This window comes from Janthinobacterium sp. 1L-D-8-B-C4 (assembly GCF_057291295.1).
The window spans coordinates 1-55,852 of record NZ_JBXAVX010000016.1 but is presented as its reverse complement, the minus strand read 5'-3'; the positions used below and the strand labels follow the sequence as shown (position 1 = coordinate 55,852).

The following is a 55,852-nucleotide window of genomic DNA, read 5'->3' as shown; positions in this document are numbered from 1 at the left end:
AAAAGGCGCTGGTGGGCAAGATCAACCACGACGACGCGCTGCTGGAAAAAAGCCGCTTGCTGCCGCTGGAAGCGGCGCTGTTCAATGAGCTGATCCCGGCCCGGAAAAGCATCATCCGGCGCCAGCTGGACTTCGACCTTGAGGCGATCCTCGCCGCGCAGCAGGTGCAATACGGCGCGCGCGCGCGCGGCATCGCCGAGCAGCTGCACGAGCTGCACAGCCTGCGTGGCAAGAACCAGAGCGTGATCGCGCACATGATGCGCCGCATCGATATCGAGAAAAAGGAATTCGACAGCAGCCTGTTCAAGCTGCAGGCGACAAGGGCCGTGTTTACCCGTTTGTCGACCGAGCTGTACACCAGCCTGGGCATGGAGATCGTGCGCGACGATATCGACGCGGTGCGCCTGGCGATGCAGCGCAGCCGCTTTTTCACGGGCCTGCGCGACGCCATGCGCCAGTATTTTGAACGCATCGGCCAGAACCTCGACCGCTCCGAACGCAAAACAAACGAGATTACCGAAATGATGCAGGTGATGTACCGCCGCTTCGCCACCGAACATGGCCTGGCGCTGGCGATGCCGATGCCGTTTTCGCTGGCGCGCTACCGCCAGGAGATCGATGCGATCGAAGCGGTGTATCACAAGCAGTTCGGCACGGCCACCCTGCTCACCACCAGCCGCGTGGTGCTGATGGAAAAATTCTTCGATACCATCGCCTCGCGCGTGCGGCGCAGCTTCACCGCCGCCAATGACGACGCCAGCGCCTGGCTGAAAGTGATCATGGCGCCGCTCGAAGCGCAGATCGTCGAATACAAGGAACACCTGAAACTGCGCCTGGCCTCGATCCAGCGCATCCATGACGCCACCGACAGCCTGGAGCAGAAAATCGCCGGCTTCGAAGCATCGCTGGCCGCGCTGGAGCGCGACAAGGCGCAACTGGCGCAACTGGCCGCAGCGCTGCGCGCGGCCATCGCCACCTGACTACTGAACCGAACATCTACCGGAACCCTGCATGAAACGTCTGCTGCATCCGCTGTCGCCCGAAACGGGCGCGGCATCGCTTGAGAACTATGTTGATCCCACTTTTTCCGCCACCGTCATCGCCTGGCAAAAACAGCATGGCCGCCATGCGCTGCCATGGCAAAACACGCGCGACGCCTACCTGATCTGGCTGTCCGAAATCATGCTGCAGCAAACCCAGGTGGCAGCCGTGCTGGCCTACTACGCGCGTTTCCTGGCGCGCTTCCCGACCCTGCGTTCGCTCGCGGAAGCGCCGGTGGAAGACGTGATGGCGCAGTGGAGTGGCCTGGGCTACTACACGCGCGCACGCAACCTGCACAAGTGCGCGCAGCGCGTGGTGATGGAGTACGACGGCGTGTTTCCCAGCGATCCGCTGCTGCTGGCCGACCTGCCCGGCATTGGCCGCTCGACGGCGGCCGCCATCTCGGCTTTTTCCAGCGGCACGCGGGCGGCCATCATGGACGGCAACGTCAAGCGCGTGTTCGCGCGCGTGTTCGGCATCGACGCGTACCCGGGCGAAAAAAAGGTCGAGGAAGCCATGTGGCGGCGCGCCGAAGCGCTGCTCCCCGAGACCGGCATCGAGAGCTACACGCAAGGCCTGATGGACCTGGGCGCCACCCTGTGCACGCGCAGCAGCCCCGATTGCGGCCGCTGCCCCTTGCAACCACGCTGCGTGGCGTACGCCACCGGCCGCACCAAGGAGCTACCGGTGCGCAAGCCGAAAAAGACCAGCCCTGAAAAACACGCCGTGATGCTGGTTGTCGTCGACAACGGCCAGGTGCTGCTGCAGCAGCGCCCCGGCGCAGGCATCTGGGGCGGCCTGCTCTCCTTGCCGGAACTCGATGGCCATGTACTGCTCGATGGCGAGTTGCCACGTCTGATCGACCAGCCGGCCTTGACACGTGCGGTGGCGCCGTTCGGCGAGATCGAGACGCAGGAGTTGCTGCTGCCGATCGTGCATGTGTTTACCCACTACAAGCTGCATATCGTGCCCTGTCGCCTCACCTTGTCGCGCCGCCATCAGATGGCGGCGGAAGCGGGCTACGTCTGGCTCGACGGCGACAAGGTGGCCGATGCACCGCTGCCGGCGCCGATCAAGAAACTGCTGCTGGACCTGTTCGGCGACGCGCGCGCGGCACAGCGCAGCATGTTCTGAGGCTACAGCTCGTCGAGCGAATACAGGCGCCGGTGCTCGCGGATCGCATAGCGGTCCGTCATGCCGGCGATATAGTCGGCGATCTTGCGCGCCTGTTCTGTCGCGCTGCCGTCTTTCAGCTGGTAGTCGGGCGGCAGCAGCGCCGGCTCGGCCATAAAGCTGTCGTACAGCTCGCGCACGATGCGGCTCGCTTTCACGCGCATGCGGTTGACCTGGTAGTGGCGGTACAGGTTGACGCGCAAGAAGCGCTTCAGTTCCGTGGCGTCGGCACGCATGGCGTCCGAAAAACGGATCAGCGGCGCGCTGGCGCGCACTTCATTGACGTCGCGCGGCGCCGCGTCGGCGATCAGTTGGGTCGAGGTGGCGATCAGGTCGTCGGCCAGCGCCGTGATCAGGCGGCGCAGGGTTTCATAGATGGCGCGCCGGCCCGACAATCCCGGATAAACGGCCTGCACTTCGCGCCACAAACGGCCAAAGAATTCCACCTGTTCCAACTGCTCGATGGTGATCAGGCCCGAGCGCAGGCCGTCGTCGATATCGTGGCTGTTGTAGGCGATTTCGTCGGCCAGGTTGGTCAGCTGCGCTTCCAGCGTCGGCTGGGTGCGGTCGATAAAACGCTGCGCCACCGGCCCCAGTTCGCGCGCATGCGCCAGCGAACAGTGTTTCAGGATACCTTCGCGCGTTTCGAACATCAGGTTCAGGCCATCGAAGGCGCCGTAATGCTCTTCCAGCGTGTCGACCACGCGCAGGCTTTGCAGATTGTGTTCAAAACCGCCGTGCTCCAGCATGCATTCATTGAGCACGTCCTGGCCCACGTGGCCGAACGGCGTGTGGCCCAAGTCGTGCGCCAGCGCGATGGCTTCGACCAGGTCTTCGTTCAGGCGCAGGTTGCGCGCGATCGAGCGGCCGATCTGCGCCACTTCCAGGCTGTGCGTCAGCCGCGTGCGAAACAGGTCGCCCTCGTGGTTGAGGAACACCTGGGTCTTGTATTCGAGGCGGCGAAACGCCGAGGAATGGATGATGCGGTCGCGGTCGCGCTGGAACTGGCTGCGCGAGGCGTGCGGCGCCTCGGCATGGCGACGCCCCTGCCCCTGTGCCGAATGGGCGGCGTACGGAGCAAGGAAGTCTTCAGGCGTCATGGTCAGGCTACTCCAGCTGCCAGCGTGGCCAGCACCAGTTCGTGGGGGGCGGCCGTGATGCACGGGCTGCCCAGCGGTTTCAACAGGATGAACTTGATGGCGCCGCCCTCGTTCTTCTTGTCCACTTCCATCAGTTCGAGCCAGCGCGCCACGCCCAGGTCCGGCGCCTTGATGGGCAGACCGGCCGCGGCGACAAGCTTGCGCACGCGTTCTACCGCCGCTTCGTCGATATAACCCATGCGGCACGACAGGTCGGCCGCCATCACCATGCCGCAGCCGACGGCTTCGCCGTGCAGCCACTGGCCGTAGCCCATGCCCGCCTCGATGGCGTGGCCGAAGGTATGGCCAAAGTTCAGGATGGCGCGCAGGCCGCCTTCGCGTTCATCCTGGCGCACCACGTCGGCCTTGATCTCGCAGGAGCGGGCGATCGCATACGCCAGCGCGCCCTTGTCGCGCGCCATCAGCTTGCCCATGTTCGCTTCGATCCAGTCAAAGAAGGCCGCATCGATGATGGCGCCATGCTTGATCACTTCGGCCAGGCCGGCCGACAACTCGCGCGCCGGCAGCGTTTCCAGGGTCGAGGTGTCGGCGATCACGGCGCGCGGCTGGTAGAACGCGCCGATCATGTTCTTGCCCAGCGGGTGGTTGATGCCGGTCTTGCCGCCGACCGAGGAGTCGACCTGCGCCAGCAAGGTAGTGGGCACCTGCACGAAGCCGATGCCGCGCATGTAGCTGGCGGCCGCATAGCCGGTCAGGTCGCCGATCACGCCGCCGCCCAGCGCCACCAGGGTGGTCTTGCGGTCGCATTTGTTGGCCAGCAGCGCGTCGAAGATCTGCATCAGGCTGGCCCAGTTTTTATACTCTTCGCCGTCCGGCAGCACGATGCTGATCACTTCGCGGCCATCGCTGGCCAGCGCCGCCTGCAGGCGGCCCAGGTACAGCGGAGCGACGGTGGTATTGGTGACGATGGCCACCTTGTGGCCGCTGATATGGCGCAGCAGCGCGTCGGCGTCGGCCAACAGGCCGGGGCCGATGGCGATAGGGTAGCTGCGTTCGTCGAGGTCTACGCTCAACAACATTTTGGATTGCTCGTTCATCGAAGGCTCTGCGTGAATGACACAGTTGGGCGAGGCCTCGCATTCGAGGCTGGCCAGCTGCATCAGGATAGTCTGGACCATCGATTGTACGTTAGGACGGCCGGTATCGATGACTATGTCGGCCACTTCCAGGTAATGCGGTTCGCGCTGCGCTGTCAGGTTTTCCAGCGTCTTGCGCGGATCGGCCGTTTGCAGCAGCGGGCGGTTCTTGTCGTGGCTGGTGCGCGCCAGGATATTGCTGACGCTGGCACGCAGGTAGATCACCGTGCCGCGTTCTTTCAGAAAAGCGCGGCTTTCCGCATTGATCACGGCGCCGCCACCGGTGGCCATCACCAGCCCTTCCTGCGCGCACAGGTCGCGTATCACCTCCGCTTCGCGCCGGCGAAAGCTCGGCTCTCCCTCGATTTCAAAGATCAACGGAATCGACGCCCCGGTACGGGCTTCGATCTCGTGGTCGGAATCGATAAAGCGCAAGCCCAGCTTGCGGGCCAGGATGCGCCCGATCGTGGTTTTGCCTGCGCCCATCAGGCCGACAAGGAAGATGTTACGGTTGGAGATTTCAGCCACTTTTCATATCAATCACAAAATAACAGGCGCCGCACCGACGGCGCCTTTCCTGCGTCAAGGACAGGTGAAGCGCAGTTTAAACGGAAAACTGGTGACATTGCCGATTGGCGTCGTCACCGTGACGCTAAAGGTGCTGTCCACCGCCTTTTCACAGGTGGTCGGGGTCAGACTGTTAATTGTAACGGCATGCCGGGTTCCCTGGTCACCTTGCACATTGCCTCCTTCACGATCATCGACGCCAGCCAAGTTGTGCGGAAAGACATTTTGTATGCTGTTCGGCGCAATCGAGCCGGTGCCATTGATCATGTTGGCAATCGTGACGGTCGAGCCGGAAGGCAAGGGATTGCTGTTCTCATCGCTGAACTGCACGCTGAACTGGAGCGCACGGGACGCAGAAATTTCTCCCAGGTCGTAGTTGCTGTCACTGAGCCGCTTGGTCTCGCTTTGATAAAACAGGGTTGCGTTGCTGACACGGCTACCGCTCAAAAAGATCGCGATTTTTTTAAACAGCGTGTTGCTGCCGTCGGTGGTGCTGGCACAGATCACCGCCATGCCCGGCCTGAAGCGCGCTTCGCTACCGCACGGCGTCACGGCTGTACTGGGCACCTTGCGTGGCTCCTGCGCGCGGAAGTCCACCGAACAGCCGCCATTCATGGTGATGCAACCACCCATGTCCGACGAACCGATGGCGCCAAGCGTGGTCTGGAATGCTACAGGAGTGCCATCGGGAATCGGATTACCGGCTTGATCTGCGAACAATACCCTGACCTTGGTTGCAGGATTGTTGACGCCGCTGTCATACGACCAGCCTTCCACATTCGGACTGTCCACGCTGAGCGAGAACGCTGTCTGCACCGGCAAACCAGTAGTCACCAGCATGGAATCGGACAAGGTTGACACGCCTGAATCCAGGCTGGCCTGAACGCGAAACGTGGTTGGTACATTACCGGAATTGACGGTGGTAATGACTTCACCATTGGCATCGGTCGTATCAGTTTTCTTGTTGAGCATCATGCCAGTGCCATTCACCAGAGCGAAACTGACATTCTGTCCAGGCAATGCCTTGCCAAAATTATCAAATACGCGGAACGTCAGCGTAGCCGTTTCCGTGCGCAGCAAGCCTCCTTGCCCGCGGATCACAATTGACTTGTTGGCTGGACTGACAGCGGAAAACTGTACCGAAGCCGGGGACAACGTGCCGACGCCCATTGTCTGATGAAACGTTATATCGCTGCCCGTCACAGTTGCATTGACTCTATCGCCGCTACGATTGCAACCCAGGTCACGATAGACGGCGGTGGCCTTGCCGTTGACTGACGGCACGTTACTGGTCACGCTGGCCTTGCCCAAAAGCACGCAGTTGGAACTGAAATCGACGGTCGGTCCCGCTGCCGTATACAGGCTGGTACCAGCCATGATATCGACCGTGATATTGGTGGTGCCATAGGCAGGGATATTATTTGGCGAGAACTGCATATTGGCCGGAACTAGCTCAGTTGCCCCCAATACATAATTAACCTGGTCACTGGCCGTGGCGCCATTGGCCGTGGTCGATACCTGCAAGCTCGCTGCGCCACTGGCAGACAAGCTAAACGGGCGCAAGACAACGCTGGCCGTACCGTTCGTATCGGTCAACGCAGTACCGGTCGACGAGGACATGACGGCAAGCTGGTTATTGGTTGCAAACTGCACCAGCGCACCACTGATCGGCTTGCCGCTCAGGTCCGTGACCACGGCTTTGGCAGTCAGCGGAGTTGCATTCGACAGCGTATTGCTGGGCGTAGCACCGCTCAGCAATGACAAGGCTATCCTGGCACCAGTGCTCTGGGCTGCCGTCACTACATAATTGGCCTCACCGGTAATCGGCGTGGCACTGGCGCCGGCCGGCGTAGTACTGGCCGTCACTTTACCGGCGCCCGATACGCTGCCATTGAACGCGTTCAAGGTCACGCTGGCAATGCCCTTGGCGTCGGTCAATGCCGAACCATTGGTGGGCGAAAAGGTTACCAGTGCCGGATCGCTGGTAAAAGCCACCAGCACGTTGCTCACTGGCATGCCACCGGCATCCAGCACCAGTGCCTGGGCGGTCAGTGGCGCGGTGGTGCTCAATGCGTTGCTGCTTTGTCCGCTCGCGCCGAGCAACGACAATTTAAGTGTCGCGGCAACTGCTGGCGTGCCGCCGTTGCCAGTTCCTGAACCGCCGCCGATCGTCGGATCACCGCCGCCGCCACCGCAGGCGGCCAGCAGCGTACTGATCGCCAACAGCGCCAGCCATTCATATGCCCTGCCGAGCATTCCCTTGTTATTGACTCTATTCCGCATTATCCGCCCTTGGTTCCATGAGGTATGAATTGTTACTTAAACGCAAAGATATGACCTTACCGCGTCGAGGGCCTCTCTGCCACTATTTTCGGCGTTATGAACACCATTAACTCGGTTTTTTCTTGACTGCGGCCTGTGCTGCGGAAAAAAAACCCGAGCAGGGGTATGTCGCCCAGCAATGGCACCTTGCTTTGCGTACGGCGTTCGGACTGTTGATAAATCCCACCCAGCACTACCGTGCCGCCATCCTCGACCATTACCTGCGTCCTGACATGCTTGGTGTCGATGGCAAAACCGGAGCGCGTTTCCTGGCCCACGCTGTCCTTGTTGACGTCCACTTCCAGCACCACGTTGCCGTCCGGCGTGATCTGGGGCGTCACTTCCAGGCGCAAATTGGCCTTGCGAAACGTGATCGAGGTGGCGCCGCTGCTGGTGGCCACCTGGTAGGGCAGTTCGATGCCCTGCTCGATCAGCGCCAGCACCTTGTCGGCCGTCACCACGCGCGGGCTGGAAATGATCTTGCCCTTGCCGTCCGCTTCCAGCGCCGACAGTTCCAGGTTCAGGAAGCGGTTGGCGGCGGCCGAAAACAGGCTCAGGGCAAAGCTGGCCGGCGGCAGGCCGTTGATGCTGGCCGCCGGCAGGTTGACGAACTGCGTGTTCGGCACATAGGCGCCGGCCCCGGCCACCGCCTGGCCGGTCGCCTCGCCCACGCCTTCATAGGTGCCGCCAACGGTGGCGCGCCGGCCGCCGCCAATCGCAAATCCGGCCTGGCCGCCTTGCGCCAGGCGCAGGTCGGCAAAGCCCAGGCGCGCGCCCAGGTTACGGCTGAAGCTGTCATTGACCTCGACGATGCGCGCCTCGATCAGCACTTGCCGCGTGGCGATATCGGTTTTGGCGATCAGCAGGCGGATCTGGTCCAAACGCGCCGGTACGTCGCTGACGAACAGCTGGTTGGTGCGCGGCTCGATCAGCACGCTGCCCCGGCGCGACAGCACGCGGCTGCGCCCCTCCCCCGCATCGAGGCCGAACACGGTGCGAAACGATTCCGCCTTCTGGTAGTTCAGCTGGAACACGGCCGACTGCAAGGGTTCGAGTTCGGCGATCTGCGCGCGCTGTTCGAGCTCCAGCTTTTCGCGCGCCAGGATTTCCTCGCGTGGCGCGATCCACAGCACATTGCCATTGCGCCGCAGGTCCAGCCCCTTCGCCTGCAGCAGCACGTCGAGCGCCTGGTCCCACGGCAGCTCGCGCAGGCGCAAGGTGACATTGCCGGCCACGCTGTCGCTGGCGATAATGTTCTGTCCCGAGGCGTCGGCCAGCATATGCAGCGCCGCGCGCACCGAGACGTTCTGGAAATCGATGGAAATGAGTTCGCCTGCATACAGGCGCGGCGCCGTCACCTGCACCTGCATCGGTACCTGCGCATCCTGCGCGCCGCCGCCCACCGGCCAGAGCAGTGCGAGCATCAGCCACATGGCCAGCGGCCTCACTTTTTCGCCTCGGTGGCTGCCGCGCCCGCCACTTGCAGGGCCAGGCTGCCGCGCCGTTCGCGCCAGGCGCCGCCGGCGTCCTGCGCCACTTCGCGGTAAGCGATGGCTTGCTCGGTAATCGCCGTCACCACGCCATGGTCCGGCCCCAGGTACTGGCCGGTCGTGACCCGGTACAGGCGCTGCCCGGCCTGCAGCAAGGCTTCCGTTCGGCCATGCTGGCGCAGGCTGCCGACCATCGCCATATTGCTCAAGGCCACGCTTTCCAGCGGTTCGCGCACGCGGCGCAGATCGGGCGCGGCCACGCCGGCGGTGGCTGGCCGTTCCCTGGCGGCGGCGCCAAACGGATCGGGCAAGTCGCTGGCGCTGTAGTCGCGCGGCACGAAGGGAGCGAAGGCGACAACGGGAACGCGCAGGCGCGGCAGCGCCCTGGCCTTGTTGGCCGGCTTCATGTTATCCATGGCCCGCTGTTCCTGCGCATCGGGCAGGCGGTAGGCGCGCAGCACCGCGTCCAGGGTCGGCGGCCCGTCCTTGCTGGCACTCACGGCCAGCGCATGCACGGTCACGATGCGCGGCAAATAGGCCAGGTCGGCCATGAAAGCGCCGATGGCGTGGTAGCCGCCGCGCACCCTGAGAGCGATCGGCATGGCCACGTAATGCGCTTGCGGCGCCGGCACGCCCGGCTTGAACAACTCGAACTGCAGGCCGCGCGCCAGGCCCGCCTGGTTGATATCGGACAGCAAGGCGGCCATCTCTTGCTGGCGCGGCAACTGCTGTTCCAGGCTGGCCAGCGTGGCCGCCACGTCCTTCAGCTGCGCGCGCAGCCGCGGCAGTTGCCCGGCCCTGGCCTGCGCCTGGCCGTGCGCGGCGCGCATCGCCTCGGTTTGCGCCTGTGCCGCCTGCCAGCGCGCCACCAGTTCGCCCAGCTGCACCAGCCACGCCAGCGCCAGCAGCAAGGCCGCCAGCAGCGCGGCGCAAGCGAAGCGTGCATGACGGGGCCACAGCGCCATCTGTTTCAGGCTAAACATGGCTAGTCTCCTGGCGGCAAGCGGGACGGCAAGATCCAGTGCACGGTCAGTTCCACGCCGCCAGCGGACACTGGCGCGGGCGCGCGCACTTCCTGCAATTGCGGCGTGGAGCCCGGCAAGGCCTGCGCCAGCGCCAGCAGCAGCACCGAGACGGCCTGCTGCGACGGCGCCCTGCCCGCCAGCACCAGGCGAGCTTCTTCCTGGCGCAGGCTGTGCAGGATGACACCATCGGGCACGGCGCGGGCCAGCGCGTCAAGCACGATCACGGCGTCATTGCGCTGTGCCTGCAGCAGATGGACCGCCTGCCGGCGCGCGGCCAGCACGGCCGTTTCGCGCTGCGCCAGTTGTGCGGCCGCGATCGCAGCATCGCGCTCGCGCATGGCCGCCTGCAAGCCGGTCTGCTGGCGTGCCTGGCCATCGATGGCGAGACCGAGCGCAATACCGGCCATCAAGGCCAGCGCCGCGCCCAGCAGCACGCCGCCGGCCAGCTGGCGCAGCACCTGGTGTTCGCGCTGGCGGCGCGCCGCCTGCCGGTGCGGCAACAGGTTGATCCATGCCATCGCCGGCGCATGCGCATGTGCACTGGCGTCCGCACTGGCGTACGCACTCATCGGGCAAACCCGTGCAGGGCCAGCCCCCAGGCCAGCTGGAAGGATGCGCCATCGGGCATGGCTTGCCAGCCGCCATGCGCCGTGCCGGCGCGCAAGGCCAGCGCCTCGCTATCCATCACCACCACCTGCAGGCCCGCGCTGGTGGCCGCGTCGAGCCGGCGCTGCACGCTGGAACGCCGTGCCGCCACCAGCAGCACGTCGAGTTCGCCGCTTTCCTGGTCCGGCCCGACGGGCGCCGCCGGCCCCATGATGCAGAAATCGAGGCTCGCGTCCTCGACGTTGAAGGGCATGTATTGCGCCGCTTCCAGTTCCACCAGGATTTCCAGCTGCTCTTCCGGCAAACCTGCCGGCAGGCGCACGGCCTGCGTGATCAGGCTGCTGGCGGGCATGGCCAGCGCCACCCGGGAGCAAACGCTGCCACTGGCCTGGCAGGCCTGGCGCAGCAGGCCGGCCAGCGCCTCGACATCGTCGACGTTGCCGTCAAATATCACGCCCGGCGGCAGGGCCGCCATGCCGCTATGTCGGCGTTGCAGGACGCCGCGGCGCCGCCCAAGTTCGACCACGCGCACGGCGTGCTCGCCAATATCGATGCCCAGCAAGCCCGGTTTGCTAAAGGAAAACATGGCAGCTCCTCTCATGACCCCTGCAAAATGCTAGTCCCTGCCCGGCCCGGCTGACAACCGCTTTCCCGCCTGCGTCTGCGGCGCAGTGCGCCTATCTGCCGGGAAGCTGATCTGGCGCAGGACAATTGTTACCAAATCCTTGTTGCCAGCCAGCACAGAGACGCTTATATAGAGTAGCGACAAGAATTTCGCAGCCCGCCCGGCGCGCCGTTACCCCGGCAAGCTCGCTTATAATTGGCCCGCATAAATTAACCGAAAGACATAACGCGCATGACATCTTCCACCTCCGCTGGCAACGCTGGCCCGAAGCCGCCCAACAAGGGCGGCAAACCCAAACGCTTTTTGCTGATGGCCCTGGTATCGCTGGCGGGTGCGGCCGTGGTTGGCGTCTTGCTGGTGGTATTCGGCCTGGCGATGGCGTATCCCAACCTGCCGGCGCTCGACACCCTGACCGATTACCGGCCGAAGATGCCGCTGCGCATCTTTACCAGCGACGGCGTGCTGATCGGCGAGTTTGGCGAGGAGCGCCGCAATATGGTGCACATCAAGGATATTCCCGATGTCATGAAGAAAGCCGTGCTGGCCATCGAGGATGACCGCTTCTATGAACACGGCGGTGTCGATTACCTGGGCATCACGCGCGCGGCGCTGCACAACCTGACGGGCGGCGCCAAGCAAGGCGCCTCGACCATCACGCAGCAGGTGGCGCGCAATTTCTTCCTGTCGAGCGAACAGACGCTGAAACGCAAGGCCTATGAAGTGCTGCTGGCCTGGAAGATCGAGAAAAATCTCAGCAAGGATCAGATCCTGGAAGTCTATATGAACCAGATCTACCTGGGTCAGCGCGCCTATGGCTTTGCTTCGGCCGCGCAGATCTATTTCGGCAAGAATATCCGCGACCTGACGGTGGCCGAAGCGGCCATGCTGGCCGGCCTGCCGAAAGCGCCGTCGGCCTACAATCCGGTGGTCAACCCGAAACGCGCCCGTCTGCGCCAGCAATACATTTTGCAGCGCATGGCGCAGCTGGGCTACATCACGCCGGCCCAGTTCGAGGAAGCCAAGCATGAAGAGCTGAAGGTCAAGACCGACAGCAGCGCCTTTGGGGTGCATGCGGAATATGTGTCGGAAATGGCGCGCCAGCTGGTCTACGAACAATTCAAGGAAGACACCTACACGCGCGGCCTGAACGTGTATACGACGATTACCAAGGCCGACCAGGACGCCGCCTATATCGCCCTGCGCAAGGGCGTGATGGATTACGAGAAACGCCACGGCTACCGTGGCCCGGAAGCGTATATCGAGATTCCGAAAACCAAGGCCGAAGCCGACGATGCGATCGAAACGGAACTGGCCGACCACCCTGACAGCGACGACATCATCGGCGCGATGGTGCTGCAGGCCTCGCCCAAATCCCTGCAGGCCGTGACGTCGGCCGGCGAAGAGATCAGCATTACCGGCCCCGGCCTGACCTTCGGCGCGGCCTGGCTGTCGGAGAAAGCCGCGCCGAACCGCCGCATCCGCCGTGGCGCCGTGATCCGCGTCATGCGCGATGGCGACAGCTGGGTACTGACGCAGATGCCGGAAGTACAGTCGGCGTTCGTGTCGGCCAGCACCACCGACGGGGCGATTCGCGCCATGGTCGGCGGCTTCGATTACAACCGCAACAAGTTCAACCACGTGACGCAGGCGTGGCGCCAGCCGGGTTCGGCTTTCAAGCCCTTTATCTATTCGGCTTCGCTGGAACGCGGCCTGTCGCCGGCCACCATCATCAACGACGCGCCGATCTCGTTCGACGCGGGCCAGACGGGCGGCCAGGCGTGGGAACCGAAGAACTACGACAGCAAGTACGACGGTCCGATGACCATGCGCAAGGGCCTGATGAAATCGAAAAACATGATTTCAATCCGCATCCTGCACAAGATCGGCGCCAAGTACGGCCAGGAATACGCGACGCGCTTCGGCTTTGACGCCGACAAGAACCCGCCTTACCTGACGCTGGCGCTGGGCGCGGGCAATGTCACGCCGCTGCAGATGGCCGGCGCGTACGCCGTGTTCGCCAATGGCGGCTACAAGATCAACCCCTACCTGATCGCCAAGGTCACCGACAGCGACGGCAAGGTCTTGTCGGAGGCGAACCCCGACAAGGCCGGCGAGGAAGCCAACCGCGTGATCGACGAGCGCAATGCCTTCATGATGAACAGCATGCTCAACGACGTGGTGCGCTTCGGCACGGCCAACAAGGCCATGGCCCTGAAGCGCCCTGACCTGGCCGGCAAGACGGGTACCACCAATGATTCCATCGATGCCTGGTTCGCCGGCTACCAGGCCAAGCTGGTGGGCATCGCCTGGATCGGCTACGACCAGCCGCGCAACCTGGGCAACCGCGAAACGGGCGGCGGCCTGGCCTTGCCGATCTGGATCAGCTATATGGCCAAGGCGCTCAAAAGCATCCCGGTCGAGGAACGCGCGGTACCGGAAGGCCTGATCCACGTCGGCGACGAGTACTACTATGCGGAAAATCCGCCGGGCACGGGCGTGGGCAGCCTGGAAGGCGCAGCGCGCGGCACGCCGGAGGAAGAAAAAGCCAAGGAAGCCGTGAAGAACGAGCTCTTCTAGACTTCGTAGGTCGGGTTAGGCCGCAGGCCGTAACCCGACAATATTGTTGACGTCTGCGGTGTTGTCGGATTACGCGCGGCTTCGCCGCGCTAATCCGACCTACCTTGTTTTGACGTTACTTCAGCACCACCGTCGCGCCGGCCTGCTCGCCCGCCATGGTCGACAAGGCCGCGAACAGCTCCGAACCGTCGCGCGTATTGAGCCACTCGTCGCCCACACGCTTGTAGTGGAAGCCACCCGAACGGGCCGCCACCCACATTTCACGCATCGGCGCCTGGCTGTTGACAATGATTTTGGTGCCGTTGTCGATAAACTCGATTTCCAGCACATTGCCGCTGCGGCTGCATTCGACGTCGAGCACGTCTTCATCGTTGAGCCGGTCCAGCGCTGCTTCGATCTGGGTCAGGGTGGCTTCGGCCAGGGCCAGGAATTCCGATTCGCTCATGCTACACTCCAAAGATCTTAATCAAACCGTGATTCTAATCGTGAAGTCATCCTCAGCGTTTTATATCGGCATTGCCATTGTGGTCTCTAGCGTCCTGGCCGGCTGCGGCCAGGCCGGCGCCCTGTACCTGCCCAAGCCGCCATCGGGCAAGCCGGCGCCCGCCAAGGGACCGGTCGAACCGGCCTTGGTGCCACCACCGCCGGTGATCGTGCCGGCGACCTGATTTACCTTGCTGCCTGCGCGTTCTTGCTGCGCTTGTCCCAGGCGTAGTAGACACGAATGAGCAACAGCAGCGCGACGATGCTGCCAAACAGGATGGGCTGGGCAAAGTTGTTCTTGCCCGCCTTCATCCACCAGTAATGCAGGATGCCCAGCGGCGCGATCACATAGATCAGCCGGTGCAACCACTGCCAGCGCTTGCCGCCCAGGCGCTTGACCATGCCGTTGGTACTGGTCACGGCCAGCGGTATCAGCAGCACGAAGGCAACGAAACCGACCGTGATGAACGGGCGTTTCAGCACATCCTTCCACATTTCCGCCAGATCAAAGAAATGGTCGAACCACAGGAAAGTGGTGAAGTGCAGCGCCGCGTAGAAAAACGCGAACAGGCCCAGCATGCGGCGCAGCTTGAGCAGCCAGTTCAGCTTGCTCAAGCGCCGCACTGGCGTGACGGCCAAGCCGATACACAGGAAATACAAGGTCCAGTCGCCGGTGCCGCGCGTAATGAATTCCAGCGGCTCGACCAGCTGGCCAGAATACGTCAGCCAGACCATGCGGCCGAGCGGCAGCAGCGCCAGCACGAAGATGACGGCCTTGATCAGCGACAGCTGCCGGGACGTTGGTTGGAAAGCCATGGCCAGCCTTGTTTAAAAGAATTTCTTCAGGTCCATGCCGGCATACAGCGAGGCGACGTCGTTATAGCCGTTGTACATCAGCGTCTTGCGCTTGCGCGCCAGGAAACCATCTTCGCCGATGCGGCGCTCGCTGGCCTGTGACCAGCGCGGATGGTCGACGTTCGGGTTCACGTTCGAATAAAAACCGTATTCGGACGGCGCCGACAGATTCCACGAGGTCCGCGGCTGGTCTTTCATGAAGCGGATCTTGACGATCGACTTGGCCGATTTGAAGCCATATTTCCACGGCAGCACCATGCGCACCGGCGCGCCATTCTGGTTCGGCAGGGTTTCGCCATACATGCCCAGGGTCAGCAGCGCCAGCGGGTGATTGGCTTCATCGATGCGCAGGCCTTCGGTATAAGGCCACTGCAGCACGCGGCTGCCGACGCCCGGCATCTGCTTGTTGTCGGCCAGCGAAATGAATTCCACGTACTTGGCGTTGCCGGTCGGCTCGACCTTCTTGATGATCTCGGAGAAGGAATAACCAACCCACGGTATCACCATCGACCAGCCTTCCACGCAGCGCAGCCGGTAGACGCGCTCTTCCAGCGGCGCCAGTTTCAGCAGCGCATCGAGGTCCAGCGTCATCGGCTTCTTGACTTCACCTTCGATGGTGACCGTCCACGGCCGCGTGCGCAAGGTGCCCGCGTTTTGCGCCGGATCGCCCTTGTCGGTGCCGAACTCGTAGAAATTGTTGTAGGTGGTGGCGTCTTTATAGGCGGTCTGCTTGTCCAGCGCCGAATAGGCGGGATTCAGTTTGGCGGCCAGCTTGGGATGGGTGCCCTGCGCGAACGCTTCGCGGTTCATCATTTCCAGCAGAGCCGCACTGGAGACGGCGCCGATGGCCGCCTGCTTGATAAAGCTGCGGCGCGCTTCGAACACGGCGCGCGGCGTGATTTCGGATGAAAACGGCAGTTCAATGCCGTTGGGACTGCGCTTGATCAACATGGCGGCTCCGGAAAAGTGGTGGTTATCTGTACCTTACACCAGTTTCCGAAGCCGTTCATGACGGTTGCGTCATGTAGAAAATTGCCTAGAGCTTGCCGTAAGAATGCAGGCCGGAGAGAAACATATTGACGCCCAGGAAAGCAAACGTCGTCACCAGCAGGCCTACCAGCGCCCACCAGGCCGCCACTTTGCCGCGCAGGCCCGTCATCAGGCGCATGTGCAGCCAGGCCGCATAATTGAGCCAGACGATCAGGGCCCAGGTTTCCTTCGGATCCCACGACCAGTAGCCGCCCCACGCCTCGGCCGCCCACAGCGCGCCGAGAATGGTCGCTACCGTAAAGAAAGCGAAGCCGACGGAAATCGCCTTGTACATCACGTCATCGAGCACTTCCAGCGATGGCAGGCGGTCGACCAGGTAGCCGTTCGACTTGAGCAGGTAGGCCGAGGCGACCATCGCCGACAGCGAAAATGTGCCGTAGCCGATGAAGTTGGCCGGCACGTGGATCTTCATCCACCAGCTTTGCAGGGCCGGCACCAGCGGCTGGATGTCGGCCGCGTCGCGCGTGACGGTGTACCACAGCAGGAACACCACTGCGGCCGTGATCACCAGCATGACAAAGGCGCCCAGCTGGCGCGTTGCATAGTGCTGCTCGTAATACAAGTAGAACATGGCCGTGATCAGCGAAAACAGGATGAACACTTCATACAGATTCGACACGGGAATATGGCCCACGTCGGCGCCGATCAGATACGATTCATACCAGCGCACCAGCATGCCGGTCAGGCCCAGCACCACGCCGGCCCAGCACAGCAGCGAGCCGACCGAGGAACCGAAGTCCGAGCGCGCCACCAGGCCGATCCAGTAGAACAGGGTCGACAGCACGAACAGCGTACCCATCCACAAAATGGCGGACTGGCTGGACAGCATATATTTGAGGAAAAATTTCTGGTTTGCCATGTCCAGCTGGCCACCGTACAGCTCGATGGCGAACAGCGCCAGCACGGCTGCCACCGGGATCAGCCAGCGCACCGGCTTCCAATACCAGCCCAGCCAGGCAAAGGTGGGCGCCGCCGCCAGCAAGATGACTTTTTCATAGATGTCCATGAAGGCGCCAAAGTGCACCAGGCCATACAGCGAGGCGGCCAGCAGGCTAGCGCCGTACAGCCAGTCGACCAGGCCCAGGCGTTTGAAAAAGCCCGGTTCCTGCGTGTAAATCTGTTTATTTGCCAATTCCATATTTTTCTCCATAGCCTGCACGGCGTGACGCCAGCTCAGGCGCAGCTTACGCCGATTGCGGCAATTTTGCCTTCAGGTTCTCAAATTCTTTTTCAAAGTCCAGGGTCTTGCGCTGGGTGCTCATGGCCATCAGGGCGGTGCTGTCGCCAGGGTTGTTGGCATCATCCTTGATCCAGACCCACAGGCGGCGCTCGCGGATATAGAACATGGAAAACACGCCGATCACCAGGAACAGGCAGCCCAGGTAGACCACGCCCTTGCCCGGCGAACGCGTCACTTGCAGCACGGAAGCCTTGATTTCGGTAAATTCATCAAGCTGCAAATACACCGGTGCGCCATAGAAGAAGCTGTCGGACAGCGCATTGGTGGCCAGTTGCAGGAAGCGGCCGTGCTTTTCATCGGCCTCGATGGCGCTCAGGCCATCCCTGGCGCGCGCGGCCTGCCACAAGTCCCACAGGCTGCCGTTGAGGATCTTCATGAAGATATCGGCGGCCTTTTCCTGCTCGGCCTTCGGCACTTTTTCCAGGAAGCGCGAGATGGCCAGGAAACCGCCCTCCTGCCCATTGCCGGCAAAGATGGCCAGGCTTTTCGCGGCCGACTCCTGCAGCTGGCCGCGCAGGGCTTCCGCGTTGGCGTTCGGCATGGCGCGCTGGGCGTAGCGGGCAGCGGCCTGTTCGCGCAGTTCGGCGTTTTGCAGCGCGGCGCGCAAGCGCATCCATTCTTTCACCGTGTAATTGTCGTCGGCGGGAATGCGCAGGTAGCTGAAGGCGTCGCTGGGGTTCACGCGCATGCCGGCCAAAAATACCAGCACGCCATCGACCGTCACCGGCTGCATGTAGTTCTGGTACTCGCGCGCCTGGCCGGTCTTGTCGCGCAGCTTGTACAGCACGCTGGGGCCGACGTTTTTCAGGTCCTTGTTATTGGCGTTCTTGCCGGCGGAACCCAGGCGTTTGTCGAGGCCGACGGCGAATTTTTCATTGAAGCTTTCGGCCTTGCTGACGGCCCGCACATCCTGGCCCGAACTCATGTTTTCCACGTTGAACGGACGGAAACCCGACCATTCGACCGTATAGGAATTGCCGTCGCTGCGTTCGAGCGGCGTGCTGCCGCCCACTTCGCCGCCGATATCGAAGCGTTTGTCGGTCTTGCCGGCCATCGGGAAACCGGTCAGCTTGAGCTTGCTGCCGCCATCTTCAAAGCTCGACTGGTACAGGGCCAGGCCCTTGTACAGCAGCGGCTGGTTGACCTTGATGGTGGCCGGGAAACTCTTGCCCGTTTCATGGTCGGTAATCACCACGTCGCTGGCAAACAGCTTGGGCATGCCGGTGCTATAGAAGTCGATATGGAATTTCTTCAGCAGGATGGTAATCGGCAGATCCTGTATCAGCACGCCATCGGCTTGCGGAATGATGGCGGTGCTGCTGGTCGAGCCTTCCGGGATCATGGTATTGCCGCGGAAAGTAGGATTCGACAGACTCAGGCGATGCTGGGCGGGAATCTCGGCAATCACGCCGCTGCCGGCAAATGGGCTCTTGCCGAAGAACCATTGCTGCACCCTGATCGGCATTTCCGAGTCGAGCAGGCCGCCGACGCAGATGATGACGATGGCGCCGTGGGCAAAGATATAGCCCCATTTGTTGGCCGCGCCGCGCTTGGCCGCGACCAGGGTGGCGTTGTCCTTTTCCACGATCTTGGCCTGGTAGCCGGCGTCTTTCAGGCGCATCACCATCTGCTGCGCCAGCACGCCGCGCGGCAGCGCCGCCTGCCACTCCGCCTTGTGATGGAAATTGCGCAACGATTGTTCACGCACGGTTTCGCGCCAGCTGCGCATGTCCTTGAGCATTTTCGGCGCATTGCGCACGATGCACAGCGAGGTCGAAGCGACCAGGAAGCCCATGATCAGCAAAAACCACCAGGCCGAATAGACCGAATACAGGCTCAGCTTGTCGAATACGGAAAACCAGAACGGACCGAACTGGTTGATGTAATTGGGCATCGGCTCGTTCTGCTTGAGCACGGTGCCGATCACGGACGACACCGCGATCAGGGTCAGCAGGCTGATGGCAAAGCGCATTGACGAGATCAGCTCGACGAATTCGGCCAGGCTGCGGCGCTGCGTTTTGAGTTCGATTCCGGTGGTGCTGGTACTCATGCTTGGACGATCATGTTGATACTCATACAGGATGGCAATCTAAAAAAGGCGGGAAGGTTGCACTGCGCAAGGCGGCAGCATAACCCAGTTTGGCTGGCGCCATAAAAAAGGGCAGCCCTTGCCACGGCCGCCCTTTTTCATTTTAAACGTCGTCTCCGGCAAGTTATTGCCGGTATGAAAACTTATTTGAGGCCGGCAATGTAATCGGCTACGGCAGCGATCTCATCGTCCGACATGCGCGAGGCGATGGTATGCATTTCGGCGCTGTTCTTGCGTGCGTCGGCCTTGGTGCTGCGGAACATCGTCAGCTGGGCCACGGTGTAATCCTGGTGCTGGCCGGCAATGCGCGGATATTGCACGGGAATGCCATTGCCCGCCGCGCCATGACAGCTGGCACAGGCCGCGACTTGTTTCGAAGCAATACCACCGCGGTAAATCTTCTTGCCCAGCTCGATGGTGTCCTTGTTCTTGGCGGCGCCCGGCTTGGCCAGTTGCGCGCCCAGGTAGGCGGCGACGTTTTTCTTGTCGGCATCGCTGAGCATCTTGGCGTAAGTCGACATCACGGGCTGGTTGCGCTGCGGCGTGGTGAAGTCCACCAGTTGCTTGTAGATATAGTTTTCATGCTGGCCGGCCAGCTTGGGATTGACCGCAATGGTCGAATTGCCGGCCGCGCCATGGCAGGAGACGCAGGCGGGCAAGCCGCGTGCGGCGTCGCCATCGGCGTACAGGGTGGCGCCCTTGTTGGCATCGGCTTTGACAGCGGCTTTCGGTGCTTCAGCGGCCGAAACAGTTGCCGATACGGCCAGCAAAGCGAGCAACATGGATTTGAACAACGGTGAAAATGCACGATTCATTCAGGCACCCTGAGACAGTGAGAAATTAGTGGTGGACATTGCCGCGCCCTGGGATTTTTGCATTATTTTCAGGGCCGCAAGCCGCATCGCTGCTACGCCGGCAACAATTAACAACTCCTTATTGTACAATAGCTTCTTGGCGTTATTGCTCTCTTATCGCTCCCTTTTCTTGCATTACTACTCCCATGTCAAAACTCTGGCAAGCCCGTTTCTTTACGACCGTCAATCAACTGCGTGACCTGCCCGATACTTCGGTGCCGGAAATCGCTTTTGCCGGCCGCTCCAATGCCGGCAAATCGACCGCCATCAATATCTTGTGCAATCAGAAAGGCTTGGCGTTCGCCTCCAAGACGCCGGGCCGTACCCAGCATATCAACTATTTCTCGATCGGCGGCGCCCATGTGGGCCAGCATCGCAAAGATGCCACCATCGTCGAGGAAATCGAATGCCTGCTGGTCGACTTGCCCGGTTATGGCTATGCGGAAGTGTCGGGTTCGGCCAAGCTGCATTGGCAGCGTTTGCTGGGCGACTATGTACAGCGCCGCGAACAGCTGGCCGGCCTGGTCCTGATCATGGATTCGCGCCGCCCGTTTACCGACCTCGACATCCAGATGCTGGAATGGTTCGCGCCAACCGGCAAACCGATCCACTGCATCCTGACGAAAGTCGACAAGCTGAACCGCAATGAATCGGTCAACGCGCTGCGCCAGGCCAAGGCCAAGCTCGACAGCTACGTCGACGAAGACGGCGTCGGCTTCCCGTTCACGGTGCAGCTGTTCTCGGCCCTGAAGCGGGTCGGCATCGAGGAAGCCAATGACAAGATCATGGAACTGGCCGGCATCAGTGAAGACGGCGCCGCCGAGATGGTGGAACTGATCGAGATGGAAGACGACGTCGAACCGGAAGCGGACAAACCGGCCTGATTTTCAACCCGGTACGGCACGTAAAAAAGGCGGCTCACTTTGGTGAGCCGCCTTTTTTCATGGGTGCTTAACGCCGGCCCGGCCCTGGTCGTTTTTCGGAAAAGAATTCCTGGCGCAGGAACGCCGTCAGCTCGGCCGTATCCTCGACGCGGGCACTGAGATTGACATTGCGGCCCAGGCGGCGCGATTCCCACACGAAGTCGCCCGGCTTTTCGGCACGGATCAGCTGGATCATCTTCTTGATGATGGCCGATTCGATATCGGGCTCGTTGCCCAGCTCGACTTTTTCCTGCTTCAGCCAGTTGCGCTTGAAGTTGCCATTCCAGCCCTTGAACTTGACCTCGGCGCTGAACGAAGTCTGGTTGACGATGGAAAACACCCCGCCCGAATCGTCGTTGTCGCTACCCGAGTTGCGGCCCTGGGCACGCGCGATATTGGCCTTGGCCACGCGCATGGCGCGGTCGTTTTCGCTTTCCTCGGCCGGCGGGGCCGGCTGCTGCGCCTGGCGCTGCTGGCGACGCTGCTCGATCATGGCGCTCATGTCTTCGGCCGGCGGCGGCGGCAACGGCACTTTCGACACCAGCGGCGGCGTAAAGGTTTCCAGCTTCGGCTTATCTCGCGGCACGTTTTTCGTCACCACCGGCTTGCTGGCCTTGGGCGGCGGCGGTTTCACCTTGGCGACCTTGGTTTCCTTCGGCGTCGGCTTGGGCGTGGGCTTCGGCGTCGGCTTGGGCGTCGGTTTGTCCTTCAGCGGCGCGATATACACCATGGCGCTTTCTTTTTTCGGCGGCGGAATTTTTTCGATCTTGTCGGTATGCAGCAAGGCATACGCAGCAATGAGCACGTGCAGCAGGACGGACACGCCCAGTATCACCTTGCGGCGGTTGCTGGTCTTCTCGCCATAGGCCAGTGGCGGCTGGATCAATTGCCCGCAGGTCGGGCAATAGCCGGTGTCGGCAGCCATCGGGTGGGTCGTGTCATGCAAAATAAATCGTGCTTTCTTTGTAGCAACAAAAATGAGATTACAGGGCAGTCATAGTGCCAGAGCCGCGTGCTTTTGGGAACACTTGCAATACCCTTGCCACCCGAAGCGTACAGGATCGCGGCATTCCTTGCATCGCCTTGCAGAGTAGCCGAAGCGGCTCTTGACGGTTGTTACCGTATGTATCACTGCCCTTACAACCAAGCAATAAAAAAAACGGCGCACCGTTCACCATGGAACGGCGCGCCGCAGCGTTTCACGGACGGTCAATCAAGCCTTGTTGTCACGTGCCACCAATTGCTCGTCCGTCATCGGCCCGGTGCCGCTGTATTTATCGAGGAACAGATAAATCACCGGCGTAATGAACAGGGTGATCACTTGCGAGAAAATCAGGCCACCGACCACGGCCAGGCCCAGCGGCTGGCGCAATTCGGCGCCGGCGCCCAGGCCCAGCGCAATCGGCAAGGCGCCCATCAGCGCTGCCGCCGAGGTCATCATGATGGGGCGAAAACGCAGGATGCAAGCCTGGCGTATCGCGTCGGCCGGCGCCAGGCCCTCGTTCCGCTGCGCATGCAGGGCGAAGTCGATCATCATGATGGCGTTTTTCTTGACGATGCCAATCAGCATCAAAATGCCGATGATGGCAATCATGGTCAGGTCCATGCCGAACAGGCGCAAGGTCAAGAGCGCGCCGACGGCCGCCGACGGCAAGCCGGCCAAAATCGTCAGCGGGTGGATATAGCTTTCGTACAAGACCCCCAGCAGCACGTAGATGACGGCCAGCGCGGCGATGATCAGGATGATCTGGCTCGATTGCGACGACTGGAACACGGCCGCGTCGCCGCCGTAGCGGGTAATGATGGAAGCGGGCAGGTTCATGCCCTTGCTCATCACGTCGATCTTGCCGGTGGCAATGCCGAGCGGCACGTCCGGCGCCAGGTTGAAGGCGATGGTAACGGCCTGCAGCTGGCCCTGGTGGTTGACGGAGGTCGGCCCGATGGTGCGCTCGACCCGGGCAATGCTCGACAGTTTGACCAGTTCGCCCGTCTTGCTGCGCACCGACACGCGGGTGAGCGCATCGTCATACTGGCGGTCCGGCGTGGCCGCTTCCAAAATGACGTAATAGCTGGCGGCCGAGGAATAAATGGTCGACACTTGCCGCTCGCCAAATGCGCTGTACAGCGCCGTGCGGATGTCCGACATCTGCACACCCAGCATATTGGCCTTGTCGCGGTCGATCTTCAATGATGCCTGCAGGCCCTTGATCTGCGAATCGCTGGTGACATCGCGGAAGGCCGGGTCGGCGCGCATGCCGGCAAGGAATTTTTCCGCCCAGTCATTCAGGGCGTCGGGGCTGACGCTTTGCAAGGTGTACTGGTAGCGGCTCTTGCTCTGGCGCCCGCCCAGCTGCAAGTTTTGCACGGGGCGGAAATACACCGCCATGCCGGGCACGGCGCTTGTCGCCCGGCGCAGGTTTTCCAGCACCACCGGCATTTTCGGACGCTCGCTACGCGGTTTCAACACCATGAACATGCGACCGGTATTGCCGCCACCGACAAACGAAGTGACATCCTGCACGCTGGGGTCGGCCTTGATAACGGCCGCCATGCGCGCCTGCAAGGCTTGCAGCGCTTCCGACGAGATATCTTCCGACGCTTCCGTATTGACCTGGATCTGGCCCAGGTCTTCCTCGGGGAAGAAGCCCTTCGGTATGGTGGCGTACAGGATCACGGTCAGCGCAAACGTGGCTACCGCAATCAGAAGCACCACCGTGCGGTGCGCCAGCGCCAGGTCGAGCACGCGCACATAGCCGTTGCGCACGCGCGTAAAGCCCGCTTCGAAGTGGCGGCCGATAAAGGTTTTTTCCTGGGCGTGCTCGTGCTCATTGGCGTGCCCTTGAGCGCCGGCCGGCAGGAAGCGGCTGGCCAGCATCGGCACCAGCGTCAAGGAAACAATGGCCGACACCAGGATCGCCAGCGACACGACAACGGCAAATTCATGGAACAGCAGGCCGATCACGCCCGGCATGAAGAAGATCGGGATAAACACGGCCACCAGCGAGACGGAAATCGAGATGATGGTAAAACCCATCTCTTTGGCGCCCACCAGCGCCGCCTGGATCGGCTTCTTGCCCATCTCGATATGGCGCACGATGTTTTCCAGCACCACGATGGCGTCATCGACCACCAGCCCGACGGCCAGGGTAATGCCCAGCAGCGAAATATTGTCCAGGCTGTAGCCAAGCCAGTACAACAGGGCCAGTGCGCCCAGCAAGGAAATCGGCATGGTGACAGCGGGAATAAAGGTGGCGGCGGCGCGGTGCAGGAACAGGAAGATCACCAGCACCACCAGCACCACAGTGAGCGCCAGGGTCAGGTTGACGTCGTGGATCGCTTCGCGGATCGACAGCGAGCGGTCGTTGACCAGGCTGATCTGGATCGACTGCGGCAGCTGCTCCTTGAAGCCGGGCAGCAGGCGGCGCACGCCATCGACCACTTGCACCGTATTGGCGTCGGGCTGGCGCTGCACCATCAGGCTGATCGAGCGCTCGCCATTGAAACTGCCGACCGCCTTGATTGATTGAAAACTGTCTTCCACTTCGGCCACGTCTTTCAGGCGCACCGGCTGGCCGTTGCGGCTGGCAACGATCAGCTCGGAAAAATCGGCTGCCTTCATCATTTGCGGATTGCCCTGGATGGTCAGGGTCTGGCTGGGGCCGTCGAGAATGCCCAGCGGCGAATTGGTGTTCGAGGTGCGCAGCGCCGTGGCCAGCTCGTCCATGGTCAAATCGCGCGCATTCATCAGGTCGGCGCGCGCCCGTACGCGCACGGCAAAGCGCTTCTGGCCGTTGACCACCACCTGCGCCACGCCCGGCAAGGTCGACAGGCTGGGTGCGATCAGGTTTTCCGCGTAGTCGTTCAGGTCCGACAGGTTCAAGGATGGCGAGGTCATCTGGATGAACAGCACCGGCGCGTCGGCCGGATTGACCTTGCGGTAGGACGGCAAGTCCGTCATTTCGGTCGGCAACTGCCGCTGCGCGCGCAGCAGCGCGGCCTGCACGTCGACCGCCGCCTCGTTGACATTGATGCTCGAATCGAATTCCAGCGTCAAGGAAGTATTGCCGAGGGTACTGGTGGAAGTGATCAGGCTCAGGCCGGAAATCGTGGAAAACTGCTTTTCCAGCGGCAAGGCGACGGATGACGCCATGGTCTCCGGGCTGGCGCCGGCCAGGTCGGCGCTGACGTTGATGACGGGCGTGTTGTAGCTCGGCAAGGCCGCCACCGGGATTTGCAGATAGGCCATTACGCCGGCCAGGATGATGGACAGTGACAGCAACACCACCATCACGGGGCGGCGGATGCTCAGTTCGGACAGATTCATGCTGGCTTGCCTGCCGCAGTTGCCGCCGCTGCCGGCGCGGGAGCGTCCTGGCGTTTTTGCGCCAGGCGCACCTTGCTGCCCGGACGCAGGTTTTGCTTGCCATCGACTATCACCTGCTCATCGCCATTCAAGCCCGTCACGGCGGCGTTCAAGCCAAACGCATGCACGCGCATGACCTTGTTGGCCTTGGCCGTATTGTCGGCCTGCATGGTATAGACCAGCGTGCCGGCGGTGGTGGTAATGATGGCGTTTTGCGGGATCACCAGCGCGTCTTTCAGGGTTTGCACCGTCATCTGCGTATTGATGTACTGGCCCGGCCACAAATCGGTTTGCGTATTGCCGAAACGGGCCTTGACCTTGATCATGCCCGAGGTGGGATCGACGGCGTTATCAATGAAATTGAGCTTGCCGTTGACCTGCCTGCCGCCGGCGTCCACCAGCAGCGCCGTCACGGGTACTTCGCCCGCTTTCTGCGCCGACAGCAAGGCCGACAAACTGCTTTCCGGCAAGGTGAACACCACGTCGATCGGGTCGAGCTGGGTGATGCTGGTGAGCGAGGTGGTCGGCTGCACCAGGCTGCCCGGATAGACGCCGATGGCGCCCACGCGGCCGCTCAGCGGCGCGCGCAGCACGGTATAGCTGGAATCGACCTGCGCCCCCCGCAAGGCGGCCTGGTCGGCGGCGAGCAAGGCGCGCGCCGCGTCCAACTGACTTTGCAGGGTATCGACGGCGCCCTGGGCGATGAAATTCTTGCTCAGCAAATCGGTGCTGCGCTTGAGCTGGCGCTCGAAATCCTGCACCGAGGCACGGTCGCGCAATACTTGCGCCTGGGCTTTTTCCACGTTCGCGCTTTCGGTGCGCGCGTCGAGTGTGAACATCAGCTCGCCCTGCTTGACGAACTGGCCTTCCTTGATGTGCACCTTGGCGATCGTGCTGGTGGTTTGCGGGTGCAGGTCGACGCTGCTGATCGGCGTCACGCTGCCGTTCGCTTGTAGCACGATGGGCACATCCTGGCGCACGGGCTGGATCACGCTCACCGTGGTGGGCGCCTGACCGCCCTTGGCCGCCGCCCCGCTCTTGGCCGTGTCAGCGGACTGATGGTTGAAATACCAGATGCCGCCACCGATACACAGGGCGGCACCTACCAGGATTGCCAGGCTAGTTTTTTTCATTATTCGTCACGCTGTCTCGGCGCGGATTTACAGGTTGAATTTAATTGCCTAACGGCATTAAGGGCGATATTGTCGCATGAAAGTGCGCCGGGAAATCATCACTTTCCGGCGTAATATTGCGGCACCACCAGGGTCACTTCCAGCCCGCCGTCCACATGATTGGACAACAAAACCGTGGCGCCGTGCTGCTCGGCGATATTGCGTGCAATCGTCAAGCCCAGGCCGGTACCGCCCGATTCGCGCGAGCGCGAGGTCTCGATGCGGTAGAACGGTTCGAACACTTTGGCCAACTGGTCGGGCGCAATGCCGGGCCCGCCGTCGCGGATGCGGATGCGCGCCGCGCCCGTCAGGCGCTCAACCGTCACCTGTGCATGCTGGCCATACTTGACGGCATTGTCGATCAGGTTGACCAGGCAGCGCCGCATGGCGATCGGGCGGCCCATCAGGGCCATGCCGGCATGGCCTTCGAGGGTCACGTTCTGGCCGGCGTCGGCGGCGTCGGAACAGACGCTGTCAAGCAGGGAGTCGAGGTCGAGCGCCTGCATCGCTTCCGTGCTGTCCATCGAGCGCGCCAGGTCCAGCCCCTCCTTGACCATGCTTTGCATGGCCGACAAGTCGCCCACCAGGCGTTCGTGCAGGTCCGAGTCGGCCACTTTTTCCAGCCGCAGGCGCAAGCGCGTGAGCGGCGTTTGCAAATCGTGCGTGATGGCGGCCAGCATCTGCGTGCGCTGGAAAATATGCTGGCGGATGCGCGCCTGCATGGCGTTGAAGGCCGCGCTGGCCTGGCGGATCTCGCTCGCGCCCGTCAGGGCCAGCGGTGGATGGTTGATGTCGTTGCCGAGGTCTTTCGCCGCCTGCGCCAGCTGCTTCAACGGGCGCATGGTCATGCGCGTGACCAGGAAGGCGATGATCGCAATGCTGATCAGGAAAGGCAGCAGCGTCATCCAGTCGTTGTGTTCGTTGAACGGTGGCTGCTGGCGCGGCGGCAATACCAGGAGCCGCAGCATGTGGCCGTCCTGCATGCGCACGTCCAGGCTTTCGCAAGTGCCGCCCCACATCTTGGGCGCAAACAGGCCTGGCGAGGTACGCGGCTTGACGCAGGCTTCCGGCAGCTGGGCCAGCGCGGTCACCTTGAAGGCCTCGCCCAGCTTGGCTTGCAGCGCGCTGGAAAACTCCGTCGGCGCGCCGGCCGCGTGTTCGGCGTCAGGACGCAGCTCCAGGCGCACGCTGCCCTTGTTGGCCACTTTCAGGTAGGCCGCGCGCGAGGCCAGCGGCACCATGTCGGTCGACATTACCAACTGCTCGGCACGCTCGACGGCGTGATAGTCGCGGTACTGCTCGATCGCGCGCTGGCGTTCGCCCACGGCCAGCCACTGGGTCAGCGCGGCCGAGGCGACCACGCCGAGCAGCAGAAACATGAAGACGCGTCCCGTCATCGAACCGAGGAAGGCCTTCACGCGTGCGGCTCCACATTGACCTGGCCGGCCAGCACATAGCCGCCATTGCGCACGGTCTTGATGATTTGCGGCAGGCGCGCATCTTCACCGAGCTTTTGCCGCAAGCGGCTGATCTGGATATCGATCGAGCGGTCGAACGGATCGGCGTCGCGCCCTTGCGTCAGGTTCAGCAACTGGTCGCGATTGAGCACGCGGTTCGGGTGTTCCAGGAACACCCGCAGCAAACGGAATTCCGCGCCCGACAGCATGATCACCACGCCGGTCGGGTTGAGCAGGTGGCGCGCCGTCAGGTCCAGCGTCCAGCCGGAAAAACGTATCTGCTGCGCCTTGTCCGACGGCGCGTTGGACGGCATCGCATGGCTGCGGCGCAGCACGCTGCGGATGCGCGCCAGCAACTCGCGCGGCTCGAACGGTTTTGGCAAATAATCGTCGGCGCCCATTTCCAGGCCCAGGATGCGGTCCAGCGGTTCGTTGCGCGCCGTCAGCATGATGACGGGAATGGTCGACTGCGCGCGCAGCTTGCGGCACAGGGTCAGGCCGTCGTCGCCGGGCAGGTTCAGGTCCAGCACGATCAGGTCGGGCCGGGTTTCATCGAGTACCTTCCACATGGCCGTGCCATCGGCCGCGCCCAGGGTGCGGTAGGCATTGGTTTCCAGGTAATCCGCCAGCAGGCTGCGGATTTCGCGGTCGTCGTCGACGATCAATATTGTAGAAGTAGGTTCCATGACTGAATTATCCCCACTTCAGAGGGGTATGCACAGCGTATTTGTATCGTCTTGTATATAGACCATGTGACGAAACATACGGATACAAACTGTCGGACAGCGGACACTTCATGGAAACATGGGGCCGCCACACTGGATTCATGTGCACAGACATGTACATGTTCTCTTCACTCATAAAGGAATCCAGATGAACACCTCATTTCACACCGTACGCAAACACCTGATCGTCGCCTTGAGCGTACTCGGCATGGGTGCCGCATCGCTGACAGTCCACGCCCAGCAAGAGCCCGCCAGCGCGCCAGCTGCCACCAGCAACCCGAAAGCCGCGCCGGACGGCCCGCGCGCCCATCGTGGCGAACACCGAGGTGAACGCCGCAACCCGGCCGAACGCATGGCCAAATACCAGGCGCGCCTGCACGACAAGCTGAAACTGACCGCCGCCCAGGAACCTGCCTGGGCCACTTTCACGGCCGCCAGCGCGCCGAAAAAACCTGCCGGCGACTGGAAGGCCAAGCGCGAAGCGTTTGCCAAACTGTCGGCGCCCCAGCGCATGGAACAATGGATCGCCATGTCGAAGGAACGCATCGCCGGCCAGGAAACCCGTCTGGCCTCGCTGAAAACGTTTTATGCGGTACTGACGCCGGAGCAACAGAAGGTGTTCGATGACAGCGTACCGGGCGGCAAGCATGGCGGCATGCGCGGCCATCATCGCCCGCATCGCGGTTGAGGCGTAGGTCGGATTAGGCCGCAGGCCGTAATCCGACAACATTGTTGGCCCGACCGTGGTGGTGTCGGATTACGGCCCGAAGGGCCTAATCCGACCTACCATCGAGCTTGCTCAAGGACGCCAGGAACGTTTCGGCGTTCTGGAAGCCGATCACGCGCGAGTGCGCAATCTCCTGCCCTTGTGGATTGAACATGATGATGCCGGGCGGGCCGAACAGCTGGAAGCGCTTCAGCATGGCCTTGTCGTCTGCGTCATTGGCCGTCACGTCGACCTGCAGCAGCACCGACATGCCCATCTTGTCGCGCACGGCCGGCGCCACAAAGGTCAGTTTTTCCATTTCCTTGCACGAAACGCACCAGTCTGCGTAAAAATCGAGCAAGGCAGTTTTGCCGTTCAATTGCGCCAGCGCCGCATCGAGCTGGGCCACTGTTTTGACGCGCGTAAAGGCGTGCGGATGGACCTGGCCACCGCCCAGGTGGGCCAGTGGCGCCAGCGGATCACGGCCGCCACTGGCCGCGCCCACCAGTTGCACCGCGCCCAAGATGGCGAACACCAGGCCGAAAGCCTTGGCCACCCAGGCGTTTTTGGAAGAACTTTTGCCCACCAGCAGATACATGCCGTAGCCGATGAAGAGCGCGGTCCAGCCCAGCATCTGCACCACGCCCGGCAGCACCGGCGACACTAGCCACCAGGCCACGCCCAGCAGCAGCACGCCAAAGAAACGCTTCACGGCATCCATCCAGGCGCCGGCGCGCGGCAGCAAGGCACCGGCCGACACGCCCACCAGTATCAAGGGCACGCTCATGCCGACCGCCATTGCAAACAGGGCGCTGCCGCCGATCACCACGTCGCGCGTCTGGCTGATGTACAGCAAGGCGCCGGCCAGCGGCGCGGCCACGCACGGCCCCACGATCAGGGCCGAAATCGCACCCATCACGAACACGCCCGCCAGGCGGCCCGATGATTGCTGGTTCGACACGGTCGTCAGCTTGCCTTGCAAAAAGGCCGGTACCTGCAGTTCATAGAAACCGAACATCGACAGCGACAGGCCGGCCATCAGCAGCGCAAAGAAACCGAGCACCCATGGGTTCTGCAGCTTGGCCGCCAGGCCTTCGCCAGCAAGGCCGGCCGCCACGCCCAGCGCCGTATAGACGATCGCCATGCCCAGCGCATAGGTGAGCGACAGCAGCAGGCCGCGCGAACGGCTGACCTTGGCGCCATCGCCAACGATAATCGACGACAAAATCGGCACCATTGGCAGCACGCACGGGGTAAAGGCCAGGCCCAGGCCCAGCAGCATGAACAGCGGCACGATCACCAGCAGCTTGCCGCCTTTCAAGGCTGATTCGATGCTGCCCATTTCCGTTGGCGCGGCAGTTGCGGCCGCAGCGGCTGCCGGCGTCGGCACTGCTGCAACAGGGTCGGGCGTGCTGGTGATATCGGCTTGCGGGATGCTCATCACCGATACGCCGGGCGACGCCTGCGCCTGCGGACCGTTGACGGCTTTGGTATCAACGGCGGGCGCGGCCGGCAGTGCGAATTTTGACGCCACGCCACCTGGCGCCATGCTCTGGCCACCGGCGCCGACCAGCTTGGCGGTGGCATCCTGCGGCGCATAGCACAGGCCCTTGTCCGAGCAGCCCTGGCCCGTGGCTTTGAGCGTAAAGGCGCCGGCCGCCTGGACCGGAATCGTGATGGTCAGCGTATGGCGGAACGTCTCGACATTCTTCTGGAAGGTTTCATCGAATTTGACCTTGCCTTTCGGGAATACGGGCCTACCCAAGGTGGCGCCGGTGGCCTCGAACTTGAAGCGCTCGTGGTACATATAGTAGCCATCGGCGATCACATAGGTCACCGCGATGTTGGCCGGGTCCTGCATCCGCGCGGAAAACTTGAAGGCCAGCTCGGGATCGAGAAATTCATCGTCGGCATGGGCCTGGCCGGCGCCGAACACGGCGATCAACAGCAGCAGACAAGTGGCAAACCAGAGGGACAGGTGATGCAGCGGCGTGGCGCGGGAAGGGAAACGGAACATGAACTACGACCTTTTTGACCATTCGACGAAGAGCCGCGCGGGCATGCAGGGCCGGCGCGAAAAAAGAATAGTACACCGCGGCAGAGCTGGCTGCAGCAGAAAGCAAAAAAGCCAGGCTAGGCCTGGCTTTCTCGGAAGAGCTTGCTGCGATTACTCGCCAGCGACTTCAACTGCTTCGGTCGTATCTGGACGATCCATCAGTTCAACGAATGCCATAGGAGCATTGTCGCCGACGCGGAAACCCATTTTCAGGATACGCACATAACCACCATTACGGTTGGCGTAACGCGGGCCCAGTTCAGCGAACAGTTTGACGACCATTTCACGGTCGCGCAGACGGTTGAAGGCCAGGCGCTTGTTTGCCAGGGAATCGGTTTTGCCGATGGTCAGAATTGGCTCGACAACGCGGCGCAGTTCTTTTGCTTTTGGCAGGGTGGTTTTGATCGCTTCGTGACGCAGCAGCGATACTGTCATGTTGCGCAGCATAGCCAGACGGTGGGACGAGGTACGATTCAGTTTACGGAGGCCGTGACCGTGACGCATGGTAAATCCTTTCGGTAGTGAGTTTAAATCCAGTTCTTCGATCAATGAAACGTGAGCTTCATCGCGGACCGGTTTGGTGCTTCAAAAATAAAAGCCTGGGACACCTGTCCCAGGCAGTTTGCTGCAAACTTCAAATTACTTTTCCAACCCTGCAGGCGGCCAGTTTTCCAGCTTCATGCCCAAGGTCAAGCCGCGCGATGCCAGCACTTCCTTGATTTCGTTGAGCGATTTACGGCCCAGGTTAGGCGTTTTCAGCAGCTCGTTTTCCGAACGCTGGATCAGGTCGCCGATGTAGTAGATGTTTTCCGCTTTCAGGCAGTTCGCCGAACGCACGGTCAACTCCAGGTCGTCGACCGGACGCAACAGGATAGGATCGACCAGCGGAGCGCGCGATGGTGCTTCCGCGGCGGCTTCCGTGCCTTCCAGGGCAGCGAACACATTCAACTGGTCCACCAGGACGCGGGCCGACTGGCGGATCGCTTCTTCCGGCGAGATCACGCCGTTGGTTTCGATGTTGATGATCAGCTTGTCCAGGTCGGTACGCTGTTCGACGCGCGCCGATTCAACGAAGTACGACACGCGGCGCACTGGCGAGAACGACGCGTCCAGGATGATGCGGCCGATGGTCTTGTTGGTGTCTTCCGACAGGCGGCGCACGTTACCAGGAACGTAGCCGCGGCCTTTTTCAACCTTGATCTGCATGTCCAGCTTGCCACCAGCGGTCAGGTGGGCGATCACGTGGTCAGGGTTGATCAGTTCGACGTCATGCGGCAGGTCGATGTCGGAGGCCAGGATCGCGCCTTCGCCTTCTTTTTTCAGGGTCAGGGTTACCGAATCGCGGTTGTGGACTTTGAAAACCACACCCTTCAAGTTCAGCAACAGATCGACGACGTCTTCTTGCACGCCATCGAGGGAGGAATATTCGTGGACGACGCCGGCGATCGTCACTTCGGTCGGCGCGTAGCCCACCATCGACGACAGCAGAACGCGGCGCAACGCGTTACCCAATGTGTGGCCATAGCCGCGCTCGAACGGTTCCATCACGACTTTGGCGTGACCTGCACCGAGAGCTTCAACATCGATAATACGTGGCTTCAACAAACTGTTTTGCATGAAATGTCCTTTTCAATACCCTCGGCTCGTTACGCCGATAAGGCTGATGGCATATTGGTAAAACGCCCACTCAAGTTGAGTGGGCGATGGTGGTGCTAACGGCTATTAACGCGAATACAGCTCGACGATCAGCGATTCGTTGACGTCGTTGGCGATTTCGTTACGCTCTGGCAGGGACTTGAAGGTACCTTCCATTTTCTTGGCATCAACCGAAACCCAGCTAGGCATACCAACTTGTTCGGCCAGCGACAGTGCTTCAACGATACGCACTTGCTTTTTCGATTTTTCACGAACAGCAACGATGTCGCCAACTTTGACCGAGTACGAAGCGATGTTGACAACGATACCGTTCACGGTGAACGCTTTGTGGCTGACCAGTTGACGCGCTTCAGCGCGGGTCGAGCCAAAGCCCATGCGGTAGCAAACGTTGTCCAGACGCGTTTCCAGCAACTTCAACAGCGTTTCGCCGGTGTTGCCTTTACGACGGTCTGCTTCAGCGAAGTAGCGGCGGAATTGACGTTCCAGCACGCCGTACATGCGCTTGACTTTTTGCTTTTCGCGCAGTTGGTTACCGTAGTCCGAGGTGCGGGCGCCGGATTTGACACCGTGCTGGCCTGGCTTGACGTCCAGTTTGCACTTGCTGTCGAGCGAGCGACGTGCGCTCTTCAGGAACAGGTCTGTACCTTCACGGCGGGAGAGTTTTGCTTTAGGTCCGATATAACGTGCCACGATACTTCCTTTTTTTAAATGATAACGCCCCAGCCACATGCATGATCAAACACACTGATGCGGTTAGGCGCTAGTCTGATTCACTTGCGATCAGACGGTGGCTGAAAACGAAAAACCCGTCAAATACAATTTGACAGGCAAGAACAGCCGGGCAGTATAACCGTTTCCGGCTCCCTGCTCCAGCGTTTTCACACAACTGTACTCAATACAACAGACAAGACAGCAGCTGGCGCCGAGGCGCCCTCTGCAATACTGTCTTAGATACGACGACGTTTCGGTGGACGGCAACCGTTGTGCGGTACCGGCGTCACGTCCTGGATCTCGGTGATCTTGATGCCCAGGTTGTTCAGCGCGCGAACAGCGGATTCACGACCAGGACCTGGGCCCTTGATACGTACTTCCAGGTTCTTGACGCCACACTCAACAGCCACTTTACCAGCGGCTTCCGCGGCGACCTGCGCTGCGAACGGGGTCGATTTACGCGAACCCTTGAAGCCTGCACCGCCGGAGGTAGCCCACGACAAGGCATTGCCTTGACGATCGGTGATGGTAATGATGGTGTTATTGAACGAAGCGTGGACATGTGCAATGCCTTCAGCGACGTTCTTTTTAACTTTTTTACGCACGCGTGCTGATGCGGCGTTATTTTGCGACTTGGCCATAATTATTCCCTAGCGGATTATTTTTTCAGCGATTGAGCGGCTTTACGCGGTCCCTTGCGGGTACGTGCGTTCGTACGCGTACGCTGGCCACGGCAAGGCAGACCCTTGCGATGACGCATGCCGCGGTAGCAACCCAGATCCATCAAACGCTTGATGTTCATGGACAGTTCACGACGCAGATCGCCTTCGACGATGAATTTACCTACTTCATCGCGCAGTTTTTCCAGTTCGCTGTCATCCAGATCTTTGATCTTTTTGTTGGTTGCTACACCGGTCGATGCACAGATTTTCTCTGCGCGTGGACGGCCAACACCGTAGATGGCTGTCAGGCCGATAACGGTATGCTGATGATTTGGGATATTAACCCCTGCAATACGTGCCATTTGTTATTCCTCGATTAACCTTGACGCTGCTTGTGACGTGGTTCCACGCAGATTACGCGGACTACGCCTTTGCGCTTGATGATCTTGCAGTTGCGGCAGATCCGCTTGACTGATGCGAGAACTTTCATTTTGGGGCTCTTTCTTTCGCTTCTTTGGTTTGATTCAGTGTGTTACTTGGTACGGAACACAATGCGGGCTCGGCTCAGGTCGTACGGCGTCAACTCCACCGTCACCTTGTCTCCAGGGAGAATGCGAATATAGTTCATCCGCATTTTACCTGAAATATGCCCGAGCACCACGTGTCCGTTCTCCAGCTTCACTCGAAATGTTGCATTTGGGAGATTCTCAAGAATCTCGCCCTGCATCTGTATGACGTCGTCTTTTGCCATTCGGTGTGTTTACCGCGCTTAACGCGTCGGAATCCCGCCCTTGAAATTTGCTTTGCGCAGCAGTGAATCATATTGCTGCGACATCACGTAGTTTTGTACTTGCGCCATGAAATCCATGGTGACAACTACAATAATCAATAAAGAAGTACCACCAAAATAGAATGGCACCTTCCACTGGGCTTGCATAAATTCCGGCAATAAACACACCAGGGTGATGTAGACTGCGCCGGCAAGTGTCAGGCGTGTCAGGATCTTGTCGATGTAACGGGCTGTCTGTTCGCCTGGACGGATCCCGGGAATGAACGCACCGCTCTTCTTCAAGTTATCCGCTGTTTCCTTGCTGTTGAATACCAGCGCGGTATAGAAGAAACAGAAAAACACGATCGCCACTGCGTACAACAGCGCATGGATAGGCTCACCAGGCCCCATCGATGCTGCCAAATCTTTCAAGAACCGCACCGCAGGGTTAGCGTTGTCGGCGCCCTTTGAAAACCAGTCCACGATAGTGGCCGGGAACAAGATGATCGAAGAAGCAAAGATCGGCGGGATCACGCCGGCCATGTTCAGCTTCAACGGCAAATGGCTGGTTTGACCGCCATAAATCTTGTTGCCTACCTGGCGCTTCGCGTAGTTGACCAATATTTTGCGCTGACCGCGTTCGACAAATACCACGAAGAACGTTACCAGGGCTACCAGCAGCACGATGAAAATCGCGCCCAAGCTGCCGATCGAACCATTCGATACCAGGCTGAACAAACCACCCAGTGCGGAAGGCAGACCTGCTGCAATACCGGCAAAAATGATGATCGAGATGCCGTTACCCAAGCCACGCTCGGTAATCTGCTCACCCAACCACATCAAAAACATTGTTCCGGTCAACAAAGTGACGACCGTCACGAAGCGGAATGCAAGACCAGGTTCCAACACCAGACCAGCTTGCGACTCCAGTGCGACTGCAATACCCAACGCTTGAAACAGTGCCAGTGCGACCGTGAAATACCGGGTGTACTGGGTGATCTTGCGACGGCCTGCTTCGCCTTCTTTTTTCAACGCTTCCATCTGCGGTGACACGATCGACAGCAGTTGCATGATGATCGAGGCCGAGATATAAGGCATGATACCCAGCGCAAACACTGTAAAACGAGACAAGGCACCGCCCGAGAACATGTTGAACATGCCCAGGACGCCGCCTTCGTGCTCCTTGAACAGCGAGGCTAATTGTGTCGGGTCGATCCCGGGAACCGGGACGTGAGCACCGATACGATAAACCACCAATGCGCCAAGCAAAAACCAGAGCCGTCCCCAAGGGAAACCGGCCGCTGCACTTTTAGCAAGTTGTGGATTAGTCGCCAATTTTCGCTCCGATCAAGCTGTTAGCGGTCAACTCAGGCTACCGAGCCGCCGGCTGCTTCGATGGCTGCTTTCGCGCCAGCGGACACTTTCAAGCCCTTCAAATTCACCGCTTTGGTGATTTCGCCGGACAAGATCACGCGCACGTCACGGGCCAACACGCCCAGAACGCCAGCTTGCTTCAAGACCAGAATGTCGACATCGCCAACCGCCAGGTTGTTCAGATCGGACAGGCGAACTTCAGCTTTGAAGGTTGCGTGCATCGATTTGAAACCGCGCTTAGGCAGACGGCGTTGCAGAGGCATCTGACCGCCTTCGAAACCGACTTTATGAAAGCCGCCCGAACGCGATTTCTGACCCTTGTGACCACGACCGGCGGTTTTGCCGATGCCTGATCCGATACCGCGACCGACGCGACGCTTGTAGTGCTTGGCGCCTTCGGCTGGTGCAATAGTATTCAATTCCATGATTTGCTCCGTTCGTGTAAGCCCGAAGGCTTACCCGACAACTTTAACGAGATACGATACTTTATTGATCATGCCGCGTACGGATGGGGTGTCTTGCAGTTCGGAAACCGAATTTACACGACGCAGACCCAGACCGCGCACGGTAGCGCGATGCGATTCGCGCGTACCGATCAAGCCCTTGACCAATTGCACTTTGACTGTGTTTGTCATTTTGTCCACCTTAAGCCAGAATGTCTTCAACCGACTTGCCGCGTTTGGCAGCGATATCGGAAGCAGTACTCATTTTCGACAGGCCGTCCAGCGTAGCGCGTACCAGGTTGTAAGGGTTGTTCGAACCAGTGGATTTCGCCACCACGTCCGTCACGCCCATTACTTCGAAGATAGCGCGCATGGCGCCACCAGCGATCACGCCGGTACCAGGCTTGGCCGGGTTCATCAGCACTTTCGAGGCGCCGTGGCGACCCGTGACCGTGTGATGCAAGGTACCGTTTTTGAGCGGCACTTTGATCAGGTTGCGGCGAGCTTCTTCCATTGCTTTTTGCACGCCAACTGGCACTTCTTTCGATTTGCCCTTGCCCATGCCGACGCGGCCATCGCCATCACCAACTACGGTCAGCGCGGCGAAACCCATGATACGACCACCCTTGACCACTTTGGTCACGCGGTTGATCGCGATCATTTTTTCGCGCATGCCATCATCCGGCTTGTCGCTTTGCATTTTTGCTTGCATTTTTGCCATGATTGATCCTTAGAACTTCAGACCGGCTTCGCGTGCGGCTTCTGCCAACGCTTTCACACGGCCGTGGTAACGGAAACCGGAGCGGTCAAACGCAACTTCGGTAATCCCTGCTTTCAACGCTTTTTCAGCGACGCGCTTGCCGATCAAGGCTGCAGCAGCGGCATTGCCGCCTTTGCCGGATTGGCCTGCCAGTTCAGCGCGAACTTCCGCTTCAGCCGTCGAGGCCGAAACCAGGATTTTTGCATCCGGGCTGATCAGGTTGGCGTAAATGTGCAGGTTGGTGCGATGCACCGACAAGCGATTTACTTTCAATTCCGCAATCTTGATGCGGGTTTGGCGTCCGCGGCGAAGCCGTGATTCTTTCTTATCCATCGTCAGCCCCTAATTACTTCTTCTTGGTTTCTTTAAGCTTGACCACTTCGTCCGCATAGCGAACGCCCTTGCCTTTATAAGGCTCAGGGGAGCGGTAAGCACGAACTTCAGCGGCTACCTGGCCAACCTGTTGACGGTCGATACCCTTGATCAGGATCTCGGTCGGGGTTGGTGTTGCGCAGGTAACGCCGGCTGGCATGTCATGCACTACAGGGTGCGAGAAGCCCAGGGACAGATTCAACTTGTCGCCTTGTGCTTGCGCCTTGTAACCCACGCCTACCAGGTTCAGCTTTTTCTCGAAACCCTTGGTGACGCCAACAACCATGTTGTTGACCAGTGCGCGCAGCGTGCCGGACATGGCATTGGCTTCGCGGCTGTCGTTCGCCACGTCGAAACTCAGGGTTCCTGCATTGTTTTCCACTTTGACCTGGCCGGTGAGGGCCTGGGAAAGCACGCCCAGCGGGCCTTTTACGGTGATCGCTTGTGCGGAGATGGCGACTTCAGCGCCAGCTGGCACAACGATAGGCATTTTAGCTACTCGAGACATGTGTAACTCCTTAAGCCACGTAGCAAATAACTTCGCCGCCGACACCGGTAGCGCGTGCTTTGCGGTCAGTCATGACGCCTTGCGGAGTCGACACGATCGCCACACCCAAGCCATTCATCACAACAGGGATCTCGTCTTTGCCTTTGTAGACGCGCAGACCCGGACGGGACACGCGCTCCAAGCGCTCAATGACGGGACGGCCAACATAATACTTCAAACCGATCTTCAGTTCCGCCTTGCCACCAGCTTCGGTAACGGCGAAATCTTCAATGTAACCCTCGTCCTTCAGGACGTTGGCAATCGCAATTTTGACTTTCGACGATGGCATGGCCACTGTCGTTTTTTGCACGCCCTGGGCGTTACGAATGCGGGTCAGCATATCGGCGATAGGATCGCTCATACTCATTGCATATTCTCCTATTACCAGCTTGCTTTAGTCATACCCGGAATTTCACCACGCATGGCGAATTCACGGAGCTTGATACGACCCAGACCGAATTTACGGAATGTGCCGCGCGGACGACCAGTGATGGCGCAACGGTTACGTTGACGCGTCGGGTTCGAGTTACGTGGCAGCGCCTGCAGTTTCAGGCGAGCTTCGTAGCGCTCTTCTTCCGATTTCGATTGGTCATCGACGATGGCCTTGAGAGCTTCGCGCTTAGGGGCGAATTTCGCCACCAGGTCAGCACGCTTGATCTCACGATTAATCAGTGACAGTTTGGCCATGATCAGTTCCTGAAAGGGAATTTAAAGGCGGCGAGCAAAGCTTTGGCTTCGTCATCGGTCTTAGCAGTTGTCGTGATGCTGATATTCATACCGCGCAACGCGTCAATCTTGTCGTATTCGATTTCAGGGAAAATGATCTGTTCCTTGACACCGATGTTGTAGTTGCCACGACCGTCGAATGCACGACCGTTCACACCACGGAAATCGCGTACGCGCGGCAGAGCCACGGTAATGAAGCGATCCAGGAACTCGTACATGCGAGCGCCGCGCAGGGTGACCATCGTACCGATCGGGTAACCTTCACGGATTTTGAAGCCTGCGATCGCTTTGCGGGACTTGGTGGTCACTGGCTTCTGGCCGGCGATCTTGGTCAAGTCAGCAACTGCGTGCTCGAGAACTTTTTTATCCGCGATAGCCTCACCAACACCCATGTTCAGGGTGATCTTGGTCAGGCGTGGAACTTCCATCACCGACTTGTAACCAAACTTGCTGGTCAGGTCGGCAACGACTTTTTCTTTATAGAATTCTTGGAGACGTGCCATGATTTCTTAAGCCTTCACTACTTCGCCGGAGGATTTGAAGACGCGGACTTTTTTGCCATCCACTTCTTTGAAACCCACACGATCTGCCTTGCCAGTCGCTGCATTGAACAATGCAACGTTGGACACGTGAATTGGCATGGTCTTATCGACGATACCACCAGTTACGCCAGTCATCGGGTTTGGCTTGGTCGCTTTTTTAGCGACGTTGATGCCATCAACCACGATATGTTCAGCATCGATACGCTGCTGCACCACACCACGTTTGCCCTTGTCTTTCCCGGTCAGAACGATGACTTCGTCGTTTTTACGAATCTTATCCATTACGACTCCTTACAGGACTTCCGGTGCCAGGGACACGATTTTCATGAACTTCTCAGTACGCAGTTCGCGTGTGACAGGTCCAAAAATACGGGTACCGATCGGTTCCAGCTTGGCGTTCAACAGAACGGCGGCGTTGCCGTCGAACTTCACCAGGGAACCGTCTTGGCGGCGAACACCTTTAGCGGTGCGCACAACCACGGCGTTATAAATTTCACCTTTTTTGACACGGCCACGTGGCGCAGCAACCTTGACGGTTACTTTGATCACATCGCCAATGCCAGCATAACGGCGCTTGGAGCCACCCAATACCTTGATGCACATTACTTCCTTGGCACCGGTATTGTCAGCCACTTCGAGCCGGCTTTCAGTTTGAATCATAGTATTCTCTTTCCCAACTTAAGCCGAAGAATCCACACAATGTAGACCCGCGGTCAGTCTTGGTCCCGCCAGAGCCGCCCTGCTGGGCTTCACTGTTTGGGTGCATGACCTTCATACATCAACTGACCGCGGAGCTATGTCTGTGGCCAGACACTTTGCGGCGTTACATGAACGAAGCCCGCAAGTATTACATACAATTTGCGGGCCTGCAAGTACTAATTAAAAGCCACCGCCGAAACGGTGGTTTTTATTTAAACGATGGGTGCGGCTTGAACCACACGTGTCACCGTCCATGCCTTCGTTTTGGAGATCGGACGACCTTCCTGGATCTCTACCGTGTCACCGGCTTTGATCTGGTTGGTTTCGTCATGCGCGTGATACTTGTTCGAGCGCATGATGATCTTGCCATACAAAGGATGTTTTACGTGGCGCTCGATCAGAACGGTAACGGTCTTGTCCATCTTGTCGGATACCACTTTACCGATCAGCGTGCGCTTGAGCGACTGTTTCACTGGTTCGTTCATTTGGCTTCCTTCAGATTCATTACCGTCTTCACACGCGCGATATCGCGGCGTACCTTCTTGAGCTGCGAAGTGTTGCTCAGCTGTTGCGTAGCGATTTGCATACGCAGGCCGAACTGTGCCTTCAACAAGTCATTCAGCTCTTTTTGCAGAGCTGCCTGGTCTTTGCCGCGGAGTTCAGTTGCTTTCATATTCAACTCCAATTATTGGCCGACTTGGCGAATGACAAACGTCGTCGCCAGTGGCAGTTTAGAGGCGGCAAGACGGAAGGCTTCCCGTGCCAGCGCTTCATCAACGCCATCCATTTCGTACAGTACTTTGCCTGGCTGAATTTCAGCGACGTAGTACTCAGGATTACCTTTACCGTTACCCATACGGACTTCAGCCGGTTTGTTCGAAATCGGTTTGTCCGGGAAAATACGGATCCAGATACGGCCACCGCGCTTGATGTGACGCGTCATTGCACGACGCGCCGCTTCAATTTGACGTGCAGTGATACGACCGCGCGCAACTGCCTTCAGACCGAATTCGCCAAACGACACGGCGGTGCCGCGGCTGTGCGAAATACCGGTGTTACGGCCTTTCTGCTCTTTACGATACTTTCTGCGTGCTGGTTGCAGCATGATTATTCTCCTGCTTTCTCAGCTGGTGCTGCTGCGACGGCCGGTTTAGCGGCGGTACGCACACGTGCACCTGGTGCTGTGGATGGTTTCGCACCGGCGCCGGCTGGACGCGGGCGGCCAGCTGGCTTGCCATCGTCACGACGCGGACCGCGGCTTTTCTTCTCGTCAGCCGGGGTATCGATAACTGGTGCATCGCCGTTAGGCGCGCGGTCACCTTTGTATACCCACACTTTGACGCCGATGATGCCGTAGGTCGTCAATGCTTCGCTGGTACCGTAGTCGATATCGGCGCGCAGGGTATGCAGAGGCACGCGGCCTTCGCGATACCATTCTTTACGCGCGATTTCGATACCGTTCAGACGGCCGGACGACATGATCTTGATACCGAGTGCACCCAGGCGCATTGCATTTTGCATTGCACGCTTCATGGCGCGGCGGAACATGATCCGTTTTTCCAGCTGCTGCGAGATCGAATCGGCGATCAGTTGCGAGTCGATTTCAGGCTTGCGAATTTCTTCGATGTTCACGTGAACAGGTACGCCCATGATCTTGGTCAGCGCGGACTTCAGTACTTCGATGTCTTCGCCTTTTTTACCAATGACCACGCCTGGACGCGAGCTGTAGATCGTGAAGCGCGCGTTCTTGGCAGGACGCTCGATAACGATGCGGCCAACCGAAGCGTTCTTCAGTTTCTTTTTCAGGTAAGCACGTGCTTTCAAGTCTTCGTTCAGCATGGCAGCGAAATTACCGTTGCCTGCATACCAGCGCGAAGCCCAGTTACGGGTGACCGCCAGACGGAAACCGGTTGGATGAATTTTCTGACCCATCGTGGCTCCTTAGTTACCGACAGTCACGTAAACGTGACAGGATTGTTTCGAAATACGGTCGCCACGGCCTTTTGCACGCGCGGTGAAGCGCTTCAGGACCGGGCCCTTTTCGACGTAGATCGTTTTCACGAACAATTCGTCGATGTCCGCGCCATCGTTGTGTTCCGCATTGGCGATTGCCGATTCCAGAACACGCTTGATGATCGCAGCACCTTTTTTCGGGCTGAATTGCAAGATGTTGAGTGCTGCGTCAACTTTCTTGCCACGGATCAGGTCAGCAACCAGGCGACCTTTTTGGTCGGACAGGCGCACACCTTTGAGGATAGCTTTGGTTTCCATTATTTCTTAGCCTTTTTGTCAGCTGCATGACCCTTGAACGTACGGGTCAGTGCGAATTCGCCGAGCTTGTGACCAACCATGTTTTCGGAAACATAAACCGGCACGTGCAGCTTGCCGTTATGAACCGCGATCGTCAGGCCGATAAAGTCAGGCATGATTGTCGAACGACGCGACCAGGTTTTGATTGGCTTTTTGTCTTTGGCAGCTTGCGCAGCTTCAACTTTTTTCACCAGGTGGGCGTCACAGAACGGCCCTTTTTTCAATGAACGTGTCATGTGCTACCCCTTATTTCTTGCCGCGGCGCGAGACGATCATGGAAGTAGTACGCTTGTTGCTGCGTGTCTTCTTACCTTTAGTCTGTTGGCCCCAAGGCGAAACTGGATGACGACCAGCTGCTGTTTTACCTTCACCACCACCGTGCGGGTGATCGACCGGGTTCATGACCACACCGCGAACGGTAGGACGAACACCGCGCCAGCGCATCGCGCCAGCTTTACCGATTTTACGCAGGCTGTGCTCGGCGTTACCGACTTCACCAACCGTAGCACGGCACTCGATGTGCACGCGACGTACTTCACCCGAGCGCAGACGCACTTGAGCGTACACGCCTTCACGAGCCATCAGCACGACGCCAGCGCCGGCGGAACGTGCCATTTGGGCACCTTTACCTGGCAGCATTTCGACGCAATGCATCACGGTACCGACCGGGATGTTACGGATTGGCAAGCAGTTACCCGATTTGATCGGCGCTTCCGAACCGTTCATCACGCTGTCGCCAACCGACATGCCTTTGGTTGCGATGATGTAATGACGCTCGCCGTCGGCGTAGCACAGCAGAGCGATATTCGCGGTGCGGTTTGGATCGTATTCGATACGTTCCACTTTCGCTGGAATACCATCTTTGGTGCGCTTGAAGTCGATCAGGCGATAGTGTTGCTTGTGACCACCACCGATATGACGGGTGGTGATGTGACCGTTGTTGTTACGACCAGCGGTCTTGGATTTCTTTTCAACCAGGGCAGCGAACGGACGACCTTTGTACAGGTCCGGGTTCACCACCTTTACCATGCCGCGACGGCCTGGCGAGGTTGGTTTCATCTTAACGAGTGCCATTATGCAGCCTCCTCGGAGAAGTTGATTTCCTGGCCAGGTTTCAGGCACACGAAAGCACGCTTGGTATGGTTACGACGGCCGTTGAATTTGCCGGTGCGCTTTTGCTTGCCTTCGCGGTTTGCAGTTTGCACGGACAGGACTTCGACCTTGAACAGCAGTTCGACTGCTGCCTTGATTTCAGGCTTGGTTGCATCCGGCAGTACGCGGAATACAATTTGCTCGTTCTTTTCCGCGACCATGGTGGCCTTTTCGGAAATCACGGGCGCCAACAGCACCTTCATCAAGCGTTCTTCGCTATGTTTCAAAATCGCGCTCATGCCAGCATCTCCTCAATCTTGGCCAGTGCAGCTTTGGTGACCAGGATCTTCTTGTAGAACACCAGGGACATCGGGTCTGCGTGACGTGGCTCAACGACGAGTACGTTAGGCAGGTTGCGCGATGCCAGTTCCAGGTTTTCGTTCAGAACGTCGGTGATGATCAGAACCGAATCAAAGCCCAGGCCGTTCAATTTTTGCGACAGCAGCTTGGTTTTTGGCGCGTCGATCGTCAGATCGTCGATGACGATCAGGCGCTCTTCGCGAGCCAGCTGCGACAGGATCGAGCAGACACCTGCGCGATACATTTTTTTGTTCACTTTGTGGGTGAAGTTTTCGTCAGGCGAGTTCGGGAAAATCCGACCACCGCCGCGCCACAGTGGCGACGACGACATACCAGCACGAGCGCGGCCGGTACCTTTTTGGCGCCATGGCTTTTTGGTCGTGTGGTGAACTTCTTCACGGTCTTTTTGCTTGCGGTTACCGCTACGTGCATTCGCTTGATAAGCGATCACGACTTGGTGGATCAGCGCTTCGTTGTAATCACGACCGAAAATTTCATCAGCAGCGACGACATTGGAGCCGGCTTGACCTTGCGCATTCAGAAGCTTGAGTTCCATCGTTTAAGCTCCCTTCTTGGCTTTGGTTTTGATGGCTGGCGAGACAACTACCTGGCCATTTTTCGCGCCTGGAATCGCGCCTTTGACCAGCAGCAGCTGACGGTCGGCATCGATACGGGCGATCACGAGGTTCTGGATCGTACGATTAACGTCACCCAGATGACCGGTCATGCGCTTACCAGGGAAAACACGACCTGGATCTTGCGCCATACCGATGGAACCTGGAACGTTGTGCGAACGCGAGTTACCGTGCGTGGCACGGCCAGAAGAGAAGTGGTAACGTTTGATAACGCCTGCATAGCCTTTACCGATGGTAACGCCTTGCACGTCGATCTTTTGACCGACTTCGAACAGGGAAGCGGCGACAACATCGCCAGCTTTCAATTCGGCGGCTTTAGCAGCATCAACGCGGAACTCTTTCAACAGAGTACCGGCTTCAACGCCAGCTTTAGCATGATGACCAGCAACAGCTTTGGTCACGCGGGAAGCGCGACGTTGACCGAATGCGACCTGAACAGCGGAGTAGCCATCTGTTTCAGGGGTTTTGATTTGCGCAACACGGTTGTTCGATACGTCCAGCACGGTGACAGGAATCGAATCCCCTTCGTCCGTGAAAATGCGCATCATACCAACCTTGCGACCGAGAAGGCCTAGGCTCATTTTTTCTCCATTCCCACCTGCGATTGGGCGGGGCTTGTTTAACTACAAATAACGTAGGACTCAAAAAAGGACGAATCCATACCGAAGCCGGCTAGTATATAGCACAAAAACCCTTGACGCAACAAGTTAACACGAGGTATGTCAAAGTGTTGTTGTGCGCTTCGCGGCAAGTTGCCGGCATTGCCGCGAAGGAGCGCCAAGGTACCACAAATCTACTGTTCATGCGCCTTTGCGGGCACTGCAACAACACCCTTCCCCACCTGGTACCAGTCGACCTTGCGGGTCACCACCATGACCGCCGCCAGCACCGCGAACAGCAGGATGCTGCCCAGCACCAGCGCATTGTTTTCCGAGTTCAAGAGGCCATACAGGGCGCCATATAGCAGTGTCAAGGCCACGCCGAAGCCGAGCGCGCGCGCCGCACTCCTGAGCACATGGGTCAGGTAAAAACTGGTCAGCGCGATACAGGCCGCACTGGCAACCAGATACGCGTACAGGAAAGCAATGTGCTCGGCCAGGCTGACCAGCAGCAGGAAGAAGATCACCAGCGACAGGCCGACCAGCAGATACTGCACCGGGTGGATCGGCAGGCTTTTCAGGATTTCAAAGATGAAAAAGGCGGCAAACGTCAGCGCCACGAACAGCAGGCCGTACTTGGTGGCGCGGTCGGACTGCGAATACACGTTGACGGGCTCGATGAAGCCGACGCTGAAGCGGTCGACCTGGCCCAGCGGCGCGCTGTCGGGCACCTTGAATTCGCCCTCGATGCTGGACAGCTGCGTCTGCGCATTGGTCGCCAGCGACGAGATATTCCAGGCGACGCTGAAACCTTGCGCGTCGATCTGGCGATTCTTCGGCGACGGCAGGAAGCGCCCGCCAAACTGCGGGTGCGGCCAGTTCGACTTGATGCTGATCTGGCTGTTTTTCGCCACCGGCACGAAGTGCTGGCGTTCGATGCCGTCCAAGCCCAGCTCGAAGCTGAATTTCACCTGCTGCGCGGAAGCCAAAGGCATGGCGCCCAGCGGCGCATGCAGGCCGCTGCGAAAGGCAAACAGGTCGCTGCCCTGCTCGAACTCGATCAGGCGCCCGCCCCAGTCGATCTTCGGGATATTGCGGATGCCGCGCACATCCTCGATCGACAGCGCAATGAAAGGCTGGCCGACGGCGATGCGCGCGTCCGCCGTCTTGCGTGGCAGTTGCTCCAGGCCGGGCACGGTGAAGTCGCCCTTGAAGGCATGCTGGCCGCTGTACACCAGCACCTGGTGAATGCCGCGGTAGCGACGGTCGGTCTCGATCGTGCCGTTCTGCTGCAAATTGTTCGGGTACACCAGCAACCGGCGCTGCATGATGCGCCGCTGCACCTGGGTGCGCGCCGGCACGCTGCTCTTCTGGTCCTTGTCGGCGGCGATCTCGACCCGCTCGTCGTACTGCTCCACATACGGTATCACCAGGATCGGGCCGATAATGGTTTGCTCGCGCACCGAATCGGCGGCGATGCTGTCAACGGCCTCCTGACGGAACTGCATGCGCTCCTTGATGGTCTGCTGGATCATCAGCAGGGGCAGGCCGATCAGCAGCATCAGGCCGAACACGATCAGTGCTTTGATGAGTAAAGTTTTTTGCATGGCGCATTCCTCATGGGTAAGGCGGCCAGTCTGAAGAACCTGTATGCGCTGATGATGCGTTGCGTGTGAAGCGCGACAATATTTACGCCGGCAGCCACAGCCGTGCCAGCGCGCCGCCATCTTCATGGTTGCCCACCTCGACTGTGCCGCCATGCAGCAGGGCCACCTCGCGCACGAACGGCAGGCCCAGGCCGGTGCTTTTTCCCGCAGACGGGCGCGGCAAGGAATAAAAGCGCTCGAACACGCGCTCCTGCGCATAGGCAGGGATGCCCTCGCCACGGTCGCGCACCCCAATCACGACCCCCTGCCCTGCCAGGGTGGCCTGCAAATCGATCCGGCTGCCGGGCGGCGCAAAGCCGATCGCGTTGTCGAGCAGATTGCCCAGCGCCTGGCGCAGCAGCAAGGCGTCGCCGGGCACGAACGCATCGATGGCCGCTACCTCCAGCAGCACGCCATGCGCCGCCAGCGAGGCGCTGGCATCCTGCGCTACCTGCGCCAGCAGCGGCGCCACTGCGATCGGCTCAGGCGCATCGAGGCGCTGCTGCTTTTCCACCCGCACCAGGGCCAGCAGCTTGTCGATCAGCTGCCGCTGGCGCGCGTTCTGCTCGAGGATATTGCCCAGAAAGCGCGTGCGTTCGTCAGCCGGCATGTCTTCCTGCAGCAGTTCGGCCGAGGCCTGGATGGCGGCGATCGGGCTTTTCAGTTCATGCGTCAGGGTGTGCATCAGCTGCTCGACGTATTCCTTGCCTTCCAGGCGCGTGCGCATGGCGTCGAGCGCGCGGCCCAGGATGCCGATCTCGCTGTTGCCCAGTGCCGGCAGCGCCACCTTGCGGCCGGCCTCCACCGACGCGATATAGTCCATCAGCTTACCCAGCGCATGGTGCAACCACCAGGCGAACGCCAGGCCGATCAACAAGGACAGCAGCAGCAGGATCGCGCCGCGCTGCAGGATGATGCGCTGGCTGCGCTCGACAAAGGCCTGCACGCTAGCGTTCGGCTTGGCCACCGTCAGCACGCCGATAATGTCGCCGCCAGCGCGTATCGGTGCGGCCACGTGCATCACGGTCGACATCTCGTCGTCGGGGTTGGCGCGCGTGCTGCGCGCGCCGTATTTGCCCTGCAAGGTCAGATACACATCATTCCAGCGCGAGTAATCTTTTCCCACATCGCGTCCACTGGTATCGAACAGCACCAGGCCATGGCGGTCGGTGATCGTGATGCGGTAGTCGAGGGTGCGCTTGCGCACGCCGTTGATATTGACGTCGATGGCGCGCTGCGCGTAATGCTGCATGCGCTGCAACACCACCGAATCGTCGAGCCGGCCATCGCGCATATCATCCGCCACCAGCGCGGCCAGCAGCTGCGAAGTGTCGACCAGCGTGTCTTCCAGGGTCGAGCGCACGCCTGGCTTGACCTGCTCCACGAACACATTGAGCAGGAACCACGCAGCCAGCCCCACCACCAGGAAGTAGCCGCACAGGATGCGCAGGCCGATTTTCATGTCAGGCGCCCGCCAGGCTGTAGCCAAGGCCGCGGTGGGTCTGGATCGTGTCTTCCTGCGCCTCGACGGCGCGCAGCTTGGCGCGCAGGGATTTGACATGCGCGTCGACCGTGCGCTCGAGCGTGTCGGGCGCGCCGCTCCAGACGCGCTCCATCAGCTGCGCGCGCGACAGCACGTGGCCGGGATGCTCGAGCAGGGTTTTCAGCAGCAGGTATTCGTAGCGGGTCAGTTCGAGCGGCTGCCCGTGGAACAGCACGCGCGCTTCCAGGGCGCGCAATTCAAAGGCGCTTGACCGCGTCACTATCGGCTTGCCAGCGTCAACAGGCGCGGATGTGGCACCGGCGCGGCGCAAAATGACGCGGATGCGCGCCACCAGTTCGCGCGGCGAAAACGGCTTTGTCACGTAATCGTCGGCGCCGATTTCCAGCCCCACGATGCGGTCGATCTCATCGCTGCGGGCGGTCAGGAAAATCACCGGCACATCCGAAAAGCGGCGCAGCTGGCGGCACGCTTCCAGCCCGCTCATGTCGGGCAGGCCGATATCGAGCACCACCAGCTGTGGCGCAGTGTCGGTTTCACTGGCGCTGCGCAAGACGGCAAGCGCCTGCTCGCCAAGCATGACGTGGCGCGGCGTGAAACCGTCGGTGCGCAGGGCATAGGCAATGCTGTCGGCAATCGCCTGTTCATCTTCTACAATCAGGATGGTGCGGGTCATTGGCGGCGCCGTAAGGGATGAACAGAAGCGCAGTATCCCTGAAGCGGACAAACAGCGTCAATCGCAACACTGGCGCACTGCGTGCGATGGAGCGTGTGGGGCAGCTCGCATATGTCTGCAAAAAAATGCTCACAATAAACTAGTTATAGTATATTCAACCATACCTTCCCAAGAAATGCACCTGTGTCCACCGCCCGTACGAGGAAATCATGAAGACATCCACCATCAGCCTGTTATGCGCCGCCAGCCTGCTGGCCGCCTGCGCCACCACCCCCGACCCTGCCCCTGCGATCGCCGCCTCCAGCGTGCAGCACGATGCCTGCAATGCAGCCGAACTCAAGGGCCAGCTGGCCGAAGCGGAAGCCGCTTGCAAGCAGGCGCTCGACAGCGCCATCAAGGCCGGCGCGAAAGATGAACTGCTGTCGCAGCGCCAGTACAACCTGGGCCGCATCAAGCGCTTGCTGGGCAAGCATGTGGAAGCCGAAACGCTGTACAAGCAGGCGCTGGCGACCGAAGAAGCAGCGCTGCCGCGCAGCGACGCACGCATCGGCCGGCGCCTGGTGGAACTGGCCTCGGCACTGTCGGCGCAAGGCAAATGGCAGGAAGGCAGCGCCTACCTGGAACGCTCGCTGCCAGTGCTGCACAAGATGTCCGACACCTCGCGCACCTACTCGGCCGAAGTGCTGCGCCAGTACGCGAAACAGCTGCAGGGCGGCCCGCAGGCGGCGCTCGGCAAGCGCTTCCTGGAGACGGCCGCTGTCCTGAAATAAGGCTTGCCGAACTAGGCGCGCGCCACGTGGATGCTGTGCTTGATGTGCTTGAGGTGGGCGATGATGGTAAACGTCATCACCACCAGCAGCGACCATGAACTCCATTTGCTGACATGCACCGCCGACCATGCGCCAAGCTGGTTCGGATAGCGCCACACGCCCCAGAAGGTGCTGATGTTTTCGGCCAGCCAGATGAAAAAGCCGACCAGCACGAAGCCAACCAGCAAGGGCATGCTGCGGTCGCGGTCGAGCGGACGGAACACCACCGTGGTGCGCGCATACAGGCCCAGTGCACAGGCGGCCAGGTACCAGCGGTAGTCGCCGATATAGTGGTGGGTGAAGAAATTGGCATAGATCAGCAGCGCGATCGTGACCGCCATCCAGTACGGCGGATGGTGGCGGATGCGCATGTCAAGCAGGCGCCAGCTCTGGATAATGTAGCTGCCGACGGCCGCGTACATGAAGCCAGAAAACAGCGGCACGCCGAACACCTTGCTCCAGGCGAAATCGGGATAGCTCCAGGACTGGATGCTGCCCGAGACCTTGAACACCTCCAGCGCGAAACCGACCACATGGAACAGGCAAACGGCCTTTAACTCATCCCAGGTTTCCAGCTTGCCCCAGACCATCGCACCCTGGATCGCCAGCGCCGCCAGCAGCAGCACGTCATAGCGCGGCAAGCCCAACAGTCCTGCGCGCGGCACCAGGAAGACGGCAGCGAAGAACAGGCCGACAAACAGGCAGGCCCTCGCCTCCTTGATGCCGAAATATACGAATTCGGTCAGGAAACGCGGAAAGCCGCGCAGGCCGCCGCGCGGCGCCGCATTCAACAGATGGGTATCGAGGGTATCAAGCATGCGGCAACTTTAGCGCCCGCCTGCCACACTGTAAAGCGCTATCGTCCAGCCCGGCCGGGCGAAAAAAAACCAGGCGCAAGGCCTGGTTTTTCATCTGCCCGGCATCGCTGCCGGGCGGTCATCTGTCAGCTGGCGCCGATCAGAGGAAGGTGTAGCTGGCGGTGACGCCGATACGACGCATCTGGAACGTGTCGGCGTAGCCGGCACGCCATTGAATCGGCGCATCTTTTTCGAACAGGTTGTCCACGTACAGGCTGATACGGGTATTTTTGATACCGTTGTACGACAGGTTGTAGTCGAACGTCGTGTTGGTGCCAACGCGTTCGCAAGCCGACATGTTTTCGGCTGCTACCTTGTTGGTGGCACAGTAGGTCGGCGACGACAGGCTGTTGTTGCTGTAGCCGCTGGCGTAGTTGACGGTCACGCCGTGGTCGAAGGCACCCGATTTCAGGCTGGCGCGCAGCTTGGTCCTCAGGCGCGAACCCATGTCGTAGGTACCTGCCATATTGGTGTCATAGGCATTGTCGGTGACGCTGAATTCCTGGTATTTCCACAGGTAGGTACCTTCCAGTTTCAGGCGGACCTGGCCGATGGCGGTGTTGAAACGACCCGACGCGTCGAAATCGAAACCCGAAGCACGGGTACGGCCACTGTTGACGTATGGGTTGTACAACAGGCCGATCACGCCAACGCCACCGAAGTTGGTGGTATTGCCTGGAGCATACTTTTTCACCAGTGCCAGGAATTGCGCATCGGCCGCGGTGTTGTCGACACGAATCAACTGACCTGGTGCCAGATTATCTTCGCCGCGCAGGATGTCCGATACCGCGCGGGTACCGATTTCGTCCTTGCGTTCGATATGGTAGTAGTCCAGTGCCACGGTCCAGTTTTTTACTGGCTCGAACACGAAGCCGGCGGTGATCGAACGCGAGGTTTCCGGTTTCAGATCCTTGTTTGACGACACGAAAGTCGGCACGCCACCGACGCAATCGCCGCTGCGGAAGCTGTTGGCCTGCGCCTTGTCGGCGGTAGTGGCATTCGGATTGCTTTGCACCAGGTTGTTCAGTGTATTGGCGGTCGAGCAGCGTTTTGGATCGTTGATGCTGGTCGCGAACGAGCTACGGCCCAGGCCGTTACCAGTTTCCACGACGTTTGGTGCGCGGAAACCACCCGATGCGGTAGCGCGCAACAACAAGTTGTCGGTCGCGTTCACGCGCAAGCCCAGTTTCGGCGAGAAGTGCACGTCGCTGTTGGTCGATTTGTCGGCACGTAACGCAGCGTTCAGCTCGACGCGCTTGATGACAGGGATGGTCGCTTCGGCGAACAGCGCGTAGTGATCCATCTTGTCTTTGACTTGCAGACCGGCGATGCCGACCAGTTCGCCACGCAGCACGTTGTCCGAGCTGGCCATTTCATACTTTTCCTGGCGGATATCGGTACCAAATGCCATGCTCAACGGACCGGCAGGCAGTTGCGCCACTTCACCGGAAACGGTCGCGTCGATGAACGCGATCTTCGATTCGCCCTTGGTGGTACGGACCGGGAACATCGATTCGAGCAAGGCTGCGTCGTTTTGCTGGCCGAACTTGTAGGTGCCGTTGACGATGGCGTCGGTGTAACCTTTGGCGCTGGCAGCACGGGTGGCCTTGGTCGCTTTCGAGTTCATGTAGCCAGCTGCCGATTTCCAGTCGAAGTTGCCGATATCGCCGTTCAGCGTCAGCATCACGCGGGTCTGGTCGGACTCGGTACGGTTGAAGTTGAAGCCGTTACCGGTGTCCATCATGCGGGCACGGTATTCCGTGGCAACCGAATAAGGATTCATCGCGTGGCCAACTGGCAGCTTCGGATAGAAGAACGGACCGACCATCTTGCCGTTGATCGCGTCATACCAGGTGCTCGACGAGGTGGTGGCGCTGCCATTGCTGACGTTAAATGGTGCAACGATGTAGTCGTTGCTGGCGCCGGCATTGGTGATCTCGAAGTTGGCGTCGATATCCTTGCCGATGCGGAAGTGCGTGTTGCTGGCCACAGCATAGCGCTTGGCGTTGGTGGCCAGGCCGGTGTACGGCAGGACGTCCATCTTGCACAGGCCGTCTTTCGGATCGATATTGGCGGTCGGGCAGCCTGGTGCTGCAACGATGTTGGTGCTGCTGCGGTAGTAGTTACCGGTAGGCGAGAACGAGCTCAGCGCATCCCAGGTCGAACGACCCGGGGTCTGGCGGTGCCATTCCGGATAGTGGCTCTGCAAGTCGCCGGTGGTGAAGCCGTCGCTCTTGTACGCTTCATAGGTCAGGTAGGTATTGAAACCGTCCTTGTCGATATCGCCGTAACCAACGATACCGGAAACGTTACGGTTACGCTGGTCCTGGAAACCGTCCGATTCCTTGTAGTTGGCGGTAATCTTCGCGCCTTCGAAGTTTTTCAGCAGGATGATGTTGATCACGCCGGCGATCGCATCGGAACCGTAGATGGCCGATGCGCCGTCTTTCAGGATCTCGATGTGGTCGATGGCGGACGCTGGAATTGCATCCAGGTTGGTGAAATTCTGTTGTGCGCCGTCAGCCAGGCCGTATTGTGCAATACGGCGGCCGTTGACCAGCACCAAGGTGGCAACCTTGCCCAGGCCACGCATGCCGACGGCCGACGAACCCGTGGCAAAGCTGCCCGAGCTGCTGTTGGCCGAGTCGATCGAGGTATTGATGGCGGACGAGGAATTGAGGATGCCCAGCGCGGTGGTTTCGCCGGTACGCTCGATGTCGTCGCGGGTCAGGATCTGGACCGAGCCAGCCGCTTCCGCTTCGGTACGCTTGATGCTACTGCCGGTGACTTCGACGCGTTGGATTTTTTCTACAGGTTCTGCACCTTGTTGTGCAAATGCATGTTGCGAAAATGCCAAGGTCAATGCGATTGCAATGGTGCTTTTTTTAAAACCTGGTTTGTTGATTGCAGATTTGTTCAAGACTACTCCCGAGCTGTCGTTTTATTGTATGAATTGTCGACACGAGCAAGTGACATTCCTTGTAGGAACGTCTACTTAGCGTGCAACATGAATTTCTCATATCGACGTAGCCTGGCAAAGGGGAAAAGTCCGATATTGCGCTTATTGACTCATTTTTCAGCCACTTTGTTGTTTTCTGGAATCATATATCATTCAAATTTAATAATTAATTAAAATTAATTTTTCTGTATGTCATAGGGGAGAGCGAGTCATCACCGTTCGACACGTCTAGACAAGCATGGGTCCGGCAATAAAAAAACCGGGCCGGTTCGATCACGAACAGGCCCGGTTTTTACAGACTGGTGGTCAGGGAACCTGGCCACCGCCGTGAAATCGATTATTGCAGTTTGATTTCAACATCGACACCGGCTGGCAGGTCCAGCTTCATCAGCGCGTCAACGGTTTTGTCCGTTGGGTCAACGATGTCCATCAGGCGTTGGTGCGTACGGATCTCGAACTGATCGCGCGAAGTTTTGTTGACGTGCGGGGAACGCAGCACATCGAAACGCTGAATACGGGTAGGCAGTGGTACTGGGCCTTTGACGACAGCGCCGGTGCGCTTCGCGGTTTCAACGATTTCCAGAGCGGACTGGTCGATCAGTTTGTAATCGAAAGCCTTCAGGCGGATACGGATTTTCTGGTTTGGTGCCGACATGATATTTCCTTAAAAGAACGAACCGCGCGGTCTGCACGGCAATGAGGTAATACGGGATTTTCTGACGCAACAACCGTCAGGGTCGACATGATAGCACCAAAATGCTTGCCTACCCCGGCAGTTGAATAAAAAGAAGGGCGCCGGGCGACGACGCGTCTTCTTTTTAGCGGGCTTGAGAATTAAGCCAGGATTTTTGCAACAACACCAGCACCAACGGTACGACCGCCTTCGCGGATAGCGAAGCGCAGGCCTTCTTCCATCGCGATCGGGTTGATCAGCTTGACGGTGATCGACACGTTATCGCCTGGCATGACCATTTCTTTGTCTGCTGGCAACTCGATCGAACCGGTCACGTCCGTCGTGCGGAAGTAGAACTGTGGACGATAGTTGTTGAAGAACGGCGTGTGACGGCCGCCTTCGTCTTTCGACAGAACATAGATCTCGCCGGTGAAGTGGGCGTGTGGCTTGATCGAGCCTGGTTTTGCCAACACTTGACCACGTTGCACGTCTTCACGCTTGGTGCCGCGCAGCAGCAGACCAACGTTGTCGCCTGCTTGACCTTGGTCCAGCAGTTTGCGGAACATTTCCACGCCGGTGCAAGTCGTTTTGACGGTATCGGTAATGCCGACGATTTCGATCTCTTCGCCGACCTTGATGATGCCGCGCTCGATACGACCGGTCACAACGGTACCGCGACCCGAGATCGAGAACACGTCTTCCACTGGCATCAGGAACGCACCGTCAACAGCGCGCTCTGGCGTTGGGATGTACGAATCCAGGGCATCGGCCAGACGCAGCACTGCGTCAACGCCCATTTCGCCTTCTTTGCCTTCCAGCGCCATACGTGCCGAACCTTT

General features: G+C 59.8%; 60 protein-coding genes and 1 pseudogene (1 of these 61 cut by a window edge). 7 read left to right on the top strand and 54 right to left on the bottom strand.

Annotation, left to right across the window (positions count from 1 at the left end):
- Both AC0Z42_RS23765 and mutY read left to right on the top strand, forming a co-directional pair.
- Positions 1 to 980, top strand: partial view of a dynamin family protein gene (locus AC0Z42_RS23765; RefSeq protein WP_485470620.1) — the 3' portion only. 928 nt of this gene lie to the left of the window's left edge; the window shows 980 of its 1,908 coding nt (coding positions 929-1,908); the start codon falls outside the window, past its left edge; the stop codon is at positions 978 to 980.
- 31 nt (positions 981 to 1,011) lie between these two features.
- Complete coding sequence (mutY, locus tag AC0Z42_RS23760) at positions 1,012 to 2,175, top strand: A/G-specific adenine glycosylase (RefSeq protein WP_485470619.1); 1,164 nt, start codon at positions 1,012 to 1,014, stop codon at positions 2,173 to 2,175.
- A gap of 2 nt (positions 2,176 to 2,177) precedes the next feature.
- Here mutY and AC0Z42_RS23755 read toward each other — a convergent pair whose 3' ends face one another.
- The 7 genes and pseudogenes from AC0Z42_RS23755 to pilM all read right to left on the bottom strand — a co-directional run bounded on the left by AC0Z42_RS23755 (position 2,178) and on the right by pilM (position 11,046).
- Positions 2,178 to 3,314: a deoxyguanosinetriphosphate triphosphohydrolase gene (locus tag AC0Z42_RS23755; protein WP_485470618.1), complete on the bottom strand. Its 1,137-nt coding sequence runs from the start codon at positions 3,312 to 3,314 to the stop codon at positions 2,178 to 2,180.
- A 2-nt stretch (positions 3,315 to 3,316) separates the two neighbouring features.
- Positions 3,317 to 4,936, bottom strand: a complete 1,620-nt coding sequence (aroKB, locus tag AC0Z42_RS23750; RefSeq protein ID WP_485470722.1) for a bifunctional shikimate kinase/3-dehydroquinate synthase AroKB — start codon at positions 4,934 to 4,936, stop codon at positions 3,317 to 3,319.
- Between the two features lie 96 nt (positions 4,937 to 5,032).
- Complete coding sequence (locus AC0Z42_RS23745; protein WP_485470617.1) at positions 5,033 to 7,300, bottom strand: Ig-like domain-containing protein; 2,268 nt, start codon at positions 7,298 to 7,300, stop codon at positions 5,033 to 5,035.
- 56 nt (positions 7,301 to 7,356) lie between these two features.
- A pseudogene (locus AC0Z42_RS23740) lies at positions 7,357 to 8,679 on the bottom strand (type IV pilus secretin PilQ); the annotation flags it as partial.
- A 104-nt stretch (positions 8,680 to 8,783) separates the two neighbouring features.
- Positions 8,784 to 9,812: a pilus assembly protein PilP gene (locus AC0Z42_RS23735; protein ID WP_485470616.1), complete on the bottom strand. Its 1,029-nt coding sequence runs from the start codon at positions 9,810 to 9,812 to the stop codon at positions 8,784 to 8,786.
- Between the two features lie 2 nt (positions 9,813 to 9,814).
- Positions 9,815 to 10,423, bottom strand: a complete 609-nt coding sequence (locus AC0Z42_RS23730) for a PilN domain-containing protein (RefSeq protein WP_485470615.1) — start codon at positions 10,421 to 10,423, stop codon at positions 9,815 to 9,817.
- Complete coding sequence (gene pilM, locus AC0Z42_RS23725; RefSeq protein ID WP_485470614.1) at positions 10,420 to 11,046, bottom strand: type IV pilus biogenesis protein PilM; 627 nt, start codon at positions 11,044 to 11,046, stop codon at positions 10,420 to 10,422. Before pilM ends, AC0Z42_RS23730 begins: the two co-directional genes overlap by 4 nt.
- Positions 11,047 to 11,316: 270 nt before the next feature.
- Between pilM and AC0Z42_RS23720 the strand changes: the two genes are divergently transcribed.
- A complete protein-coding gene (locus AC0Z42_RS23720) occupies positions 11,317 to 13,662 on the top strand; it encodes a penicillin-binding protein 1A (RefSeq protein ID WP_485470613.1) in 2,346 nt (781 codons plus the stop codon).
- 115 nt (positions 13,663 to 13,777) lie between these two features.
- On the opposite strand, the gene cyaY is transcribed toward AC0Z42_RS23720, so the two are convergent.
- On the bottom strand, positions 13,778 to 14,107 hold the full coding sequence (cyaY, locus tag AC0Z42_RS23715; RefSeq protein ID WP_485470612.1) for an iron donor protein CyaY: 330 nt from the start codon (positions 14,105 to 14,107) through the stop codon (positions 13,778 to 13,780).
- A gap of 40 nt (positions 14,108 to 14,147) precedes the next feature.
- On the opposite strand from cyaY, the gene lptM reads away from it, so the two are divergent.
- Positions 14,148 to 14,330 (top strand): LPS translocon maturation chaperone LptM, encoded by a 183-nt coding sequence (gene lptM / locus AC0Z42_RS23710; RefSeq protein ID WP_485470611.1) that lies wholly within the window; start codon positions 14,148 to 14,150, stop codon positions 14,328 to 14,330.
- A 1-nt stretch (position 14,331) separates the two neighbouring features.
- On the opposite strand, the gene AC0Z42_RS23705 is transcribed toward lptM, so the two are convergent.
- From AC0Z42_RS23705 to AC0Z42_RS23685, 5 genes are all read right to left on the bottom strand, one after another.
- Positions 14,332 to 14,961, bottom strand: a complete 630-nt coding sequence (locus tag AC0Z42_RS23705) for a protein-methionine-sulfoxide reductase heme-binding subunit MsrQ (protein WP_485470610.1) — start codon at positions 14,959 to 14,961, stop codon at positions 14,332 to 14,334.
- A gap of 12 nt (positions 14,962 to 14,973) precedes the next feature.
- Positions 14,974 to 15,951, bottom strand: a complete 978-nt coding sequence (gene msrP, locus AC0Z42_RS23700; protein WP_485470609.1) for a protein-methionine-sulfoxide reductase catalytic subunit MsrP — start codon at positions 15,949 to 15,951, stop codon at positions 14,974 to 14,976.
- Positions 15,952 to 16,036: 85 nt separating this feature from the next.
- Positions 16,037 to 17,188 (bottom strand): c-type cytochrome biogenesis protein CcsB, encoded by a 1,152-nt coding sequence (gene ccsB / locus AC0Z42_RS23695; RefSeq protein ID WP_485470608.1) that lies wholly within the window; start codon positions 17,186 to 17,188, stop codon positions 16,037 to 16,039.
- A 46-nt stretch (positions 17,189 to 17,234) separates the two neighbouring features.
- The gene (locus AC0Z42_RS23690; protein WP_485470607.1) at positions 17,235 to 19,340 is read right to left on the bottom strand and encodes a cytochrome c biogenesis protein ResB; all 2,106 of its coding nucleotides are present in this window, start codon (positions 19,338 to 19,340) and stop codon (positions 17,235 to 17,237) included.
- A 182-nt stretch (positions 19,341 to 19,522) separates the two neighbouring features.
- Entirely contained in the window at positions 19,523 to 20,194 is a 672-nt protein-coding gene (locus AC0Z42_RS23685) for a c-type cytochrome (protein ID WP_485470606.1), read from the bottom strand.
- A gap of 185 nt (positions 20,195 to 20,379) precedes the next feature.
- Between AC0Z42_RS23685 and yihA the strand changes: the two genes are divergently transcribed.
- A complete protein-coding gene (gene yihA, locus AC0Z42_RS23680) occupies positions 20,380 to 21,117 on the top strand; it encodes a ribosome biogenesis GTP-binding protein YihA/YsxC (protein WP_426075779.1) in 738 nt (245 codons plus the stop codon).
- Between the two features lie 67 nt (positions 21,118 to 21,184).
- Here yihA and AC0Z42_RS23675 read toward each other — a convergent pair whose 3' ends face one another.
- From AC0Z42_RS23675 to AC0Z42_RS23655, 5 genes are all read right to left on the bottom strand, one after another.
- The gene (locus AC0Z42_RS23675) at positions 21,185 to 22,102 is read right to left on the bottom strand and encodes a hypothetical protein (protein ID WP_485470605.1); all 918 of its coding nucleotides are present in this window, start codon (positions 22,100 to 22,102) and stop codon (positions 21,185 to 21,187) included.
- 267 nt (positions 22,103 to 22,369) lie between these two features.
- On the bottom strand, positions 22,370 to 25,480 hold the full coding sequence (locus tag AC0Z42_RS23670) for an efflux RND transporter permease subunit (RefSeq protein WP_485470604.1): 3,111 nt from the start codon (positions 25,478 to 25,480) through the stop codon (positions 22,370 to 22,372).
- Positions 25,477 to 26,652, bottom strand: coding sequence for an efflux RND transporter periplasmic adaptor subunit (locus AC0Z42_RS23665; protein ID WP_485470603.1), 1,176 nt, complete (start codon positions 26,650 to 26,652; stop codon positions 25,477 to 25,479). The genes AC0Z42_RS23670 and AC0Z42_RS23665 overlap by 4 nt, the downstream gene beginning before the upstream one ends.
- A gap of 98 nt (positions 26,653 to 26,750) precedes the next feature.
- Positions 26,751 to 28,109 carry an ATP-binding protein gene (locus AC0Z42_RS23660; RefSeq protein WP_485470602.1) on the bottom strand — a complete coding sequence of 453 codons (1,359 nt, stop codon included), beginning with the start codon at positions 28,107 to 28,109 and terminating at the stop codon, positions 26,751 to 26,753.
- Positions 28,106 to 28,834 carry a response regulator gene (locus AC0Z42_RS23655; RefSeq protein WP_485470601.1) on the bottom strand — a complete coding sequence of 243 codons (729 nt, stop codon included), beginning with the start codon at positions 28,832 to 28,834 and terminating at the stop codon, positions 28,106 to 28,108. Before AC0Z42_RS23655 ends, AC0Z42_RS23660 begins: the two co-directional genes overlap by 4 nt.
- Positions 28,835 to 29,021: 187 nt before the next feature.
- Between AC0Z42_RS23655 and AC0Z42_RS23650 the strand changes: the two genes are divergently transcribed.
- Complete coding sequence (locus AC0Z42_RS23650) at positions 29,022 to 29,561, top strand: Spy/CpxP family protein refolding chaperone (protein WP_485470600.1); 540 nt, start codon at positions 29,022 to 29,024, stop codon at positions 29,559 to 29,561.
- An 85-nt stretch (positions 29,562 to 29,646) separates the two neighbouring features.
- On the opposite strand, the gene dsbD is transcribed toward AC0Z42_RS23650, so the two are convergent.
- The 32 genes from dsbD to creB all read right to left on the bottom strand — a co-directional run bounded on the left by dsbD (position 29,647) and on the right by creB (position 49,715).
- Positions 29,647 to 31,596, bottom strand: a complete 1,950-nt coding sequence (dsbD, locus tag AC0Z42_RS23645; RefSeq protein WP_485470599.1) for a protein-disulfide reductase DsbD — start codon at positions 31,594 to 31,596, stop codon at positions 29,647 to 29,649.
- A gap of 150 nt (positions 31,597 to 31,746) precedes the next feature.
- Positions 31,747 to 32,139: a 50S ribosomal protein L17 gene (gene rplQ, locus AC0Z42_RS23640; RefSeq protein WP_065310142.1), complete on the bottom strand. Its 393-nt coding sequence runs from the start codon at positions 32,137 to 32,139 to the stop codon at positions 31,747 to 31,749.
- A 135-nt stretch (positions 32,140 to 32,274) separates the two neighbouring features.
- Entirely contained in the window at positions 32,275 to 33,252 is a 978-nt protein-coding gene (locus tag AC0Z42_RS23635; protein ID WP_008444343.1) for a DNA-directed RNA polymerase subunit alpha, read from the bottom strand.
- Between the two features lie 105 nt (positions 33,253 to 33,357).
- A complete protein-coding gene (rpsD, locus tag AC0Z42_RS23630; protein WP_308923554.1) occupies positions 33,358 to 33,981 on the bottom strand; it encodes a 30S ribosomal protein S4 in 624 nt (207 codons plus the stop codon).
- Positions 33,982 to 34,238: 257 nt separating this feature from the next.
- Positions 34,239 to 34,643, bottom strand: coding sequence for a 30S ribosomal protein S11 (rpsK, locus tag AC0Z42_RS23625; RefSeq protein WP_010394475.1), 405 nt, complete (start codon positions 34,641 to 34,643; stop codon positions 34,239 to 34,241).
- A gap of 17 nt (positions 34,644 to 34,660) precedes the next feature.
- Positions 34,661 to 35,026, bottom strand: coding sequence for a 30S ribosomal protein S13 (rpsM, locus tag AC0Z42_RS23620; RefSeq protein ID WP_046681666.1), 366 nt, complete (start codon positions 35,024 to 35,026; stop codon positions 34,661 to 34,663).
- 14 nt (positions 35,027 to 35,040) lie between these two features.
- Complete coding sequence (gene rpmJ, locus AC0Z42_RS23615) at positions 35,041 to 35,154, bottom strand: 50S ribosomal protein L36 (protein WP_010394471.1); 114 nt, start codon at positions 35,152 to 35,154, stop codon at positions 35,041 to 35,043.
- 42 nt (positions 35,155 to 35,196) lie between these two features.
- Positions 35,197 to 35,415 carry a translation initiation factor IF-1 gene (gene infA / locus AC0Z42_RS23610; protein ID WP_005663428.1) on the bottom strand — a complete coding sequence of 73 codons (219 nt, stop codon included), beginning with the start codon at positions 35,413 to 35,415 and terminating at the stop codon, positions 35,197 to 35,199.
- 18 nt (positions 35,416 to 35,433) lie between these two features.
- On the bottom strand, positions 35,434 to 36,768 hold the full coding sequence (gene secY, locus AC0Z42_RS23605; protein ID WP_094442958.1) for a preprotein translocase subunit SecY: 1,335 nt from the start codon (positions 36,766 to 36,768) through the stop codon (positions 35,434 to 35,436).
- 32 nt (positions 36,769 to 36,800) lie between these two features.
- A complete protein-coding gene (gene rplO, locus AC0Z42_RS23600) occupies positions 36,801 to 37,232 on the bottom strand; it encodes a 50S ribosomal protein L15 (RefSeq protein ID WP_436546469.1) in 432 nt (143 codons plus the stop codon).
- A gap of 30 nt (positions 37,233 to 37,262) precedes the next feature.
- A complete protein-coding gene (rpmD, locus tag AC0Z42_RS23595; RefSeq protein WP_010394435.1) occupies positions 37,263 to 37,442 on the bottom strand; it encodes a 50S ribosomal protein L30 in 180 nt (59 codons plus the stop codon).
- 10 nt (positions 37,443 to 37,452) lie between these two features.
- Entirely contained in the window at positions 37,453 to 37,971 is a 519-nt protein-coding gene (gene rpsE, locus AC0Z42_RS23590; protein WP_485470598.1) for a 30S ribosomal protein S5, read from the bottom strand.
- Positions 37,972 to 37,980: 9 nt separating this feature from the next.
- Positions 37,981 to 38,343 (bottom strand): 50S ribosomal protein L18, encoded by a 363-nt coding sequence (rplR, locus tag AC0Z42_RS23585; RefSeq protein WP_071079767.1) that lies wholly within the window; start codon positions 38,341 to 38,343, stop codon positions 37,981 to 37,983.
- 13 nt (positions 38,344 to 38,356) lie between these two features.
- Positions 38,357 to 38,890 (bottom strand): 50S ribosomal protein L6, encoded by a 534-nt coding sequence (gene rplF, locus AC0Z42_RS23580; protein ID WP_065310145.1) that lies wholly within the window; start codon positions 38,888 to 38,890, stop codon positions 38,357 to 38,359.
- Positions 38,891 to 38,900: 10 nt separating this feature from the next.
- Positions 38,901 to 39,296 (bottom strand): 30S ribosomal protein S8, encoded by a 396-nt coding sequence (gene rpsH / locus AC0Z42_RS23575; RefSeq protein ID WP_094442957.1) that lies wholly within the window; start codon positions 39,294 to 39,296, stop codon positions 38,901 to 38,903.
- 14 nt (positions 39,297 to 39,310) lie between these two features.
- The gene (rpsN, locus tag AC0Z42_RS23570; protein ID WP_010394423.1) at positions 39,311 to 39,616 is read right to left on the bottom strand and encodes a 30S ribosomal protein S14; all 306 of its coding nucleotides are present in this window, start codon (positions 39,614 to 39,616) and stop codon (positions 39,311 to 39,313) included.
- A gap of 2 nt (positions 39,617 to 39,618) precedes the next feature.
- Positions 39,619 to 40,158 carry a 50S ribosomal protein L5 gene (gene rplE / locus AC0Z42_RS23565; protein WP_010394421.1) on the bottom strand — a complete coding sequence of 180 codons (540 nt, stop codon included), beginning with the start codon at positions 40,156 to 40,158 and terminating at the stop codon, positions 39,619 to 39,621.
- 6 nt (positions 40,159 to 40,164) lie between these two features.
- Positions 40,165 to 40,479 (bottom strand): 50S ribosomal protein L24, encoded by a 315-nt coding sequence (rplX, locus tag AC0Z42_RS23560; RefSeq protein ID WP_038497027.1) that lies wholly within the window; start codon positions 40,477 to 40,479, stop codon positions 40,165 to 40,167.
- A 9-nt stretch (positions 40,480 to 40,488) separates the two neighbouring features.
- Positions 40,489 to 40,857, bottom strand: a complete 369-nt coding sequence (rplN, locus tag AC0Z42_RS23555; RefSeq protein WP_008444317.1) for a 50S ribosomal protein L14 — start codon at positions 40,855 to 40,857, stop codon at positions 40,489 to 40,491.
- Positions 40,858 to 41,108: 251 nt separating this feature from the next.
- Positions 41,109 to 41,381 (bottom strand): 30S ribosomal protein S17, encoded by a 273-nt coding sequence (gene rpsQ / locus AC0Z42_RS23550; RefSeq protein ID WP_485470597.1) that lies wholly within the window; start codon positions 41,379 to 41,381, stop codon positions 41,109 to 41,111.
- On the bottom strand, positions 41,378 to 41,569 hold the full coding sequence (gene rpmC / locus AC0Z42_RS23545) for a 50S ribosomal protein L29 (RefSeq protein ID WP_065310321.1): 192 nt from the start codon (positions 41,567 to 41,569) through the stop codon (positions 41,378 to 41,380). Before rpmC ends, rpsQ begins: the two co-directional genes overlap by 4 nt.
- 12 nt (positions 41,570 to 41,581) lie before the next feature.
- The gene (gene rplP, locus AC0Z42_RS23540) at positions 41,582 to 42,001 is read right to left on the bottom strand and encodes a 50S ribosomal protein L16 (protein ID WP_010394411.1); all 420 of its coding nucleotides are present in this window, start codon (positions 41,999 to 42,001) and stop codon (positions 41,582 to 41,584) included.
- Between the two features lie 2 nt (positions 42,002 to 42,003).
- Complete coding sequence (gene rpsC / locus AC0Z42_RS23535) at positions 42,004 to 42,828, bottom strand: 30S ribosomal protein S3 (RefSeq protein ID WP_485470596.1); 825 nt, start codon at positions 42,826 to 42,828, stop codon at positions 42,004 to 42,006.
- A 9-nt stretch (positions 42,829 to 42,837) separates the two neighbouring features.
- Positions 42,838 to 43,170 carry a 50S ribosomal protein L22 gene (gene rplV / locus AC0Z42_RS23530; protein WP_170840583.1) on the bottom strand — a complete coding sequence of 111 codons (333 nt, stop codon included), beginning with the start codon at positions 43,168 to 43,170 and terminating at the stop codon, positions 42,838 to 42,840.
- Positions 43,167 to 43,442, bottom strand: a complete 276-nt coding sequence (gene rpsS, locus AC0Z42_RS23525) for a 30S ribosomal protein S19 (RefSeq protein WP_008444295.1) — start codon at positions 43,440 to 43,442, stop codon at positions 43,167 to 43,169. The genes rplV and rpsS overlap by 4 nt, the downstream gene beginning before the upstream one ends.
- A 10-nt stretch (positions 43,443 to 43,452) precedes the next feature.
- On the bottom strand, positions 43,453 to 44,280 hold the full coding sequence (gene rplB / locus AC0Z42_RS23520; RefSeq protein WP_485470595.1) for a 50S ribosomal protein L2: 828 nt from the start codon (positions 44,278 to 44,280) through the stop codon (positions 43,453 to 43,455).
- A complete protein-coding gene (rplW, locus tag AC0Z42_RS23515) occupies positions 44,280 to 44,597 on the bottom strand; it encodes a 50S ribosomal protein L23 (protein WP_010394398.1) in 318 nt (105 codons plus the stop codon). Before rplW ends, rplB begins: the two co-directional genes overlap by 1 nt.
- Positions 44,594 to 45,214 (bottom strand): 50S ribosomal protein L4, encoded by a 621-nt coding sequence (gene rplD, locus AC0Z42_RS23510; protein WP_065310151.1) that lies wholly within the window; start codon positions 45,212 to 45,214, stop codon positions 44,594 to 44,596. Before rplD ends, rplW begins: the two co-directional genes overlap by 4 nt.
- Positions 45,215 to 45,217: 3 nt before the next feature.
- Positions 45,218 to 45,874 (bottom strand): 50S ribosomal protein L3, encoded by a 657-nt coding sequence (rplC, locus tag AC0Z42_RS23505; RefSeq protein WP_071079769.1) that lies wholly within the window; start codon positions 45,872 to 45,874, stop codon positions 45,218 to 45,220.
- Between the two features lie 212 nt (positions 45,875 to 46,086).
- Complete coding sequence (gene creD, locus AC0Z42_RS23500; RefSeq protein ID WP_485470594.1) at positions 46,087 to 47,499, bottom strand: cell envelope integrity protein CreD; 1,413 nt, start codon at positions 47,497 to 47,499, stop codon at positions 46,087 to 46,089.
- A gap of 82 nt (positions 47,500 to 47,581) precedes the next feature.
- Positions 47,582 to 49,000, bottom strand: a complete 1,419-nt coding sequence (gene creC / locus AC0Z42_RS23495; RefSeq protein ID WP_485470593.1) for a two-component system sensor histidine kinase CreC — start codon at positions 48,998 to 49,000, stop codon at positions 47,582 to 47,584.
- A gap of 1 nt (position 49,001) precedes the next feature.
- On the bottom strand, positions 49,002 to 49,715 hold the full coding sequence (creB, locus tag AC0Z42_RS23490; protein ID WP_485470592.1) for a two-component system response regulator CreB: 714 nt from the start codon (positions 49,713 to 49,715) through the stop codon (positions 49,002 to 49,004).
- 209 nt (positions 49,716 to 49,924) lie between these two features.
- On the opposite strand from creB, the gene AC0Z42_RS23485 reads away from it, so the two are divergent.
- On the top strand, positions 49,925 to 50,485 hold the full coding sequence (locus AC0Z42_RS23485) for a tetratricopeptide repeat protein (protein WP_485470591.1): 561 nt from the start codon (positions 49,925 to 49,927) through the stop codon (positions 50,483 to 50,485).
- An 11-nt stretch (positions 50,486 to 50,496) separates the two neighbouring features.
- On the opposite strand, the gene AC0Z42_RS23480 is transcribed toward AC0Z42_RS23485, so the two are convergent.
- The 4 genes from AC0Z42_RS23480 to AC0Z42_RS23465 all read right to left on the bottom strand — a co-directional run.
- Positions 50,497 to 51,342 carry a DUF817 domain-containing protein gene (locus AC0Z42_RS23480; protein ID WP_485470590.1) on the bottom strand — a complete coding sequence of 282 codons (846 nt, stop codon included), beginning with the start codon at positions 51,340 to 51,342 and terminating at the stop codon, positions 50,497 to 50,499.
- A gap of 139 nt (positions 51,343 to 51,481) precedes the next feature.
- A complete protein-coding gene (locus AC0Z42_RS23475) occupies positions 51,482 to 54,238 on the bottom strand; it encodes a TonB-dependent receptor plug domain-containing protein (RefSeq protein ID WP_485470589.1) in 2,757 nt (918 codons plus the stop codon).
- 439 nt (positions 54,239 to 54,677) lie between these two features.
- Positions 54,678 to 54,995 carry a 30S ribosomal protein S10 gene (gene rpsJ, locus AC0Z42_RS23470; RefSeq protein WP_010394389.1) on the bottom strand — a complete coding sequence of 106 codons (318 nt, stop codon included), beginning with the start codon at positions 54,993 to 54,995 and terminating at the stop codon, positions 54,678 to 54,680.
- Positions 54,996 to 55,174: 179 nt separating this feature from the next.
- On the bottom strand, positions 55,175 to 55,852 hold a 678-nt coding region (locus tag AC0Z42_RS23465), incomplete at its 5' end, for an EF-Tu C-terminal domain-related protein (RefSeq protein WP_485470588.1).

Coding starts and splice junctions, on each gene's coding strand:
- mutY (WP_485470619.1), top strand. CDS start 1,012: ATGAAACGTCTGCTGCATCCGCTGTCGCCCGAAACGGGCGCGGCATCG.
- AC0Z42_RS23755 (WP_485470618.1), bottom strand. CDS start 3,314: ATGACGCCTGAAGACTTCCTTGCTCCGTACGCCGCCCATTCGGCACAG.
- aroKB (WP_485470722.1), bottom strand. CDS start 4,936: ATGGGCGCAGGCAAAACCACGATCGGGCGCATCCTGGCCCGCAAGCTG.
- AC0Z42_RS23745 (WP_485470617.1), bottom strand. CDS start 7,300: ATGCGGAATAGAGTCAATAACAAGGGAATGCTCGGCAGGGCATATGAA.
- AC0Z42_RS23735 (WP_485470616.1), bottom strand. CDS start 9,812: ATGTTTAGCCTGAAACAGATGGCGCTGTGGCCCCGTCATGCACGCTTC.
- AC0Z42_RS23730 (WP_485470615.1), bottom strand. CDS start 10,423: ATGAGTGCGTACGCCAGTGCGGACGCCAGTGCACATGCGCATGCGCCG.
- pilM (WP_485470614.1), bottom strand. CDS start 11,046: ATGTTTTCCTTTAGCAAACCGGGCTTGCTGGGCATCGATATTGGCGAG.
- AC0Z42_RS23720 (WP_485470613.1), top strand. CDS start 11,317: ATGACATCTTCCACCTCCGCTGGCAACGCTGGCCCGAAGCCGCCCAAC.
- cyaY (WP_485470612.1), bottom strand. CDS start 14,107: ATGAGCGAATCGGAATTCCTGGCCCTGGCCGAAGCCACCCTGACCCAG.
- AC0Z42_RS23705 (WP_485470610.1), bottom strand. CDS start 14,961: ATGGCTTTCCAACCAACGTCCCGGCAGCTGTCGCTGATCAAGGCCGTC.
- msrP (WP_485470609.1), bottom strand. CDS start 15,951: ATGTTGATCAAGCGCAGTCCCAACGGCATTGAACTGCCGTTTTCATCC.
- ccsB (WP_485470608.1), bottom strand. CDS start 17,188: ATGGAATTGGCAAATAAACAGATTTACACGCAGGAACCGGGCTTTTTC.
- AC0Z42_RS23690 (WP_485470607.1), bottom strand. CDS start 19,340: ATGAGTACCAGCACCACCGGAATCGAACTCAAAACGCAGCGCCGCAGC.
- AC0Z42_RS23685 (WP_485470606.1), bottom strand. CDS start 20,194: ATGAATCGTGCATTTTCACCGTTGTTCAAATCCATGTTGCTCGCTTTG.
- yihA (WP_426075779.1), top strand. CDS start 20,380: ATGTCAAAACTCTGGCAAGCCCGTTTCTTTACGACCGTCAATCAACTG.
- AC0Z42_RS23670 (WP_485470604.1), bottom strand. CDS start 25,480: ATGAATCTGTCCGAACTGAGCATCCGCCGCCCCGTGATGGTGGTGTTG.
- AC0Z42_RS23665 (WP_485470603.1), bottom strand. CDS start 26,652: ATGAAAAAAACTAGCCTGGCAATCCTGGTAGGTGCCGCCCTGTGTATC.
- AC0Z42_RS23655 (WP_485470601.1), bottom strand. CDS start 28,834: ATGGAACCTACTTCTACAATATTGATCGTCGACGACGACCGCGAAATC.
- AC0Z42_RS23650 (WP_485470600.1), top strand. CDS start 29,022: ATGAACACCTCATTTCACACCGTACGCAAACACCTGATCGTCGCCTTG.
- dsbD (WP_485470599.1), bottom strand. CDS start 31,596: ATGTTCCGTTTCCCTTCCCGCGCCACGCCGCTGCATCACCTGTCCCTC.
- rplQ (WP_065310142.1), bottom strand. CDS start 32,139: ATGCGTCACGGTCACGGCCTCCGTAAACTGAATCGTACCTCGTCCCAC.
- AC0Z42_RS23635 (WP_008444343.1), bottom strand. CDS start 33,252: ATGCAAAACAGTTTGTTGAAGCCACGTATTATCGATGTTGAAGCTCTC.
- rpsK (WP_010394475.1), bottom strand. CDS start 34,643: ATGGCCAAGTCGCAAAATAACGCCGCATCAGCACGCGTGCGTAAAAAA.
- rpsM (WP_046681666.1), bottom strand. CDS start 35,026: ATGGCACGTATTGCAGGGGTTAATATCCCAAATCATCAGCATACCGTT.
- rpmJ (WP_010394471.1), bottom strand. CDS start 35,154: ATGAAAGTTCTCGCATCAGTCAAGCGGATCTGCCGCAACTGCAAGATC.
- infA (WP_005663428.1), bottom strand. CDS start 35,415: ATGGCAAAAGACGACGTCATACAGATGCAGGGCGAGATTCTTGAGAAT.
- rplO (WP_436546469.1), bottom strand. CDS start 37,232: ATGGAATTGAATACTATTGCACCAGCCGAAGGCGCCAAGCACTACAAG.
- rpmD (WP_010394435.1), bottom strand. CDS start 37,442: ATGACAAACACAGTCAAAGTGCAATTGGTCAAGGGCTTGATCGGTACG.
- rpsE (WP_485470598.1), bottom strand. CDS start 37,971: ATGGCAAAAATGCAAGCAAAAATGCAAAGCGACAAGCCGGATGATGGC.
- rplR (WP_071079767.1), bottom strand. CDS start 38,343: ATGGATAAGAAAGAATCACGGCTTCGCCGCGGACGCCAAACCCGCATC.
- rplF (WP_065310145.1), bottom strand. CDS start 38,890: ATGTCTCGAGTAGCTAAAATGCCTATCGTTGTGCCAGCTGGCGCTGAA.
- rpsH (WP_094442957.1), bottom strand. CDS start 39,296: ATGAGTATGAGCGATCCTATCGCCGATATGCTGACCCGCATTCGTAAC.
- rpsN (WP_010394423.1), bottom strand. CDS start 39,616: ATGGCCAAACTGTCACTGATTAATCGTGAGATCAAGCGTGCTGACCTG.
- rplE (WP_010394421.1), bottom strand. CDS start 40,158: ATGGCACGTCTCCAAGAATTCTATAAAGAAAAAGTCGTTGCCGACCTG.
- rplX (WP_038497027.1), bottom strand. CDS start 40,479: ATGGATAAGATTCGTAAAAACGACGAAGTCATCGTTCTGACCGGGAAA.
- rplN (WP_008444317.1), bottom strand. CDS start 40,857: ATGATTCAAACTGAAAGCCGGCTCGAAGTGGCTGACAATACCGGTGCC.
- rpsQ (WP_485470597.1), bottom strand. CDS start 41,381: ATGAACGAACCAGTGAAACAGTCGCTCAAGCGCACGCTGATCGGTAAA.
- rpmC (WP_065310321.1), bottom strand. CDS start 41,569: ATGAAAGCAACTGAACTCCGCGGCAAAGACCAGGCAGCTCTGCAAAAA.
- rplP (WP_010394411.1), bottom strand. CDS start 42,001: ATGCTGCAACCAGCACGCAGAAAGTATCGTAAAGAGCAGAAAGGCCGT.
- rpsC (WP_485470596.1), bottom strand. CDS start 42,828: ATGGGTCAGAAAATTCATCCAACCGGTTTCCGTCTGGCGGTCACCCGT.
- rpsS (WP_008444295.1), bottom strand. CDS start 43,442: ATGACACGTTCATTGAAAAAAGGGCCGTTCTGTGACGCCCACCTGGTG.
- rplB (WP_485470595.1), bottom strand. CDS start 44,280: ATGGCACTCGTTAAGATGAAACCAACCTCGCCAGGCCGTCGCGGCATG.
- rplW (WP_010394398.1), bottom strand. CDS start 44,597: ATGAGCGCGATTTTGAAACATAGCGAAGAACGCTTGATGAAGGTGCTG.
- rplD (WP_065310151.1), bottom strand. CDS start 45,214: ATGGAACTCAAGCTTCTGAATGCGCAAGGTCAAGCCGGCTCCAATGTC.
- rplC (WP_071079769.1), bottom strand. CDS start 45,874: ATGAGCCTAGGCCTTCTCGGTCGCAAGGTTGGTATGATGCGCATTTTC.
- creD (WP_485470594.1), bottom strand. CDS start 47,499: ATGCAAAAAACTTTACTCATCAAAGCACTGATCGTGTTCGGCCTGATG.
- creC (WP_485470593.1), bottom strand. CDS start 49,000: ATGAAAATCGGCCTGCGCATCCTGTGCGGCTACTTCCTGGTGGTGGGG.
- creB (WP_485470592.1), bottom strand. CDS start 49,715: ATGACCCGCACCATCCTGATTGTAGAAGATGAACAGGCGATTGCCGAC.
- AC0Z42_RS23485 (WP_485470591.1), top strand. CDS start 49,925: ATGAAGACATCCACCATCAGCCTGTTATGCGCCGCCAGCCTGCTGGCC.
- AC0Z42_RS23480 (WP_485470590.1), bottom strand. CDS start 51,342: ATGCTTGATACCCTCGATACCCATCTGTTGAATGCGGCGCCGCGCGGC.
- rpsJ (WP_010394389.1), bottom strand. CDS start 54,995: ATGTCGGCACCAAACCAGAAAATCCGTATCCGCCTGAAGGCTTTCGAT.